General features: G+C 72.6%; 49 protein-coding genes and 1 pseudogene (2 of these 50 running past the window's edge). 30 read left to right on the top strand and 20 right to left on the bottom strand.

Features of this window, described 5'->3' with window-relative positions; translation table 11 throughout:
• Both P3T34_RS36200 and P3T34_RS36195 read left to right on the top strand, forming a co-directional pair.
• Window positions 1-10, top strand: the end of a protein-coding gene (locus P3T34_RS36200; RefSeq protein ID WP_280672610.1) for a sigma-70 family RNA polymerase sigma factor. Its footprint begins 1,244 nt before the window's first position; only the last 10 of its 1,254 coding nucleotides appear in the window; its start codon lies off the left edge, out of view; it ends in the stop codon at window positions 8-10.
• A 37-nt stretch (window positions 11-47) separates the two neighbouring features.
• Window positions 48-263 (top strand): DUF2277 domain-containing protein, encoded by a 216-nt coding sequence (locus P3T34_RS36195; protein ID WP_280670534.1) that lies wholly within the window; start codon window positions 48-50, stop codon window positions 261-263.
• A 35-nt stretch (window positions 264-298) separates the two neighbouring features.
• Here P3T34_RS36195 and P3T34_RS36190 read toward each other — a convergent pair whose 3' ends face one another.
• Window positions 299-2,299 (bottom strand): nitrate- and nitrite sensing domain-containing protein, encoded by a 2,001-nt coding sequence (locus P3T34_RS36190; protein WP_280672607.1) that lies wholly within the window; start codon window positions 2,297-2,299, stop codon window positions 299-301.
• A gap of 564 nt (window positions 2,300-2,863) precedes the next feature.
• Here P3T34_RS36190 and cspE point away from each other — a divergent pair.
• A complete protein-coding gene (gene cspE / locus P3T34_RS36185) occupies window positions 2,864-3,073 on the top strand; it encodes a transcription antiterminator/RNA stability regulator CspE (protein ID WP_280670532.1) in 210 nt (69 codons plus the stop codon).
• A 63-nt stretch (window positions 3,074-3,136) separates the two neighbouring features.
• Here cspE and P3T34_RS36180 read toward each other — a convergent pair whose 3' ends face one another.
• From P3T34_RS36180 to P3T34_RS36160, 5 genes are all read right to left on the bottom strand, one after another.
• Complete coding sequence (locus P3T34_RS36180; protein ID WP_280670530.1) at window positions 3,137-4,723, bottom strand: glycosyltransferase family 39 protein; 1,587 nt, start codon at window positions 4,721-4,723, stop codon at window positions 3,137-3,139.
• Between the two features lies 1 nt (window position 4,724).
• Window positions 4,725-7,472, bottom strand: a complete 2,748-nt coding sequence (locus P3T34_RS36175; RefSeq protein WP_280670528.1) for a glycosyltransferase family 2 protein — start codon at window positions 7,470-7,472, stop codon at window positions 4,725-4,727.
• A 145-nt stretch (window positions 7,473-7,617) separates the two neighbouring features.
• Complete coding sequence (locus P3T34_RS36170; RefSeq protein ID WP_280670526.1) at window positions 7,618-12,270, bottom strand: choice-of-anchor D domain-containing protein; 4,653 nt, start codon at window positions 12,268-12,270, stop codon at window positions 7,618-7,620.
• Between the two features lie 247 nt (window positions 12,271-12,517).
• Window positions 12,518-13,288 (bottom strand): leucyl/phenylalanyl-tRNA--protein transferase, encoded by a 771-nt coding sequence (locus P3T34_RS36165; RefSeq protein ID WP_280670524.1) that lies wholly within the window; start codon window positions 13,286-13,288, stop codon window positions 12,518-12,520.
• On the bottom strand, window positions 13,285-16,575 hold the full coding sequence (locus tag P3T34_RS36160) for an amino acid adenylation domain-containing protein (protein ID WP_280670522.1): 3,291 nt from the start codon (window positions 16,573-16,575) through the stop codon (window positions 13,285-13,287). The genes P3T34_RS36165 and P3T34_RS36160 overlap by 4 nt, the downstream gene beginning before the upstream one ends.
• A gap of 316 nt (window positions 16,576-16,891) precedes the next feature.
• On the opposite strand from P3T34_RS36160, the gene P3T34_RS36155 reads away from it, so the two are divergent.
• Both P3T34_RS36155 and P3T34_RS36150 read left to right on the top strand, forming a co-directional pair.
• Window positions 16,892-20,035: an EAL domain-containing protein gene (locus tag P3T34_RS36155; RefSeq protein WP_280670520.1), complete on the top strand. Its 3,144-nt coding sequence runs from the start codon at window positions 16,892-16,894 to the stop codon at window positions 20,033-20,035.
• A 27-nt stretch (window positions 20,036-20,062) separates the two neighbouring features.
• A complete protein-coding gene (locus P3T34_RS36150; RefSeq protein WP_280670518.1) occupies window positions 20,063-22,234 on the top strand; it encodes an FUSC family protein in 2,172 nt (723 codons plus the stop codon).
• 31 nt (window positions 22,235-22,265) lie between these two features.
• On the opposite strand, the gene P3T34_RS36145 is transcribed toward P3T34_RS36150, so the two are convergent.
• The gene (locus P3T34_RS36145) at window positions 22,266-23,705 is read right to left on the bottom strand and encodes an alkaline phosphatase family protein (protein ID WP_280670516.1); all 1,440 of its coding nucleotides are present in this window, start codon (window positions 23,703-23,705) and stop codon (window positions 22,266-22,268) included.
• A 263-nt stretch (window positions 23,706-23,968) separates the two neighbouring features.
• Between P3T34_RS36145 and P3T34_RS36140 the strand changes: the two genes are divergently transcribed.
• The 3 genes from P3T34_RS36140 to P3T34_RS36130 all read left to right on the top strand — a co-directional run bounded on the left by P3T34_RS36140 (window position 23,969) and on the right by P3T34_RS36130 (window position 26,466).
• A complete protein-coding gene (locus tag P3T34_RS36140) occupies window positions 23,969-24,586 on the top strand; it encodes an NlpC/P60 family protein (protein WP_280670514.1) in 618 nt (205 codons plus the stop codon).
• A 45-nt stretch (window positions 24,587-24,631) separates the two neighbouring features.
• On the top strand, window positions 24,632-25,327 hold the full coding sequence (locus P3T34_RS36135; protein ID WP_280670512.1) for an NAD(P)-binding domain-containing protein: 696 nt from the start codon (window positions 24,632-24,634) through the stop codon (window positions 25,325-25,327).
• 77 nt (window positions 25,328-25,404) lie between these two features.
• On the top strand, window positions 25,405-26,466 hold the full coding sequence (locus P3T34_RS36130) for a sporulation protein (protein WP_280670510.1): 1,062 nt from the start codon (window positions 25,405-25,407) through the stop codon (window positions 26,464-26,466).
• Here P3T34_RS36130 and P3T34_RS36125 read toward each other — a convergent pair.
• On the bottom strand, window positions 26,364-27,464 hold the full coding sequence (locus P3T34_RS36125) for a bile acid:sodium symporter family protein (protein WP_280670508.1): 1,101 nt from the start codon (window positions 27,462-27,464) through the stop codon (window positions 26,364-26,366). The genes P3T34_RS36130 and P3T34_RS36125 overlap by 103 nt on opposite strands.
• Window positions 27,465-27,575: 111 nt before the next feature.
• Between P3T34_RS36125 and P3T34_RS36120 the strand changes: the two genes are divergently transcribed.
• Together P3T34_RS36120 and P3T34_RS36115 are read left to right on the top strand one after the other, a co-directional pair.
• Window positions 27,576-28,424, top strand: a complete 849-nt coding sequence (locus P3T34_RS36120) for a LysR substrate-binding domain-containing protein (RefSeq protein ID WP_280670506.1) — start codon at window positions 27,576-27,578, stop codon at window positions 28,422-28,424.
• A gap of 38 nt (window positions 28,425-28,462) precedes the next feature.
• A complete protein-coding gene (locus P3T34_RS36115) occupies window positions 28,463-29,287 on the top strand; it encodes a M55 family metallopeptidase (protein ID WP_280670504.1) in 825 nt (274 codons plus the stop codon).
• 51 nt (window positions 29,288-29,338) lie between these two features.
• Here the strand turns inward: P3T34_RS36115 and P3T34_RS36110 are convergent, their stop codons facing one another.
• The 5 genes from P3T34_RS36110 to P3T34_RS36090 are packed head-to-tail and all read right to left on the bottom strand — an operon-like array spanning window position 29,339 to window position 35,164.
• A complete protein-coding gene (locus P3T34_RS36110; protein WP_280670502.1) occupies window positions 29,339-30,118 on the bottom strand; it encodes a 3-oxoacyl-ACP reductase in 780 nt (259 codons plus the stop codon).
• Window positions 30,119-30,122: 4 nt separating this feature from the next.
• Complete coding sequence (locus tag P3T34_RS36105) at window positions 30,123-31,511, bottom strand: aldehyde dehydrogenase family protein (RefSeq protein WP_280670500.1); 1,389 nt, start codon at window positions 31,509-31,511, stop codon at window positions 30,123-30,125.
• Between the two features lie 7 nt (window positions 31,512-31,518).
• Window positions 31,519-32,250, bottom strand: coding sequence for a gamma-glutamyl-gamma-aminobutyrate hydrolase family protein (locus tag P3T34_RS36100; RefSeq protein ID WP_280670498.1), 732 nt, complete (start codon window positions 32,248-32,250; stop codon window positions 31,519-31,521).
• Complete coding sequence (locus P3T34_RS36095) at window positions 32,247-33,611, bottom strand: glutamine synthetase family protein (protein WP_280670496.1); 1,365 nt, start codon at window positions 33,609-33,611, stop codon at window positions 32,247-32,249. The genes P3T34_RS36100 and P3T34_RS36095 overlap by 4 nt, the downstream gene beginning before the upstream one ends.
• Complete coding sequence (locus tag P3T34_RS36090) at window positions 33,611-35,164, bottom strand: amino acid permease (protein ID WP_280670494.1); 1,554 nt, start codon at window positions 35,162-35,164, stop codon at window positions 33,611-33,613. Before P3T34_RS36090 ends, P3T34_RS36095 begins: the two co-directional genes overlap by 1 nt.
• A gap of 258 nt (window positions 35,165-35,422) precedes the next feature.
• Here P3T34_RS36090 and P3T34_RS36085 point away from each other — a divergent pair, with 258 nt between their 5' ends.
• From P3T34_RS36085 to P3T34_RS36070, 4 genes are all read left to right on the top strand, one after another.
• Window positions 35,423-36,178 carry an FCD domain-containing protein gene (locus P3T34_RS36085; protein WP_280670492.1) on the top strand — a complete coding sequence of 252 codons (756 nt, stop codon included), beginning with the start codon at window positions 35,423-35,425 and terminating at the stop codon, window positions 36,176-36,178.
• 49 nt (window positions 36,179-36,227) lie between these two features.
• Window positions 36,228-37,037 carry a methyltransferase domain-containing protein gene (locus P3T34_RS36080; protein WP_280670490.1) on the top strand — a complete coding sequence of 270 codons (810 nt, stop codon included), beginning with the start codon at window positions 36,228-36,230 and terminating at the stop codon, window positions 37,035-37,037.
• 5 nt (window positions 37,038-37,042) lie between these two features.
• Window positions 37,043-37,465 (top strand): YchJ family metal-binding protein, encoded by a 423-nt coding sequence (locus P3T34_RS36075; protein ID WP_280670488.1) that lies wholly within the window; start codon window positions 37,043-37,045, stop codon window positions 37,463-37,465.
• Window positions 37,466-37,535: 70 nt separating this feature from the next.
• Window positions 37,536-38,243 (top strand): RraA family protein, encoded by a 708-nt coding sequence (locus P3T34_RS36070; protein WP_280670486.1) that lies wholly within the window; start codon window positions 37,536-37,538, stop codon window positions 38,241-38,243.
• A 16-nt stretch (window positions 38,244-38,259) separates the two neighbouring features.
• Here P3T34_RS36070 and P3T34_RS36065 read toward each other — a convergent pair whose 3' ends face one another.
• Window positions 38,260-38,787, bottom strand: coding sequence for a gamma carbonic anhydrase family protein (locus P3T34_RS36065; protein WP_280670484.1), 528 nt, complete (start codon window positions 38,785-38,787; stop codon window positions 38,260-38,262).
• Between the two features lie 143 nt (window positions 38,788-38,930).
• Window positions 38,931-40,403, bottom strand: a complete 1,473-nt coding sequence (gndA, locus tag P3T34_RS36060) for an NADP-dependent phosphogluconate dehydrogenase (RefSeq protein ID WP_280670483.1) — start codon at window positions 40,401-40,403, stop codon at window positions 38,931-38,933.
• A gap of 224 nt (window positions 40,404-40,627) precedes the next feature.
• Here gndA and P3T34_RS36055 point away from each other — a divergent pair, with 224 nt between their 5' ends.
• The 3 genes from P3T34_RS36055 (at window position 40,628) to P3T34_RS36045 (ending at window position 42,566) form a co-directional block, all read left to right on the top strand.
• Window positions 40,628-40,912, top strand: a complete 285-nt coding sequence (locus tag P3T34_RS36055) for a DUF427 domain-containing protein (protein WP_280670481.1) — start codon at window positions 40,628-40,630, stop codon at window positions 40,910-40,912.
• A 27-nt stretch (window positions 40,913-40,939) separates the two neighbouring features.
• Entirely contained in the window at window positions 40,940-41,659 is a 720-nt protein-coding gene (locus P3T34_RS36050) for a YoaK family protein (protein WP_280670479.1), read from the top strand.
• 124 nt (window positions 41,660-41,783) lie between these two features.
• Window positions 41,784-42,566: an SGNH/GDSL hydrolase family protein gene (locus tag P3T34_RS36045; protein WP_280670477.1), complete on the top strand. Its 783-nt coding sequence runs from the start codon at window positions 41,784-41,786 to the stop codon at window positions 42,564-42,566.
• A 20-nt stretch (window positions 42,567-42,586) separates the two neighbouring features.
• Here P3T34_RS36045 and P3T34_RS36040 read toward each other — a convergent pair whose 3' ends face one another.
• Both P3T34_RS36040 and P3T34_RS36035 read right to left on the bottom strand, forming a co-directional pair.
• The gene (locus P3T34_RS36040) at window positions 42,587-43,321 is read right to left on the bottom strand and encodes a Type 1 glutamine amidotransferase-like domain-containing protein (RefSeq protein ID WP_280670475.1); all 735 of its coding nucleotides are present in this window, start codon (window positions 43,319-43,321) and stop codon (window positions 42,587-42,589) included.
• A 195-nt stretch (window positions 43,322-43,516) separates the two neighbouring features.
• Window positions 43,517-43,792 (bottom strand): MerR family DNA-binding transcriptional regulator, encoded by a 276-nt coding sequence (locus P3T34_RS36035; RefSeq protein WP_280672605.1) that lies wholly within the window; start codon window positions 43,790-43,792, stop codon window positions 43,517-43,519.
• A gap of 271 nt (window positions 43,793-44,063) precedes the next feature.
• Here P3T34_RS36035 and P3T34_RS36030 point away from each other — a divergent pair, with 271 nt between their 5' ends.
• Window positions 44,064-44,459, top strand: a complete 396-nt coding sequence (locus P3T34_RS36030) for a VOC family protein (protein WP_280670473.1) — start codon at window positions 44,064-44,066, stop codon at window positions 44,457-44,459.
• A gap of 60 nt (window positions 44,460-44,519) precedes the next feature.
• On the opposite strand, the gene P3T34_RS36025 is transcribed toward P3T34_RS36030, so the two are convergent.
• Together P3T34_RS36025 and P3T34_RS36020 are read right to left on the bottom strand one after the other, a co-directional pair.
• Window positions 44,520-44,807 (bottom strand): DUF4190 domain-containing protein, encoded by a 288-nt coding sequence (locus P3T34_RS36025; protein ID WP_280670471.1) that lies wholly within the window; start codon window positions 44,805-44,807, stop codon window positions 44,520-44,522.
• A gap of 24 nt (window positions 44,808-44,831) precedes the next feature.
• A complete protein-coding gene (locus P3T34_RS36020) occupies window positions 44,832-44,990 on the bottom strand; it encodes a hypothetical protein (protein ID WP_280670469.1) in 159 nt (52 codons plus the stop codon).
• 102 nt (window positions 44,991-45,092) lie between these two features.
• Here P3T34_RS36020 and P3T34_RS36015 point away from each other — a divergent pair, with 102 nt between their 5' ends.
• The 5 genes and pseudogenes from P3T34_RS36015 to P3T34_RS35995 all read left to right on the top strand — a co-directional run.
• Entirely contained in the window at window positions 45,093-45,761 is a 669-nt protein-coding gene (locus P3T34_RS36015; protein WP_280670467.1) for a TetR family transcriptional regulator, read from the top strand.
• 415 nt (window positions 45,762-46,176) lie between these two features.
• A complete protein-coding gene (locus P3T34_RS36010) occupies window positions 46,177-46,521 on the top strand; it encodes a rodlet layer protein (RefSeq protein WP_280670465.1) in 345 nt (114 codons plus the stop codon).
• A gap of 264 nt (window positions 46,522-46,785) precedes the next feature.
• Window positions 46,786-46,950, top strand: coding sequence for a hypothetical protein (locus P3T34_RS36005; protein ID WP_280670463.1), 165 nt, complete (start codon window positions 46,786-46,788; stop codon window positions 46,948-46,950).
• A 36-nt stretch (window positions 46,951-46,986) separates the two neighbouring features.
• The gene (locus P3T34_RS36000) at window positions 46,987-47,421 is read left to right on the top strand and encodes a hypothetical protein (RefSeq protein WP_280670462.1); all 435 of its coding nucleotides are present in this window, start codon (window positions 46,987-46,989) and stop codon (window positions 47,419-47,421) included.
• A 99-nt stretch (window positions 47,422-47,520) separates the two neighbouring features.
• Window positions 47,521-48,110: pseudogene (locus tag P3T34_RS35995) on the top strand (acyltransferase family protein); the annotation flags it as partial.
• 235 nt (window positions 48,111-48,345) lie between these two features.
• On the opposite strand, the gene P3T34_RS35990 reads toward P3T34_RS35995, so the two are convergent.
• Entirely contained in the window at window positions 48,346-49,713 is a 1,368-nt protein-coding gene (locus tag P3T34_RS35990) for an amidase (protein WP_280670460.1), read from the bottom strand.
• A gap of 665 nt (window positions 49,714-50,378) precedes the next feature.
• Between P3T34_RS35990 and P3T34_RS35985 the strand changes: the two genes are divergently transcribed.
• The 7 genes from P3T34_RS35985 to P3T34_RS35955 form a co-directional block, all read left to right on the top strand.
• Window positions 50,379-52,712, top strand: coding sequence for a nitrate- and nitrite sensing domain-containing protein (locus P3T34_RS35985; protein ID WP_280670458.1), 2,334 nt, complete (start codon window positions 50,379-50,381; stop codon window positions 52,710-52,712).
• Window positions 52,709-53,134 (top strand): roadblock/LC7 domain-containing protein, encoded by a 426-nt coding sequence (locus tag P3T34_RS35980; protein ID WP_280670456.1) that lies wholly within the window; start codon window positions 52,709-52,711, stop codon window positions 53,132-53,134. Before P3T34_RS35985 ends, P3T34_RS35980 begins: the two co-directional genes overlap by 4 nt.
• A gap of 43 nt (window positions 53,135-53,177) precedes the next feature.
• A complete protein-coding gene (locus tag P3T34_RS35975; RefSeq protein ID WP_280670454.1) occupies window positions 53,178-54,395 on the top strand; it encodes an ABC transporter substrate-binding protein in 1,218 nt (405 codons plus the stop codon).
• 38 nt (window positions 54,396-54,433) lie between these two features.
• Window positions 54,434-55,222: a methyltransferase domain-containing protein gene (locus P3T34_RS35970; RefSeq protein ID WP_280670452.1), complete on the top strand. Its 789-nt coding sequence runs from the start codon at window positions 54,434-54,436 to the stop codon at window positions 55,220-55,222.
• Between the two features lie 66 nt (window positions 55,223-55,288).
• Entirely contained in the window at window positions 55,289-56,032 is a 744-nt protein-coding gene (locus P3T34_RS35965; RefSeq protein WP_280670450.1) for a PIG-L family deacetylase, read from the top strand.
• Between the two features lie 81 nt (window positions 56,033-56,113).
• Window positions 56,114-56,656 carry a PadR family transcriptional regulator gene (locus P3T34_RS35960; RefSeq protein ID WP_280670448.1) on the top strand — a complete coding sequence of 181 codons (543 nt, stop codon included), beginning with the start codon at window positions 56,114-56,116 and terminating at the stop codon, window positions 56,654-56,656.
• 44 nt (window positions 56,657-56,700) lie between these two features.
• Window positions 56,701-56,910: the 5' end (the start) of an acyl-CoA dehydrogenase gene (locus tag P3T34_RS35955; RefSeq protein WP_280672603.1), read on the top strand. Its footprint extends 1,512 nt past the window's final position; 210 of the gene's 1,722 nt are visible here — the first part of the coding sequence; it begins with the start codon at window positions 56,701-56,703; the stop codon falls past the right edge of the window.

Below are 56,910 nucleotides of genomic sequence, written 5' to 3'. Positions count from 1 at the left end.
GGCCCCGTAGCCCCGGCCCTCCCCAGCGTGTGGGGCACACTGGAGTCATGTGCCGCAGCATCAAGACGCTCCGCCCACCCGCGATGCCCGAGGTGACCGAGGAGGACATCCGGGCCGCCGCCCTGCAGTACGTCCGCAAGGTCTCCGGCTTCCACGCCCCTGCCGCCCACAACCGGGCCGCCTTCGAGGCCGCGGTCGACGCGGTGGCGGAGGCCACCGGCGAGCTGCTCGCCGCGCTGGTCGTCCGAGGCGTCACTGCCTAGGGCCTGCCCGAGCCCTCGGTCGCGGGCGGGCACCGTCACTGACGTCCTGACAGCAGGCCGGCTCCCGGCCCCGGGCCGCCCTGGGTGACGGCGGGCTGCGCCTCGGCGGCGATCAGCGGCGACGTCGTGTGGCCGGTCCGCGCCGGTGCGTCGTACGGGGTGAGGTCGGCGGGGAGCACCACCAGGGCCGCCGTGCCGCCGGAGTCGCTCGGGCGCAGCTGGATCCGGATACCGTGCCGCAGGGCGAGCCGGCCGACCACGAAGAGGCCCATCCGGCGCGAGACCGAGACGTCCACGGTCGGCGGGTTGGCCAGCCGCTCGTTGATCTCGCCGAGGTCGTCGGGGCTGAGGCCGATGCCGGTGTCGTGGATCTCGACCAGCACCCGGCCGTCGGGCAGCGCGTGGCCGGTGACCCGGACGCGGGTCTGCGGGCTGGAGAAGGAGGTGGCGTTCTCCAGCAGCTCGGCGAGCAGGTGGACGAGGTCGTTGACGACCCGCCCGGCGACCTCCGCCGTCGGGACGGCGGCGAGTTCGATGCGCTCGTACTGCTCCACCTCGGAGGCGGCCGCGCGCAGCACGTCCACCAGCGGGACCGGGCGGGTCCAGCGGCGGCCCGGGTCCTCGCCCGCCAGGACGAGGAGGTTCTCGCCGTTGCGGCGCATGCGGGTCGCGAGGTGGTCGAGCTTGAACAGGCTGGCGAGCTGGTCGGGGTCGGCCTCGCGGCTCTCCAGCTCGGAGATCAGCGAGAGTTGACGCTGGATCAGGCCCTGGCTGCGGCGCGAGAGGTTGGTGAACATCGCGTTGATGTTGCCTCGCAGCAGCGCCTGCTCGGCGGCCAGTCGGACGGCCTCGCGGTGCACCATGTCGAAGGCGTGCGCCACATGGCCGATCTCGTCGGTGCTGTCGATCCCGATCGGGGTCACCTCGCTGCTCACCTCCAGCGGCTCTGCCCGGGACAACGCGAAGACCAGATCCGGGAGTTGGCGCTCGGCGACATCCTCGGCCGCCCGCTGCAGCCGGGCCAGCGCCCGCGCCATCGAGCGGGCCACCAGCGCCGCCCCGCCTACCGCGACCAGCAGCACCAGGGAGACCAGGATCGCGTTGAGCACGGCGGTTTGCTCGGTGCGCGAGCGCAGGCTCGCGGCCTGGCCGTCCATGTCGCCGAGCAGCTTCTGCTCCACCTGGTTCATCGCCTGGATGCGCCGCCCGGCCAGGCTGTTCCAGGTGGTGGCGGACATCTCGCCGGCCAGCGTGTGACCCGACGGGTCGGTCAGCACCTGGTGGGCGTACTGGTCGGCGTCCAGGGTGCTGGCGTCGTGGGTGAGCGAGGCGAGCAGCGGCCCCGCGCTTGCCGTGCCGTAGGCGGCGCGGAAGGCCGCGAGTTGGCTGTCGCGGTCCTTGGCCGCCTGGGCGGCGTACGCCTGGTCGTCCGCGCTGAGCCGCTGCCCCGGGCCGGCCAGCGCGGCGCCGATCACCGCGCGCAGCACGGACGCGTCGTCCTGGGCCAGCGAGAACTGCTGGAGCGCGTGGGCGATGCGGATGATCCGCGAGTTGCCGGTGGCCAGCGCCATGTCCTGGCCCAGGTCGACGGCGCTGCGGGCGACCGCGTCGTAGGCGCTCACGGTCTTCTGGACCGGGCTGCGGCCGGTCGTCGTGGGCGCGAAGGCGTCCTGGCGGATCGCGGACAGCTCCCGCAGACCGGACTGCACGGCGAGCACGGAGATGTCACCGCCGGGCAGTGTGTCGGGTTTGACGGCCTGGGTGACGGCCGCGAAGGCGGCCTGTGCACGGTCGGTGGTGTCCCGGGCCGCCTGCACGTCGGCATCCACCGCGCCGCTCTGGGTGGGCGGTTGGGCCGGCAGGACGCTGGCGGAGATGTCGCGCTCCTGCTGCAGCGCGTCGGCCAGCGCGGTCGCGGCGGACGCCAGCCGGTTGGTCGCCGCGACCGAGTCGAGGTCCTGCCCGCGCTGCAGCGAACTCTGCACCCGCAGGCCCCCCAGCACGGTGGCAGCCAGCACGGGCAGCGCCAGCAGCACCGCCAACCGGCTGCGTATGCGCCAGTTGCGCAGCGCAAAGCTCTTGGCCGTACGGCGCCTTGACTCCTCGAATGACCCGTGTGAAGCGTGTGACCCGTGCACGTTTGTCGCAACCCTTGGGAGCAGCGCCCAGCGCCGACGCGCGGGACGAGTGAATGTGAACAGAAAGGTGCCTTCGCGCGGTGCTTATGGCGATGCTTAGGATGAAGCGTCGTCGCAGCCGGTTCTCGGGCGGACGTTCGCCGCACAGGCGCGGAACCCGGCGGCCGGGCGAACGGCGCGGGCCGAGCGGGCGGTACGGGCAGAGCAGGTGGCGGGTCTGCCGCGAAGGTGGCCAGGCCGAGTCGGATGCCAGAGACATACGCGGACACATACGCGGATTGACATGAGCATGAGCCTAGCAGGCCGTCGACGGTGCGTGACCGAATGGCAACAGATGGCGAGAAGCCGCCACCACCCGCCCGCCCAGCCACCCTCGATCCGTTTCTCACCGCCGGGCGTTGGGCATGATCGCGGCGGCGCAGTGCTGCAGGCCGCGCCCCGGACACGAGCGAGGACATGTAGATGACGGCGATACAGGGTCAGGTCAAGTGGTTCAACGAGACCAAGGGGTTCGGCTTCATCACCCCCGAGGACGGGAGCAAGGACGTCTTCGTCCACTTCTCCGCGATCCAGAGCAACGGCTTCAAGACCCTCGCCGAGGGCCAGAACGTCCAGTTCGAGATCCAGGACGGCCCCAAGGGCCCGAGCGCCGCGAACGTCGTCGCCATCTGACCGCCCCGCACGCCCGGTTGGCCCGGCGCCCGCCCTCACGCAGCATCGAGGGCGGGCGCCGGGTCAACCGGCGTCGGCGCGCCAGACGAACCAGGTGCCCGCGCCGTAGCTGCTGTCCGCCGCGACCTTGGCGATCAGCTGGTAGCCCTTGCCGGCGGTCAGGTCGCCGTCGATCTGGCGGTCCAGCGCGGCAGTCGGGCCGTAGCGCAGCACGATCAGGTCGAAGTAGCGGTCCGCGATCGCGGCCTTGTAGGCGGGGACACCGGTGTAGTGCTGCCCCTTCTTGTCGGTGTACTCGAAGTAGTAGGTGCCGGACCACTGGTAAGGCTGCACCAGGTCGCGCAGGTAGTACCGGGGGACCTCGGACTCCTCGACCAGGTAGCGGCCGGTGGTCGGGCGCACCTGGGTGCGCAGCACCTGGACAAGACCGGTGGCGTCGGGCCACTGCTGGAACAGCGCCGCCGACTGCGATATGCCCAACCCGGCCACCACCAGGCAGATGCCCAGCGCCAGTCCGAGCCGGCGCGGGTCGTGCAGCCGGGAGCCGAGCAGCCGGGAGATCGCGTAGCCGGCCATCGGCGAGGCGAAGAAGAGCCCGTAGCCCACGTGCTTGTGCAGCGAGGTGAGGGTGTGCAGGTGGATCTGGTAGGCGGGGGCGAGCAGGGCGGTGCCGGTGAGCAGCAGGCCCAGCGCCAGCCGCCCGGGGCGGCCGCCGCCGCGTTCGCCGGTGCGCGCGGCGTGCGCCCGGACCAGCAGCACCGCTCCCGCGATGGCCAGCACGAACACCGCGCCGCCGTACTCCACCGAGCTGCGCACCAGCAGCCCGGTGCCGTCGGTGCCGACCGCGCGGGCCGTGGTGGTGCTCTTCAGGCCGACCATGAACGCCCGGCCGGCCAGGCTGACCAGTCCGTACCCGCAGCCGAGCGCCGCCACCACCACCAGCAACCCGCGCTGCACGGCGCGGTTGCGACCCCGCTCGGGGATGGCGGCCAGCACGGCCAGCGCGATCACGGTGGGGGCGTAGAGCAGCGCCGCGTACTTGGTGAGCGCGGCCAGCACCAGCGGCGGGCCGGCCAGCGCGGCCGTGAGGGCGGGCAGCCGGACCGTTCGGACGGCCGTCCAGGAGGCCAGCGCGAGCAGGAAGAGCGCCATCGCGTCGTACGTGGCGAGGTGGCCGAGGAAGAGCGTGGGGCCGGTCACCGCGAAGACGGCGGCCGCCGGCAGCGCGGCGGGGCGCCCGAACAGCCGCCGGGTCAGCGCGTGCAGCAGACCGGTGGTGGCCAGCATGAAGAACAGGCTCAGCGCCCGCGCCCCACCCAGCCCGGCGAAGCTGTCGGCGAGCGCGCCGAGCACCGGGTAGAGGAACGGCGCGCCCGAGAAGTAGCTGGAGTAGTTGTCGAAGGTCGGTGTGTGGTGCAGGAGTTGGGCGATCTCCCGATGACCGGCGTAGAGGTACAGCGACTCGTCCTGGAACGCGCTGTTGCTCAGCCGCCAGCTGAGCACGGCCTGCAGCACCAGCAGGCAGAACAGCGGGACGCGGGTGCGCACCGCCGCCCAGCGGTGGCCGGCCGCGACCCGGGCCAGCGCGGCCCGCAGGCCGCCGTCGGGCTCCTCGACGACCGGAGCCTCGATGGGGAGAACAGCGGTCATCTCAGGAGCCTCCGGAGAGTCGGCGCATCAGCCGGCCGGCGGCTTCGGTGGTCTGCGGGTCGGCGGTCAGCGACCAGCTGCGGGCGGCCGCGGAGTTGACGTCCAGCTCCGGGCCGGTCTGCTGGTAGACGACGCCGGCCACATCGCTGCGCGCGGCCACCGCGGCGGTGAGCCGGTCCAGCCAGGCCGCGCGCTGGGCGGGCGGGCCCGCGCAGCTGACGTCGACCATCAGCGGCTTGCCCGGGTGGGCGGCCGCCGCGCCGGCCAGCGCCCGGGCGGGGTCGACCCAGACCGTGCCGGGGTACTCGAAGAGCGTCACGGCCACCGCGTCCACGCTCGCCGCGGGCGGGGCGTAGGCCGCGTCGGCGGTCGGGTCGGCGGGGCCCCACACCCAGCCGACGTTGCTGGCCCCGGCGCCCCGGACGAGCTGCTCGATCCGGTTCCAGGCGGGTGCGACGTCCTGCGGGATGCCGCCGCGGGCGACGGCAGAGCTGGCCGCGTAGTTGCGGTCCGCCTCGGGCAGCACGGTCAGGTAGATCGGCTTGCCGTACGCGGCGATCTCCCGCGCCCAGCGCTGCAGCGCGGCGTCGTCGACGCCGTTGGCGACGGCGGTCAGCGAGGAGTCCAGCCCCGGCTTGCCGCGGTGCGAGAGGACCAGGGTCAGCCACGGCACACCGCCGGCGGCGCTGACCGAGTTGGCCCAGGCGGTGTCCAGATGCGCGTCGATCTCGTCGGTGCGCGCGCGCAGGGTGAAGCTGAGGCCCAGCGTGCTCTGCAGCGAGACCGCCTGGAGCTGCGAGAGCGATCCGGCCCCGACGAACGGCCGCCCCGGCGCGGCCGCCGGCGGCAGGCCGGCGACCGGCGTGGTGGCGCCGCCTGCGGTGGACACCGTGGCGAGTCCCGCGACCAGGCCGAGCACGCTGGTCAGCGCGCCCGCCGAGATGAACCGTCTGGTCCGGCTGGGCAGTCGGCGGGCCCTGGCACGAAGGCCCCGGCGGACCCGACGCGGCTCCTCACCGCGCACCACCCGCTCCGCGGCCACCGCCGGCGCCGCAGCGGCGGCGGCCTTCACGTCCTGGCGCACCAGCGAGAGGTGCACGCAGATCAGCACGCACAGGTAGGCCAGCCAGAACGCGGCCAGGTAGTAGGCGGGCTCCCGGTGCAGCGTCAACGCCAGGACGAGCGAGGCGAAGCAGGCCGCCAGCGCGATCAGGTGCCAGCGGGCGGTGCGCCAGGCCGAGCCCGCGGTGCGCTTCTTGGGCGTGATGGTGAAGCGCCCGCGGTTGCCGGTCACCGTCATCCAGAAGGCTCTGATCAGCGACGGGAACGAGCCGAAGCCCACCACGATGCTGCGCCAGCTGGTGGTGCGCCAGGCGGCGTGCGCGAAGGCGACGGTGGCCAGTAGGTAGTACGGGACGAAGTGCGCGAGGAACTGGCCCAGCGTCGCACCGCGCACACCGGTCGCCCCGGTGACCAGGTAGAGCACCGGCGCGACCAGGAAGACCAGGTCGCGCACGCCGGCCAGGTAGTGGGTGACCGCCAGGCCGTACTGCAGGCGCTGCTGGGCGCGCAGGCCGCCGCGCCGGGGCAGCAGCAGGTCGCGCCAGTGGCTGCCGAGCACCGAGAGGGTGCCGCGCGCCCAGCGCTCCTGCTGCTTGAGGTAGGAGTTGAGGTCGACCGGGCCGAGCCCGACGGCGAGCACCTCGGGCAGGTAGACACTGCGCCAGCGCGGGGCCAGCCGGATCGAGGCGGCGAAGTCCTCGGTGACCGAGTCGGTGGGCAAGCCGCCGATCTCGTCCAGGGCGGCGGCCCGCAGCACCACGTTGGTGCCGCAGATGAACGCGGAGTCGTGCAGCGCCTTGCCCGGGCAGAGCAGCCGGTAGAAGAGCGACTGCTGGTCGTCGGCCCAACGGGCCACCGGATTCTCCCGGTTGCCGTAGAACTGGCCGGACTGCACCCAGCCGACCCGGGCGTCCTTCATCGGGGCCAGCGTGTGCAGGAAGAACTCCTCGCGCGGGATCTGGTCCGCGTCGAAGACCACCAGCAGCGCGTCACCGGTGGCGTCGAGCAGCTGGCGGGCGTTCTCGATGTTGCCCGCTTTGGCGCCGCCGCCGACGGTACGGGTCACGCAGACCACGTCGAGCCGCTCGCACAGCGCGACGATGTCGTCGCTGCAGTCGGCGCCGGCCACCCCGCCGTCGTTGCAGACCACCACGGTGATCGCGGCGTGCGGGTGCGCGGCGAGGTAGCGTGCGCGCGCGGCCAGCACCCCGACCAGCGTCTCCTCGACGATCTGCACGCCCTCGTCCACCGTGGGCACGAAGACGAACACCGGTAGCAGGGACGGATCCTGATCGTCCCTCAGCTGCTCGGCCCGGCGCGGCCAGACGGTGTTGTGCAGCCCCATGGTGTGCAGGGCGGCGTGCAGTTCGGCCAGGAAGAGCGGCAGCCCGATCCACCAGGCGGACCAGGAGAGCACCGACAGCCGCCAGGAGAGGTAGTCGACGGCGCTCACGAAGACGGCCAGGGCCAGGGCGATCAGCCGCAGGCTGCGCCCGTGCCAACCGCCGACCCAGGCCAGGCCGACCCCGAGCAGCAGGGTGGCCAGCGGCAGCAGCGGCCCTGGCTGGTACCAGGCGATGCCGGCCGCGCAGAGCGCCACCGCCGCCCGCCCCGACCAGACCGCGGCGCGGCCGGGCTCCCGGTATGCGGTGGGCGGGTGCGCGGTCTCGTAACTGCCGCGTACCACCGCGTGCGGCGTGGCAACGGCATGTCCAGTCGTGGATTCGATCTCTTCGAACTGCGTGCTCGCAGCACGCAACCCCCCTGCTGTCCCCACAGCCGATCCCCTCCGAAAGCCCTCACGGGCTCCCCACCTGTTCGTTCGTTGGCTGTCACATGCTGTAGCTGATGGTGGGGCTGCTCACCACATGGTTGTCGGTCAACCCGCCGACCCCGCCGGTGAAGGCGACCAGCACCTTGGGCGGCAGGGTGACGGCGGTGTCCATGATCTGGGTGCCGTCGAGGCTCACCACCAGGTGCCCGGCCGCGGTCACCTGCACGTCGACGGTGTGCGTCGCCCCGCGCAGGGCGGGGATGTTGGTGGCGGACTGCAGGGTCGTCAGCGCGGTCGAGGCGGTGCCGGTCGTCCCGAGCGAGGCGAAGTTGTAGGAGTTGACCCCGCCCCCCGGGTAGGTCTGCAGGCCGACGAAGGTGCCGGGCAGACCGCCGACGCCGAGTGAACCACCGGTCGCGCCCAGCGAGTTGACGGACGCCCCGGCCGGGTCCAGCAGGGCCAGCGCCAGCCCGTCGGCACCGGTGGTGCCCGCGCCGCCGATCTGCTCGTTGAAGGTGACGTGCAGACCCGCGGAGGGGACCGCCGTCGAGTTGACGATCGAACCGGCCGCGAACTTCTGCCCGTCCGTGGTCAGCGTGACGGTCGAACCGGCCACCGTGGCCTTGCCGTTGGCGGTCCAGCTCGGGTCGGTGAAGGCGGGCAGGGTCTGGCTGAGCGGCTTGCCCGCGGTGATGGCGACGTTGCGCACGATGTGGTTGTCGTCGCTGCCGCCGTTGGATCCGGTGAAGCCCACCAGCACGCTGGGCTGCAACTGCACGGCGGTGTCCAGCACCTGGGTGCCGTCCAGCTGGACGACCAGGTGGCCGGCCGGCGTGTAGTCCACCGTCACGGTGTGGGTGGTGGCGCGCAGCGAGGGCACGGTGGCGTTGGTCGCGGTGTAGGTCGCGTCGGGTCCCGAGCCGGAGGTCGAGGTGGCCACGGCGACGAAGTTGTTCGAGTTCGCCGTGCTGTTCCAGTCGGTGACCAGGGCCACCGCGACACCCTGCAGACCGGCGAAGCCGAGGCCGCCGCCGGGGGTGCCAGGGCCTACGGGCGTGCCGGCCGCCGGGTCGAGCAGCGCGAAGGTCAGCCCGTCGGCGCCGGTGCCGCCGTCCATCTCGGCGGTGAACGAGGCGTGCAGGCCCGAGGAGGGCACCGCGGTCGGGTAGAAGGACGAGCCCGCGCCGTAGCCGCCACCCGCCTTGGTCAGCACCAGGTCGGTGCCGCTCATCGCGGCCGAGCCGCTGAGCTGCCAGGAGGCGTCGGTGGTCGCGGGCAGCTGCTGCCCGGCCGGGACGACCGGGGCGGCGGTGCCGGTCAGCGGCACGGTGGTCGTCCCGCCGCTGGTCGTCACCGCGAGGGTGCCGCTCTGCGCTCCGGCCGCCGCCGGGGCGAAGGTGACCGGGATCTGCACGCTGCCGCCGGCCGGCACCGCGGTCCCGGCGGCGGGCAGCGTGGCGGTGAACGGCACGGACGGCGCCGTCACGGCGGTGACCGTGGTGGCCAGGGTGGAGCTGTTGGTCAGCTGCAGGGTCAGGTTCTTGCTGTCACCGGTGGGCAGCGTCCCGAAGTCCAGCGAGGGCGAGCCCGCGGTCAGCGCCGGGGCCGTCGCGCTGGTGCTGGTGCTGATGGTGACGGCGCTGACGGTGTGCACGTCGGCGCTGGCGCCGGTGGCGGCGGTGAAGCCCGCGTAGGCCGAGACCGGCAGCGGCGGGGTGGTGTCCAGCAGCTGGGTGCCGTCGACGCTCACCGTCAGGTGCCCGCCGGCCACCGCCACCGCCACCTGGTGGGTACCGGTGCGCAGCGAGGTGGGCAGCGCCGCGGTGGCCAGGAAGCTCAGGTTGTCGATGCCGCTGTTGGGACCGACCGCCACGCCGACGAAGTTGCCGGAGCTCGCCTTGCTGTTCCAGGAGGTGACCAGGTCGACCGAGACACCCGGCAGACCGGAGAAGCCGAGGCCGCCGCCGGTGGCGCCGAGACCGGCCGAGGTCGCCTTGCTCGCGTCGAGCAGGCTGAAGGAGAGCCCGTCACCGCCGGTGCCCGGGCCGAGCTGGGCGGTGAAGGAGGCCTTGAGGCCGTCGGTCGGCAGCGGGTTGGTGAAGAAGGAGGAGCCGGCCGACTGGTTGACCTGCCCGGTCAGTTGGACGGTGCCGGCGCTCGGCAGCGTCGCGGTGCCGTTGGTGGTCCAGGTGCCGCTGGCCGGGACGGGCAGCGTACCGGTGCCGGTGCCGGTCATCGGCTCCAGCATGGCGCCCTGCCCGGCGTCACCGGTCACCTCGTAGTCGGCGCTCTGGGTGCCGGGCACGGTCGGGGTGAAGGTGACCGACTGGTGGACCACCTGGTCGGGGCCGATCACCAGGCCCTCGGCGAGCGGGGTGGAGGTGGTGAAGTCGTCGTTGGGCGCCTTCGCCTTGGTGACCGTGACCGGCACATTGCCGTTGTTGGTGATGTCGAAGTCGCCGGTCGCCGAGCTGCCGACCGGGACGTTGCCGAAGGAGACCGTGGGCGGGCTGAAGACCAGCTGGCCCTGGCCCGCGGTCGCGGTGCCGTTGATCGGGACGGTGAGCGTGCCCGAGGTGCTGGTGACCGTCAGCGCGTCGGTGTTGGTCCCGGCCGCGGTCGGCGCGTACGTCACCGAGGCCACGAAGGAGCTGCCCGGCGCCACCGACGTCCCGACGGCCGGCAGACCGGTGACGCTGAACGGCGCGGACGGGGAGGTGGTGGCGCTGACCGTCTCGGCGGCGGTGCCGGTGTTGGTCACCTGGACGTTGACGGTCGAGTTGGTCCCGCTGGGCTGCTCGCTGAAGGTCGCGCTGCCGGGCGAGGCGGCGAGGCCGGCTTTGGTGCCGCTCCCGTGCAGGCCGAGCAGGAAGCTGCCGGTGGCGGTGGTGACGGTCAGTTGGCCGCTCAGGCCGCCGGCGGCGGTGGGGGCGAAGGAGACCGGCACGCTGAGCTGCTGGCCGGCCGTCAGGGAGACCGGCAGGGTCGGCGGGGTGGCGGCGAACGGTGCGCCGGCGCTGATCCCGGTGATCGTCACGGCGCTGCTGGCGGTCAGGGTGGCGGTGCCGGTGCCGGTGGAGCCGACCGCGACGTTGCCGAAGTCGACCGGCTGGCCGTTGAGCGAGGTCTGCGCCGGGCGGCCGAAGGCGATCACCATGCCGTCCCGGGTGCCGACGTAGACCCGGTTGCCGTCGGTGGCCGGGGTGGCGAACTTGACGGCCGTGCCGATCGGGGCGGACCAGACCAGCTGGAGGATGCCGTTCGCGTCGGGGATCGGGTTGTAGGCGCGCAGCGAGGCGCCGCCGCCGGTGGGGCCGCCCGAGTAGACCACCCAGACCAGGGCGCTGCCTGAGGTGGTGCCGTCCGAGGTCACCACCGGCGAGCCGCTGGTGTAGGGGAAGGTGTCCTTGCTGGTGCCGGCCAGCGAGAGCGCGGGCACGCCCGCGCCGGTGACGCCGGCCTTGAGGGCGCGCAGCGGCCCGCCGTTGCCGACCATGTAGACGTAGCCGCCGTCGCCGCCCCAGACCGCGGGGTGTCCCCACTGCCCCTGGTACGGGCCGATCACGCCGACGGCCGCGTCGGTGCCGCCGGGGCCCTGCGAGCGGCCGCCCAGGTTGTCGCGGTCGAGCAGGAAGATCCGGCCGTCCTTGCCCTGCTGCACCAGCAGGTGCGGGTGGGAGGGGGTGCCGAAGCTGTCGGGCAGCCCCATCGGGCCGCCGGAGGCCATGTCGGTGTCGTTCTGGTCCAGCGTCGGTGCGTTGGCCGGGCTGAAGAAGTCAGCGGTGGACAGGCTCTGGTCACTGTTCACCTGGAGCCGGACCACCGACTCGGAGAGCGTGCCCGGCGGGGGCGTACCCGGCTGGGTCAGGCCCGGCCCGGGCGGCGGGTTGATGCCGTTGCCGGTGGCCAGGAAGATCCGCCCGGGACCGTCGGAGACCAGGCCGCCGCCGGACATCCAGATGCCGCCGCCCTGGTTGCTGGAGCCGACCTCGGTCGCCCACATGGAGGTGAGAGCCGCCTTGGTGGTGCTGACGCCGACCACGTAGCCGCGGTACGGGCCGAAGTCGCAGTGCGAGCCGAACGCCGCGTAGACCACGCCGTCGAGCAGCAGCAGGCCCGGGCGCTGCATCTGCCGGTAGGGGTCGAAGGCACCGGTGGGGTCGTTGCCGGGGGTGCCGGCGATGGTGACCGGGAAGCCCGGCTTCTCGGCACCGGAGGCCGGGTCGAGGGCCTGCATGTACCAGTGCGGATGCTGGGCGTCCGGGCCGTCGTTGACCTTGGTGGTCAGGTAGACCGCGTTGCTCACCGGGTCGTAGACCGGGGTGGCGGTGGAGCCGACGTTGGGCGCCAGGTCACCGCAGTTGATGGCGGAGGCCGGCCAGGTGGGGCCGAAGTCGCGGGTCCACTTGATGGTGCCGTTGACCGGGTCGAGGCCGTACACCTTGTCGTTCTCGGTGGTGGCGACCAGCGTGCCGTTGATCGAGAGCGGCTGGGCGTAGACCTGCCCGTCGAGCTGGGTGGAGAAGAGCTGCCCGAAGTCGGAGGACTGCACCGAGGACTGACCCAGGCCCGGCTCGTGGCTGTCCCAGCCGGTTCGCAGGGTGTCGGTGGACACCGTCGTCTCGTCGGCCGCGGCCCGGGAGGCCGTCAGCCCCAGCAGCGCCGCCAGCAACGCGGCGACCAGCAGGACCGGCAGGGCCGCCGATCGCATGGAAGGTCGTCTGAACAGCGCGCCGCTGCCGGCGCGCACGTGTGTAGGCATACCCATCCCCACCCCGGCCCGACGGCACGTCGGGCACCCCCACCTGGTGAAACGGCGGGCACCGCCTCACGGCATGTCAGATTACCTGCACGGCACAGCACTTATCTCCACATTTGGATTTCAGACCGCACCGTTCGCTCCCCCGTTGCCGTTTCGCGATCCGGCAGACCGGCAGCTCCCAGCGGCTGGACCGGGCTCAGGCCAGTCGGCGGGCCGGTAGCGGGTGGTCGGGCGGCGACGGCGGGGCGGGGGCGCCGCGCAGCAGGTCGAGGTAGCGCGAACGCGGCAGCGGGGCGGCGCCGATGGCGCGCGTCTGCGGGCTGTCCCACTGGGTGTCAAGCAGCGCCCCGCCGACCCGGGCGAACCGGTCGGCCAGGTCGGCGAGCGCGACCTTGCCGGCGTTGGAGCGCCGATGGAACATCGAGTCCAGACTCAGCACCGGCCCGGCCCGTAGCCCGAAGACCCCGCCGACCAGCGTTTCGCCCTCCCACACCTCGGCGCTCAACGCCCAGCCAGAGGCGTGCAGCGAGGCCATGCTGTCGGCCAACTCCTCGGTGAGCCACTGCGGTTCACGGTCGGTCCGGCACTCCTCGACGACCTGGCCGAAGGCCCGGTTCAGGCTGGTCGACCACGGCGTGCGGTTGCGCAGCTGCTTGGCGAGGCTGCGCCCGGGCCGCACGCCTTCCACCGCGAGCACCGGCCGCGGGTCGGGGCACCACCAGGACACCGCGTACGGGTCGCGGGCGTCGTCGCCCACCAGCGCGATCAGGCCGTCCGCGACCTGCTGCTCGTAGCGGGCCTCGTTGAGGTCGCGCAGCAGCGGGCCGGCGGCGGGGAAGGGGAAGAGCCCGGCGCGGTAGGCCGCCAGCAGGTTCGCCGGGCCGAGGTCCCCGCAGAAGGCGACCGGTCCGCCCGCCGGAGCCCGTCGCAGGTCGAGCGCCGCCCAGCTCGCGCAGCGCCTGGTCATGCGACGGCTCCACGGCCGACCCGCGGCGGGGCGAGGTAGCCGGTGGCCAGCAGGTGCTCCAGATAGCGGTCGAGCAGCCGGCCGTCGACCGGCGGGATGTCGATTCCGCTGCCGTCGAGCGCGGCCTCCGAATTCGACCGGCTGAACTGCGGGAAGGTCCTTCGGAAATACAGTTCACTCACCGTCAACTCGGTGCCTGGACTGCGGTCGACGAACAGCGGAAGAAAGGAGGTCATGGGGTGGTTCGGGTGGGCGGCGGCAAATCCGGAGAATCGCCGCACCCATTCCGGATACGGCAACTCCTCCACCGGGTAGCCGAATCCCCGGATCCGCTGGACGAGCAGGTCGATCTGCGCGTCGCGCGGATTGGTCAGGTGGTAGGTGACGCCGGCTGCCCGGTGCCGGGTGGAGATATGCACCATGGCCCGGGCGAAGCAGTCGGCGGGCAGGAAGTCCAGTGGCAGATCGACATCGGGGCTCCAGCCGGTGTCCGCGATGAACTTGATCAGCGCGCACATCTCGGTCCCGGTGTTCATCACCCCCGTCCGCTGGTCGCCGGTGACGTCGTTGAGCCGGTAGACCGCGACCGGCAGCCCCGCCTCGGAGGCCTGCTGCAGCAGCGCCTCGGCCACCCACTTGCCCTCGACGTAGCCGACCGCGAGGTAGTGCGGGTAGCGCAGCGGGCTCTGCTCGGTGACCTGGCGCACCCCGGCCGCGCCGTAGCCGGCCAGCACCGCCAGGCTGGAGAGGTAGTGCACGGGGATCCCTCGGGAGAGGCCGGCCAAGTTGATGATCTCCCTGGTCCCGGCGATATTGGCGGCACTCAGCTCGCGGTAGGGGTAGATGAAGTTGACCTGGCCGCCGCAGTGGTAGATCAGGTCGACGCTGTCGCCGAGCGCCTGGAACCGGGCCCGCTCCATCCCCAGCAGCGGCTGGGCCAGGTCGCCGACCACCGGCACCACCCGGCCGGCCGACCACTCGCCGAGCGGGTCGTGGTCCAGGTGGCGGCGGCAGGCGGCTCGCAGCCGTTCCAACGCGTGCCCGGGGTCCTTGGCGCGCACCAGGCAGTGGATCCGCGCGCCGGTGCCGCGCAGCAGCGCGTCCAGCAGGTGCGCACCGCAGAAGCCGGTGGCCCCGGTCAGCAGGACGTCGGCGGGCTGCTGCCAGTTCGGCCGGGGCTCGGCGTCGCAGCGGATCGGCACCCCCAGTTCGCTCTCCACCGCGAAGTCGAGCCGGCCGGGGCCGGCGGCGTCCAGGGTGCCGGCCCGGGCGGCCAGCGTGCTGCCGACGAACGCGGCCAGCACCGGGTCCTCCAGCAACGCCCTGGTCAGCGCCCGTAGTTGGGTGACGCCGATACCGAACATGATCCGCACCCGGGCCAGCATCTCCATGGCCAGCAGCGAGTTGCCGCCGATCTGGAAGAAGTCGTCGCTCTCGTCGACCTGTTCGAGGTGCAGCAGCTGGACCCAGAGCTGGCTGATCCCGGCCGCCACCGACGCCCCGTGCGCCGGCACCGGCCCGGCGGCAAAAGCAGTGGCCTCGGCAGGCGCGTCAGCAGACACAGCGGCAGGCACGGCAGGCGCAGCCGGGGCGGGCCCGGCGCGAGCGGCGCCGCCGTCGCCGTACGAGAGCCGCCGGCGGTCCACCTTGCCGTTGCGGTCCAGCGGCAGCGACTCGACGGCGGTCAGCCGGGCCGGGAGCATGTAGCCGGGCAGCGCCTCGGCGAGAAAGGAGCGCAACTCCGGCTCCCCCACCGCGCCGTCCGCCCGGGTGTAGAAGGCCGCCAGGCCCCGCTCGCTGCCGACCGGCACGGCCACCACCGCCGCCTCGCCGACCCCCTGGTGGGATGCCAGCACGGACTCCACCTCGGCCGGGTCGACCCGGAACCCCCGGATCTTCACCTGGTCGTCGATCCGCCCCAGGAACTCCAGTCGCCCGTCCGGCCGCCAGCGCCCCCGGTCACCCGTCCGGTACATCCGCCCGCCGGACTCGGCGGCCTCCGGGTCCGGCAGGAAGGCCTCGGCGGTCCGGCCGGGCTGGCGCCAGAAGCCGCGCGCCACGCCGCAGCCGCCGATGAAGATCTCGCCGCGCCGCCCGGCCGGGACCGGCCGCAGCGCGGCGTCGAGCAGCTGCACGGTGGTGTCCGGCAGCGGAGTGCCGATCGGCACCGGGCCGGCGGGCGCGGCGGCCAGTACGTCCGCGTCCAGGTGGCAGAGGGTGGAGGTGATGGTCGTCTCGGTCAGCCCGTACGCGTTGACCAGCTGCACGCCGGGCATCCGCCGCTGCCAGCGCCGGCAGTCGTCGGCCTGCACGGTGTCGCCGCCGACCACCACCATGCGCAGCGCGGCCGCCGCGGCGCTGGCCTCCCCCACCGCGCCGAGGAACTGGTGCCAGTAGGAGGGGGTGAGGTCGGCGATCGTGATGCCGTACTCGCGCAGCCGGGCGGGCAGATCGGTCGGCGCCCAGCCGTGACCGGTGGGCAGCACCAGCGTGCCGCCGCCGAGCAGCGTGGCGAAGATCTGTTCGAGCGAGGTGTCGAAGCCCAGTGCGGCCAGCTGCAGCACGCGGTCGGTCGGACACAGACCGTACGCGTCCACCAGGTTCAGCAGCACCCGGGCGAAGGAGCGATGATCGACCATCACGCCCTTGGGGACGCCGGTCGAGCCGGAGGTGTAGATCATGTAGGCGAGATCGTCGGGGTGCGGACCGGTCGGCAGCGCCGCTCCCGGGCCCGGCGCCGGCTGCCGCCCGTCCTGCTCCAGCAGCACGACCTCGGCGTGCCCGGCCGCGAACCCGGCGTGATCGGCGCCGGTCAGCACCAGGGTGGACGGCGAGTCGTCGAGCAACTGGGCCAGCCGGCGATCGGGCAGCGCGGGGTCCACCGGCAGGAACGCGGCGCCGGCCTTGAGCACCGCCAGCAGCCCGACGACCATGCCGGGGCTGCGTTCCAGGCAGACCGTCACCACCGAGTCCGGGCCCGCCCCGAGCCCGCGTAACCGCCGGGCCAACCGAGCCGCCCGCACCTCCAACTGCGGGTAGCTGAGCGCGCCGTGCGCCCACACCACCGCGGGCTGCCCGTCCGCCTCGTCCGCCCGTTCGGCCAGCAGCCCGGGCACGGTGGCCGCCGCGGCGCCGGGGCCGGTCGGGCGCAGATCGGTCCAGCGCGCACCGACGGCCGCCAGGCAGTCCGCTCGGGAGGCGGGCTCCCCCACCCGCCGCCAACCGGACGGAAGCTGACGGTCCGCCGGCCAGAGCGAATACTGGCCCCTGGAATTGCTGACGACCACCTGGAATTCATCGGCCGCCGACGATGGGCCAACCGGTGACTCAACCGGTGAGTCGGCCTTCGGCGAGAAGGAGTCGTGGTCCGCCACGTCGGGCCCTCCCGGTCTCTAGGGCGTGTTTCGAATATACGCCTGCGGGCCACGGCGCAGCAGAACAGCCCGACGACCGGCCCGCCACCGGGCAAGTGCACGGAAACATCCAGGAATTACAGCCTCCGAGCGGTCCGGTATGCTGGTGGTGAATTCCGCCCGAAAGCTGTCGCGCGTATCCCGGCGCCGCTTGCCCAGGTGCCTCTCGCGTATCTCGGTGGAGCACTGCATGCACAATGCGCTGACCAACTGGCGGTGGCCCTACGTCACGCTCGGTTTCCTCGGGTGGATGAGCCTGCTCACGGCCATGTACTACGCCCACCCCAGCGAGCGGATCGTCTGGTGGACCGGGATCGGTCTCAGCGGAGTGGCCGCGATCATCCTCGGCACCGTGCGCAACCGCCCCTCGCACCCGCTGCCGTGGCTGCTGCTGGCCGCGGCCAATCTGAGCTTCACCGCGGGCGAGGTCTCCGAGGTGGTGCTCACCCAGCTGCTGCACCAGGGGAACCCGTTCCCGTCGGTGGCCGACGGCTTCTACCTGGCGACCTACCCGCTCTACGCCGCCGGACTGCTGATCTTCATCCGCCGCCGCAGCGCAGGCCGCGACCGCGGCAGTCTGATCGACGCGCTGACCTTCACCGCCGCGCTGACCCTGCTCTCCTGGATCTACATCGTCCTGCCGAACGTGCACAGCGCCGGCCTGACCTGGGTTCAGAAGGCCTTCGCGATCGCCTACCCGCTGGGCGACATCCTGGTGCTGGCGATGCTGCTGCGGCTGCTGGTGCCGCACGGCCCCAAGAGCCTGGCCCTGAAGCTGCTGACCATCGGCACGGTGGGGATGCTGGTCTCCGACGTGCTGTTCGGCCTGATCCAGCTCTACGGGACCTGGCACATCGGCACCGCCGTCGACCTGGGCTGGGCGGCCTACTACACCCTGTGGGGCGCGGCCGCCCTGCACCCGTCGATGGTGACGATGACCCGCCCGGTGCTGCGCCAGCCGCAGTCGGAGGTGGGGCGCGGACGGATCGGGCTGCTCTGCTTCGCCTCGATGATCGCCCCTGGCGTGCTGCTGCTGGAGGCGGTGCGCGGCAACAACCGCGACGCCGGGGTGGTGGGCGCGTTCTCGGCGCTGCTGTTCCTGCTGGTGCTGGCCCGGCTCTCGGGGGTGGTCGCCGCGCACCGGCTGACGGTGGCGCGCGAGCGGGCGCTGCGCTCAGCCGTCGGCGCACTGGCGGCGGCCACCGGGGTGCACCAGGTGACCTCGGCGATCCGGAGCGCAGCCGCGGCGCTGCCGCCCACCCACCCGCAGCGCCAGGTGCTGCTCGGGCTGAGCGACGACGGTCAGTTACGACTGCCACCCGGGCCCAGCAGCACGGCCGCCGGCCCGCCCTTCCCCCGGCTGCCCTCGGCGGTGCGCGCCTTCATCGCCACCCGCCGCACCCAGCTGCGCCCGGTCGCCGAGCTCGGAACGGGCTTCGGGGAGATGCTGCCCGGCAGCGCCGACGCGCTGCTCTGCCCGCTGGCCCTCCAGGACCGCCCCTCGGGCGACCCGCTGATCGGCGTGCTGATCATCGGCGGCGAGGAGGAGGAACTGGTTGCCCTGCTGAGCCCGGTGGAGTCGCTGGCCTCCCAGGCCGCGCTGGCGCTGGAGCGCATCACGCTGAGCCAGGAGGTCAACCGGCGCAACAGCGAGGCGTACTTCCGCACCCTGGTGCAGAACGCCTCGGACGTCATCCTGATCCTGGACGACGACGACCGGGTCCGGTACGCCAGCTCCTCGGCCGACCAGGTGCTCGGCTACCCGTCGCTGCTCGGCGCGGCGATCGCGGAGCTGGTGCCGCCCGAGGAGAGCGCCTCGGCGGTCGGTGCGCTCACCCAGATGCGCAGCCGCGACCACCGCGACCGGCGCGAGCACTGGCGGATGGTGCGGCACGACGGCGTGGGCATCGAGGTCGAGGTGCGGGCCAGCGACCTGCGCCGCGACCCGACGGTCCTGGGCCTGGTGCTCACCCTGCGTGACGTCACCGAGCAGCGGCAGCTGGAGCGCGAGCTCAGCCACCGCGCCTTCCACGACTCGCTGACCGGGCTGGCCAACCGGGTGCTCTTCCAGGACCGGGTCAACCAGGCCTTCCTGCGCGGAGTGCGCGGCGGGCTGGCGGCCGGGGTGCTGCTGATCGACCTGGACGACTTCAAGGTCGTCAACGACACCATGGGCCACGGCGTCGGTGACGAGCTGCTGGTCGCGGTCTCGCTGCGGCTGTCCACCATCGCCCGGGCCTCGGACACCGCGGCGCGCCTGGGCGGCGACGAGTTCGCGGTGCTGATCGAGAACTCGCTGGGCCCCTCCGACGTGGAGGCCTTCGCCAACCACGTGATCAAGGCGTTCACCGACCCGTTCCGGCTCAGCACCGGCCCGGTGAACATCTCGGTCAGCGTCGGGATCTCCACCACCGAGGACAGCGAGGACGCCGCCGAGCTGCTGGCCCACGCCGACCTGGCGATGTACGCGGCCAAGGGGGCCGGCAAGCGCCAGTGGCGCCGCTTCCACCCCGTGCTGCAGGCCGGCATGATCGAGCGGCACGAGCTGCAGGAGAGCCTGGACGCGGCGGTCGCCTCGACCTCGTTCACCGTGCTGTACCAGCCGATCGTGGAGATCTCCTCGGGCGGTCTGGTCGGCTTCGAGGCACTGCTGCGCTGGCCGCACTCCAGCCGGGGCATGGTGCCACCGGAGCAGTTCATCGGACTGGCCGAGGAGAGCGGCCAGATCGTCCCGCTGGGCGCCTGGGTGCTCGGCCACGCGGCCGAGGAGGCCGCCCGCTGGCAGCGCGCCGGGCACGGGTCGCTGTACGTCAGCGTCAATGTCTCGGCCCGCCAGTTCCGCGATCCCGGCTTCGTCGACGTGGTCCGCCAGACCCTGGAGCGCTACGAGCTGGATCCCGGCTCGCTGGTGCTTGAGCTGACCGAGAGCGTGCTGATGCGCCGCGACGACCGGATCCGGGCGGACATGCTGACGCTGAGCGAGCTGGGTGTGCGGCTGGCGATCGACGACTTCGGCACCGGCTACTCCTCGCTCAGCTATCTGCGCGAGTTCCCGATCACCATCCTCAAGATCGACAAGTCCTTCATCGACGGGCTCGGCAAGTCCACCCAGCAGTACGCGCTGGTGGAGGGGATCACCCGGATCGCCGAGACGCTGGGGGTGCGGGTGATCGCGGAGGGCATCGAGAACACCCAGCAGCGGGATCTGCTGGCGATGATGGGCTGCCCGCTGGGCCAGGGCTACCTGTTCTCCCGGCCGGTGGCCTCGGAGCGGGCGGCGGCGCTGATCCGCGGCGGCGGCGACCTGGCGGCGCTGCCCCCTCGGCTCGGCTGACGGGCGGCGGCGGCCGTGGGCGTGAACGTGAGCGTCCGGTCGGAGAGCCCCGCGGCGGTCCTGCGGGGCCTGCGGACCGGTCGCGGCTCCGCGGCCACCGCCGCCCGCCGCTCGGTGCGGGTGACGGTGGCCGCCTGCGCGGGCTTCTACAGCTGCCTCTACGGACTGCACCAGCCGGTGACCGCGACCTACGCGCTGTTCGCCGCCGTGTCGATGGCCGGGCTCTCGCGGATCCCCGGCTCGGGCCGCCAACGCGCCGCCGTGATCGCCCGGGTGCTGCCGCTCGCCTGGCTGCTGGTGAGCGCGGGCAGCCTGCTGGCCGTACGGACCTGGGCGGCGGTGGCGGGCATGCTGGTGATCGGCTTCTGGCTGGCGTTCGCGGCGGTCGGCGGGCCTCGGCTGGCGGGCGCCGGCCCGGGGCTCCAACTGCTCTACATCCTGCCGTGCTTCCCGCCCTTCGTCCCGCAGGAGCTGGGCGAGCGGCTGGGCGGCGCCACCCTGGGACTGGCCCTGCTGATCGCCGCCGAGTCGCTGCTGCTGCCCGACCCGGCCACGCCCGGCTACCGGCAGCTGCTGGCCGACGCCGCCGAGGCGGCCGGGGACTGCGCGGGCGAGCTGGCCCGCGACCCGTGGACGCTCGGCGCCGGCGCGCGCGAACGGGCTCGGGCGGCCAGCGAGGCGCTGCGCCCCTCGCGGGTGGCCGAGGCCGAGCGCCCGGCCGGGCCCGGTGTCCGGCAGCGGGCACTGGCCCACGCGGGCGGCGCCGCCCGGCAGTTGCTGGCCCGACTGCAGGACCTGCCGGCGGCCGGCCCTCCCGGCACGCGCCCCGGCGAGCCCAGCCTGGGGCTGCTGGCGGAGGTGAGCGCGGGAGGCGTCGCGGCGGGCGCGGTGCTGCGCGGCGGCGCCGCGTCAGTCGACGCCTCGGCCGTTGATGCCTCGGCTGTTGATGCCTCGGCCGTTGATGCCTCGGCCCTGGAGACGAGGCTGGTGCAGTACCGGCGCGGGCGCGTCGGGCGGGCCGGTGGGCGGCCCGCCGTGCTGCTGCGGCAGTCGGCGCTGATCGAGGCCGCCGTCTCGGCGCTGACCCTGCTGCACGCCACCGAGCTCGCGCTCAGCGGGCGCACCGACCAGCCGGCGGACGGACCGTTCTGGTACGCACGGCAGAGCACCTGGCAGCTCTGGCGCCACCGGCTGGCCGGCCACCTGAGTCGGCGCTCGGTCTACTTCCAGAACGCCGTGCGGCTGAGCCTCGGGCTGGCCGCCGCCCGCGCGGTCGCCGGGGTGGTCTCGCTGCCGCACGGCTTCTGGGCGATGCTGGCCGCGCTGACGCTGACCCGGTCCACCACCGCGCAGACCCGCACCACGGTGCGCCAGGCGCTGACCGGCACGATGGCGGGCGCACTGGTCGCGGCGGCGCTCCTGGTGCTGGTCGGCCACCACACCACCGTCTACGCGGCGGCCCTGCCGCCGCTCATGCTGGCCACCTTCTGCCTCGGCCCGCTCCTGGGCGTGGGCTGGGCGCAGGCCCTGTTCACCCTGGTGGTCTCCACGGTCTTCGCCCAACTCGCGCCGGCCGGCTGGCAGCTGGCCGAGGCCCGGATCCTGGACGTGCTCACCGGCAGCCTGATCGGACTGCTCTGCGGGCTGCTGGCCTGGCCGCGCGGCGGGCACGACGAGCTGCGCCGGGCCACCAGAGCGCTGCTGGCCGCCATCGCGGCGAGCGTCACCACGACGGCGGCGAGTGTGACGAGCGGGGACACTCGGCAGCCACCGGCACCCATCACCGTGCAGCACGCACTGCTGCTGGCCGAGTCGTCCTACGCGCAGGCGCAGTGCGAACCGGCCGGCGCGCGCTCCGGCCGACTGGACTGGCAGGCCGCCCTGCTGGCCGGCCACCACGCGATGAACGGCGCCCAGCGGCTGCTCGACCACCACGACCCGCCCGGCACCCCCGGACTCGGCCCGCTCGCCGGCCACTGGCTCCAGGACCAGGCGGCCCAGGTGGCCGGCCGGTACCTGCTGCTCGCCGAGGAGTTGGACCGCGCGGACGCCGCTCGACCGATCGACCCGGCGCCCGCCCCGGCCTTCGCCTACGCCGACACGCCCGCCGCCGCGCTGCCGCTCCTCTTCGACACCGGCGCGTGGCTGCAGGGCCTGACCAACGACCTGCGCCGCATCACTCCTGCCGCACCGCCCTGAACTGCTGTACTGCTCAGCACTGTTGTACTGCTCAGCGGTAGTGCTGCGGCGGGACCTGCCGGCGCCCGCCGCGCTCCTGACGCGGCGGACGCTGCTCGGCGCCGGGCAGGGTGGGCGCCGGCAGCGTCGCCACCTCCTGCTCGGCCAGCGCGAGTTGGGCCGCCGTGGGGGGAAGCTGCGGTGCCGGGCGGGCGGCGCTGCCGAACTGGAAGGCGGAGGTGAGGTCGCCGAAGGCCCTGCGGCGCCAGTCGCTCACATTGGCGGCCTGTACGCCCGTGAATTGCTCCAGGAACTGCAGCACCGAGGTGTGGTCGAAGGCCTCGGAGGCGACCCAACCACCCACCGTCCAGGGCGAGACGACGATGCACGGGACCCGGAACCCGCCGCCGATCGGCAGCCCCTCGACGTACTCGTCCACCGTGCCGCGAACCGGCACCGGCGGCGGCACGTGGTCGAAGAGGCCGTCGTTCTCGTCGTAGTTGAGGATGAAGACGGTCTTCGCCCAGACCTCCGGGTTGGCCGCGATCGCCTCGATCTTGGAGGCCACGAAGTCCGCACCGGCGGCAGGCAGGTAGTTCGGGTGCTCGGACTGGGTGCTGGTCGGCAGGATCCAGGAGACGGCCGGCAGGCGGTCGTTGCGCGCGTCGTCCTCGAAGGTGCCGGTCGGCTGCGCGGTCATGCCCTTGTCGTAGAGCGGGTCGCCGGGCTTGGCCTGCTGAAAGGTGTCGAAGAGCGACAGCACGTCCGTGCTGTAGTTGTCGGCCTCCTGGTAGACCTTCCAGCTGACCCCGGCCGACTCCAACTGCTCGGCGTAGGTGGTCCACTTCAGCGGGGTGGGCGCGTCGTTCTGCAGGATCGGACCGCCCTGGGTGCCGGCCGCGTCGATCGAACCCGTCATCCAGTAGAGGCGGTTGGGCCACGTCGGGCCCTGCACCGAGCAGAAGTAGTTGTCGCAGATGGTGAACGACTCGGCGAGCGCGAACTGGAAGGGGATGTCGTCGCGGGTGTAGTACCCCATCACATACGGGCCGTTGTCCCCGTCGGCCGCCCGGTGGGCCGGCAGCCACTGGTCCATCTTGCCGCCGTTCCAGGCCTGGTGCTGCACCGCCCAGGCATGGCTGGTGGACGGAATCGCCTGCGCGCTGGTGGTGCGGGTGTCCAGGTGGAAGGGCAGCAGGTAGCCGTCCGGGTTGACCTCGTCCGGCTGGTAGAAGACCGAGCGGCCGGTGTCCAGGCGCAGCGCGTCGGGGTCGTTGAAGCCGCGCACCCCGGACATCGTGCCGAAGTAGTGGTCGAAGGAACGATTCTCCTGCATCAGCAGGACGACGTGCTCCACATCGCGCAGCGAACCGCGCCGCGCCCCGGCCGCCACCGCCTGCTGAACACTCGGCGGCAGCAGCGCCATCGCCGCCGCACCGCCTGCCACACCGGCCGCCGAACCCAGCAGCCTGCGTCGGGTCATTCCGGACACTGGTCTCTCCCTCTGTGCCGACACGCACGAAAGCGCCTGAGGTACGGACGCACCAACCGGCTATGACTCTGACTCATTGACAGGTCCATTGTCAGCAGGGCGATCCGTGAACAGCTGGACAATCTCGGGGACGCCTCGCCACATCGCTGGAGGCCCGTACACCCGACGGGATTATGTCGCCGTTCACCTGCTGGGCAGCCGCTTTACTCCGTGCACGGCGGGTCGCGGCCGGCAGCCGGTGTGCAGCGCCTAACCTCGGCCGGGTGGAAATCAACCCTGTTTTGCGCGGCCTGACTTCACGGGGGCGCCGGCAGTTCCTCGGCCGGCTGCTGGCGGTCGCCGGCGTCGCGGCGGGCGGCTCGCCGGCCGCCGGAGCGGGCACCGCACGGGCGGCCGGTGGCGAGGAACTGGGCCGCCAGGTACTGGCGGTGGCGCAGCGTCAGCTCGGCGTGCCGTACGCGTGGGGCGGCGGCGACCGCCTCGGGGCGGGCCCCGGCTACTGCGAGGACGACAACGGCTACCTCGACGGGGTGTGCCGCGGCGAGGACACCATCGGATTCGACTGCAGCGGCCTGACCCTCTACTGCTGGTACACCGCCAGCGGCGGCGCGGTCGACCTCGGGCACTACACCGTCGCGCAGTTCCACAAGGGCACCCCGGTGGAGCGCGCCGAGCTGATCGCCGGGGACCTGCTGTTCTTCTCCCGCCCGGACGCCCCGCTGCACCACGTGGGTGTCTGCACTGGGGACGGCGGCATGATCCACGCGGCGCACACCGGCACGCTGGTCGCCGGGCTGGCGGACGTGTTCCACGACCCCGTCTGGGGCGCCGAGTACGCCGGCGCCGTCCGGCCGGTCCCGGCAGCCGTTCGGGTGAAATGACGTCGGGTCAGGAATAGCAGTGGGCCGCTGGGAGCTGTCACCGGCATGGCTACTCTCGGACTCATCGGCAGCGGAAACATCGGCGGCACCCTGGCCCGGCTGGCGGTCGACGCCGGCCTCGACGTGGTGCTCAGCAACTCGCGCGGGCCGCAGACCCTCGCCGGCCTGGTGGCCGAACTCGGCCCGCGCGCCCGGGCGGCCACCCCGGCGGAGGCCGCCGAGGCCGGGGACTGGGTCGTCGTCACCGTCCCCTTGAAGAACTACCTGCAGATCCCGGCCGGCCCGCTCGCCAAGCGCACGGTGCTGGACACCAACAACTACTACCCGGAGCGCGACAGCAGCATCGCGCGGCTCGACGCGCAGGAGCTGACCAGCAGCGAGCTGCTGCAGGAGCACCTGGCCGACTCCTCGGTCGTCAAGGCCTTCAACAACATCTACTTCGGCCACCTGGCCTCGCTGGCCCGGCCCGCCGGCTCGGCCGACCGCACCGCCCTGCCGATCGCCGGCGACGACCCGGCGGCCAAGGAGCGGGCCCGCGCCCTGCTGGACGCGCTGGGCTTCGACGCCGTCGACGCCGGCTCACTGGCCGACAGCTGGCGCTTCGAACCGGGCGCCCCCGCGTACGGGCTCCCCTACGTGGCCGACCCCGGGCGCCCGTTCAACGAGGACCCGGGCAAGCCGGCCGACGCCGCAACCATCACAACAGCCCTCTCCGCCGCCAAACGCCCCCCGGCGGCATAAAGCTGCGGGTGGTGTACCCGGGCCCGCCCACCACGATGCGCCTCGGCCGGCCGGAGCCCCGAGACCCCGCTGACGCCGTGCGCGTCGCCACTTCGTTCTGGAGTTCTGTGGACCGCCGCGACTTCCTCACCGGATCCAGCTTCGCCGTCGCCGCGTTCGCCACCCCGGTGACCCGTTGGTTGGGGACGCCCGCCGATGAGAGCGCTGCCCGTCGCGGCAGCGTGCGCGTCGGCTCCGCCGACCTCGCCGAGCTGCGGGACGCCGCCGACGATGCGAGGCGGTGGGACTCGAAATACGGCGGGGGGAACTGGAAGGCCAACTCCGTCACCGCCTGCTTGCAGGAGCGGGCCGTGCCGCTGCTGAACGGCTCCTTCGGCGACGGCGTCGGCCGCGAGCTCTTCTCGGTGACCGCCGAGCTGTCCCGGCTGGCCGGTTGGACGGCCTTCGATGTCGGCCAACACGACGCCGCCCAACGCCACTTCATCCAGGCCCTCCGCCTCGCCCGGGCCGGCGGCGACGTCCAGCTCGGCTGCTATGTCTTAACGACCATGGCGATGCAGACCCTGTTGCGGGGTTTCGCCAGTGAGGCCATCGACATGACCCAGGGCGCTTTCCAGCGCGCCAAGGGTGAGGCAGCCCCCAGGGTCCTGGCGTTCACCAAGCTCATCGAGGCCCGCGCTCATGCCCGCGACGGAGACGCCAGGGCGGCCTCCGCCGCGCTCGCGGCCTCGGAGACCCTGCTCGGACAGGCCCGCGACGGCGCCGAGGAACCCGCCTGGATCGACTTCTACCAGCACGCCCGGCTCTCAGCCGACGCCGCCGAGATCTTCCGCGACCTGAAAAACCCCAAGGCCGCCCTCACGTGGAACGCGCAGGCCGCCGCCATGGCGCCCGGGGTGTTCACCCGCTCGGTCGGGATGCGACTGGCGATCGTGGGGACCGCCCACCTCCAGGACCGCGACCTCGACCACGGGCTCCAGCTCGGCCACCAGGCCGTCGACATCCTCAGCCGCGTCCAGTCCAGCCGGGCCCTGGACTACGTCCGCGAGTTCACCACCGCGCTCACTCCCTGGCGGCGCGAGGCGCGGGTCGCCGACTTCGTCCAGCGAACCCGCACGGAGCTGGGTGTGGCGGCCTGACCTGCCACCACTGGCTCGGTTCCCGGGGGCCGGCGGGCCCAGCGGCGGGCCAGGATGGCACAGACCATCAGTTGGAGCTGGTGGAAGAGCATCAGCGGCAGCACCAGCAGCCCGGCCGCGGGCCCGGGGAAGAGGACGGAGGCCATCGGAACGCCGGCGGCCAGGCTCTTCTTGGAGCCGCAGAAGACGATCGCGATCCGGTCCGCCCGATTGAAGCCCAGGCGGCGGCCGAGCGTCAGCGTCACCGTCAGGACCACGGTCAGCAGCACCGCCTCCACCAGGAAGAGCACGGCGAGCCGGGGCAGCGACAGCTGACCCCAGATCCCGCCGACCACGCCCGCGCCGAAGGCGCTGTAGACGACCAGCAGGACCGAACCGCGGTCCACCAGGCCGAGCAGCGCGCGGTGGCGTCCCATCCAGCCCACGAGTCGGCCGCGCAGCAGCTGGCCCGCCAGGAACGGCAGCAGCAGCTGCTCCGCGATCCCCAGCACCGCGCCCGCCGAGATGCCGCCCCGGGTGCTGAGCAGCGCCGCGGCGAGCAGCGGCGTGAGCACGATGCCGAAGAGGCTGGAGAAGGTCGCGCTGCAGACGGCCGCCGCCGTGTTGCCGCGCGCGATCGAGGTGAAGGCGATCGAGGACTGCACGGTGGAGGGCAGCAGGCACAGGAAGAGCAAGCCCTGGTACAGCTGCGGGGAGAGCAGCTCGGGGACGAGCGCCCGGCAGGCCAGCCCGAGCAGCGGGAAGAGCCCGAAGGTGACCGCCAGCACCGTGCCGTGCAGTCGCCACTGCTTGAGGCCCTGCACGGCCTCGCGGGTGGAGAGCCGGGCGCCGTAGAGGAAGAAGAGCAGCGCGACCGCGCCCTCGGCGGCGTCCGAGACCGCCGGCGCCGCGACCCCGCGCGCCGGGAGCAGCAGGGCCAGGCCCACGGTGGCGAGCAGCGCCGCGATGTACGGGTCGAACGGCAGGCGGCGCGGCAGGCTCGGGCGCGGTATGGGCATGGAGGGTCTCCGCAGGCAGGTCCGGGGGTGTGCTCCCAGCCTCGCCCCCCGTCGCGGTGATTGTGAATCCCGCTAGCCACACTTACTGCCATCACGAAATATGATGACCAGATGTTCGATCCGGTGCAGCTCAGATCCTTCCTGGCGGTCGCCCAGAGCGGCGGGTTCACCCGGGCCGCCCAGCGGCTGGGGCTGCAGCAGTCCACCGTCAGCCAGCACATCCGGCGCCTGGAGGCGGCTGCCGACCGTCGGCTCTTCGTCCGCGACACCCACTCCGTGGAGCTGACCGGCGAGGGCGAGGCGATGCTGGGATTCGCCCGCTCGATCCTGGCGGCGCACGAGCAGGCGCACGCCTACTTCGCACAGACGCAGGTGCAGGGACGGGTGCGGTTCGGGGCCTCCGAGGACTTCGTGCTCACCGAGCTGCCGCAGATCCTGCGCGGCTTCCGGCGCGACCACCCGCAGGTGGACCTCGAACTGACCGTGGGGCTGAGCGGCCTGCTGCACGAGCAGCTCGCCGACGGCCGCCTCGACCTGGTGCTCGGCAAGCGCGCCGCCGACGGCTCGGGCGGCCCGCTGGTGCGGCGCGACCAACTGGTCTGGATCGGCGCCGAGGACTTCCGCCTCGACCCTCGCCAGCCGGTGCCGCTGATCGTCTACCCGCCGCCCAGCATCTCCCGGGCGCGCGCCCTGGACGTCCTGGAGCGGGCCGGGCGCCCGTGGCGGATCGCCTGCACCAGCGGGAGCCTGAACGGCGTGCGGGCCGCCGCGCTGGCCGGGCTCGGCGTGGTGGCGCACGCCCGCAGCCTGCTCCCGCCCGGCCTGCGGGTGCTCCCCCGGCAGGCCGAACTGCCGGACCTCGGCAGCATCGAGTTCATCCTCAGCACCGGTCGTACGACGGCCCGTGAGCCGGTGCGGGCACTGGCCGACGCCGTCCTCGCGGCCGGCGACCGGCTCTGAGCCCGCCCACTGTCCCCGGATATCCAAGGAGAGCGCAGTTGAAGATCTTCATCTCGTCCGACATGGAGGGCACCGCCGGAGTGGTCGACTGGGAGCAGTGCCGGACCACCGGCCCGTCCTACGACTACTTCTGCGGGCTGCTGCAGGCGGAGGTGAACGCCGCGATCGAGGGTGCGCAGGCCGGCGGCGCCGACGCGTTCCTGGTCAACGACTCGCACGGGGCGATGGCCAACCTCCGTCCGGACGAGCTGGCGGGCCGGGCCCGCTACCTGTCCGGCCGGCACAAGCCGCTCTACATGATGCAGGGCCTGGACGCCTCGTTCGACGCGGTCTTCTTCGTCTCGTACCACGGCTCGATGGGCGGCGCCCCGTCCGTTCTGTCGCACACCTACAGTCCGCGGGCGATCGCCGAGGTCACGCTGAACGGCGTGCCGACCGGCGAGAGCGGGATCAACGCGCTGGTGGCGCTCGGGCACGGGGTGCCGGTGGTGCTGATCACCGGGGACGGGACCACCGCCGAGGAGGCCCGGCCGTTCTGCCCGGGCCTGCGGGCCGCGGTGGTCAAGACCTCGGTCTCCCGGCACGCCGCCGACAGCATGCACCCGCAGGAGGCCCGCGAGCTGATCAGGAGCACCGCCGAGCAGGCGGTGCGCGGGCTGGACCGGGCCGCGCCGCCCACCATCGAGCTCCCCGCCACGCTCGGCATCCGGCTGCGCAACGCCGACCTCGCCGAGACGGCCACCTGGATCAACGGCGTGGTCCGCGACGACGAGCTGACCGTGCACATCACCGACGACGACCCGATCCGGCTCTACCGCACCTTCGCCACCATGCTGCTGCTCACCCGCACGATCGCCGAGTGATCCCCGTGGTGGCGGCGGCCGGTGCGGCCGCCGCCACCAGGGTGGGGGCTGCTACTCCGGGGTGACGTACGCGCCGGAGATGCCGCCGTCCACCAGGAAGGTGTTGGCGGTCATGAAGGAGGAGTCGTCGCTGGCCAGGAAGGCCACCGCGGCGGCGATCTCGGACGGCTCGGCGAACCGGCCCAGCGGGATGTGGATCAGGCGGCGCGCGGCGCGCTCGGGGTCCTTGGCGAACAGCTCCTGCAGCAGCGGGGTGTTCACCGGCCCCGGGCAGAGCGCGTTGACCCGGATGCCCTCGCGGGCGAACTGCACGCCCAGCTCGCGCGACATCGCCAGCACGCCGCCCTTGGAGGCGCTGTAGGAGATCTGCGAGGTGGCCGCGCCCATCACCGCGACGAACGAGGCGGTGTTGATGATCGAGCCCTTGCCCTGGCGCTGCATGTGCGGGATGGCGTACTTGCAGCACAGGTAGACGCTGGTGAGGTTGACCTCCTGCACCCGGCGCCAGGCCTCCAGGCCGGTGGTGAGGATCGAGTCGTCCTCGGGCGGCGAGATGCCGGCGTTGTTGAAGGCGATGTCGACGCTGCCGAACTCGGTGACGGCCGCGGCGTACATCGCCCGCACCTGGTCCTCGTTGGTGACATCGGCCTGGATGAAGAGGCCGCCGACCTCCTCGGCGACGGCCTTGCCGCTGGTCTCGTCCAGGTCGACGCAGACCACGGAGGCACCCTCGGAGGCGAAGCGCAGCGCGGTGGCGCGGCCGATGCCGCTGCCGGCGCCGGTGATGACGGCCACGCGGCCGTCGAGGCGGGGGGAAAGGGGGTTGACCATGGTGCTACTCCTCCGTGGAGATGAAGACGTTCTTGGTTTCGGTGAAGGCGTCGAGGGCGTCGGGGCCCAGTTCGCGTCCCAGGCCGGACTGCTTGAATCCGCCAAAGGGGGTCGAATAGCGCACCGAGGAATGCGAGTTGACGGACAGGTTGCCCGCCTCCACGCCGCGCGCCACCCGCAGGGCCCGGCCCAGGTCCCTGGTCCAGATCGAGCCGGAGAGGCCGTACTCGGTGCTGTTGGCGATCCGTAGCGCGTCCTCCTCGTCCCGGAACGGGACGACGGCCACCACCGGTCCGAAGACCTCCTCGGTGAAGGCCGGCACATCGTGCGAGCCGGGCGCCAGCACGGTCGGCGGGAACCAGAAGCCAGGGCCCTCAGGAATGTTGCCACGCAGCACGACTGACGAGTCGTCAGGAACGAAACCGGCCACCCGAGCGCGGTGCGCGGCCGAGATCAGCGGGCCCATGTCGGTCTTCTCGTCGGTCGGATCGCCGACCCTGAAGCCCAGCACGGCGGGCTCCAAGAGCGCCATGAACTCGTCGAAGACCGACTGCTGCACCAGGATCCGCGAGCGCGCGCAGCAGTCCTGGCCCGCGTTGTCGAAGACCGCGCCTGGCGCGCTGGCCGCCGCCTTGGCGAGGTCGGCGTCCGCGAAGACGATGTTGGCGCTCTTGCCGCCGAGCTCCAGGGTGACCGGCTTCACCTGCTGCGCGCAGCCGGCCATGATCTGCTTGCCGACCGCGCCCGACCCGGTGAACACCACCTTGCGCACGTCCGGGTGGGTGACGAAGCGCTGTCCCACCACCGGGCCGTAGCCGGGCAGCACCTGGAACACGCCCGGCGGGATCCCGGCCTCCAGGGCCAGCTCGGCCAGCCGCAGCGCGGTCAGCGGGGTGAGCTCGGCGGGCTTGAGGACCACGGTGTTGCCGGCCGCCAGGGCCGGCGCCAGCGCCCAGGCCGCGATCGGCATCGGGAAGTTCCAGGGCACGATCACCCCGACCACGCCCAGCGGCTCCTGGAAGGTGAGGTCCACTCCCCCGGCGACCGGGATCTGCCGGCCGAAGAGCCGCTCGGGCGCCGCCGCGTAGTACTCGATGACGTCGCGGGCGTTGCCCGCCTCCCAGCGCGCGTTGCCCACGGTGTGCCCGGCGTTGGCCACTTCGAGCGCGGCCAGGTGCTCGCGCTCGCCGTCCACGGCGGCGGCGAAGGCCCGCAGCAGCCGGGCCCGGTCGGCGGGGGCCACCCGGCGCCAGGAGTCGAAGGCGGCCTTGGCGCGGGCGATCGCCGCGTCGGTCTCCTCCAGACCGGCCATCGTCACGACCTCGATCACCTGCTCGGTGGCCGGGTTGACCACCTCGTAGGAGGTCGGATCGGAGGTGCTCACTTGGGTCATCGTTGACTCACGTCTCCTTGGCTGCGGCAGACACTGCCGACTCTTGGACGAACGCTTCGAACAGCCGCAGGTCCGCGCTGTCCTGCTCCGGGTGCCACTGCACGCCGACGGCGAACCGGCGGTCGGGCAGCTCGATCGCCTCGACCGACTCGTCCGAGCTCCAGGCGGCGGGCAGCAGCCCGTCCCCGAGCCGGCCGACCGCCTGGTGGTGGTAGCACAGCACCTGCGCCGACGGGCCGAGGACGGCGGCCAGCCGACTGCTGGGCCGGATCCGCACGTTGCGTCCGGTGAACACCGCTGGGGCGGCCTGGTGGCTCTGGTCACCGAGCACGTCGGGCAGGTGCTGGACCAGCTCGCCGCCGAGTGCGACGTTCAGCAGCTGCATGCCGCGGCAGACGCCGAGCACCGGCAGGTCCCGCTCCAGCGCGCCGCGCAGCAGGTCGAACTCCCAGGCGTCCCGGGTGCCGTGCGGCGCGCCGGTGCGCGGGTGGGCGGCCGCGCCGTAGCGGGCGGGGTCGATGTCCGGGCCGCCGGCGAGCAGCAGCCCGTCGATCAGCCCGAGCACCTCGGCCGCGCCCACCGCCTGCGGGGGCAGCAGGACGGGGACGGCCCCGGCGCGCACCACCGCGTCCACATAGACCTGCGGGAGCAGGGCGGCCGGCTCCTGCCACACCGACCATGCGGCGGTGTCCAGGTAGCTGCTGATGCCGACCACCGGTCGGCGGGCCGCGGCGCTCACAGCCGCTCGAATCCGCGCCGGCGCTCCCAGTCCGTCACAGCGGACTCGAAGGCCGCGAGTTCCACCCGGCCGGCGTGGGTGTAGTGCTCGACCACGCCCTTGCCGAAGGCCTGCGCGGCCACCTCGCTGCCCGCGAAGGCGTCGATCGCCTCGCGCAGCGTGGCGGGCACCCGGGGGGCGTCGGAGGCGTACGCGTTTCCGGTGAACTCCGGTTCCAGCGCCAGGCCTTGCTCCACCCCGTGCAGGCCGGCCGCGATCAGCGCGGCGACCGCCAGGTAGGGGTTGACGTCACCGCCGGGGACCCGGTTCTCGAAACGCAGCGACTGGCCGTGGCCGACCACCCGCAGCGCGCAGGTGCGGTTGTCGCGGCCCCAGGCGACCGCGGTGGGCGCGAAGCTGCCCGGCACGTAGCGCTTGTAGGAGTTGACGGTGGGGGCGAGCAGCAGCGAGAACTCGGCCAGGCAGGCGAGTTGGCCGGCCAGGAAGTGCTCCATCACCGGCGAGAAGCCGAACTCGCCCTCGCCCGCCATCACCGGCGCGCCCGCGTCGTCGCGCAGGCTCAGGTGGATGTGGCAGGAGTTGCCCTCGCGCTCGTTGTACTTGGCCATGAAGGTCAGGCTCACCCCCTCCTGGGCGGCGATCTCCTTGGCACCGGTCTTGTAGACCGAGTGGTCGTCGCAGGTGACGAGCGCCTGGTCGTACTTGAAGGCGATCTCGTGCTGCCCGAGGTTGCACTCGCCCTTCGCCGACTCCACCGTCAGGCCCGCGCCGGCCATCTCGTTGCGCACCCGGCGCAGCAGCGGCTCCACCCGGGAGGTGCCCAGGATCGAGTAGTCCACGTTGTACTGGTTGACCGGGGTCAGCCTGTGGTAGTCCTTGTCCCAGGCCTGCTCGTAGCTGTCCTTGAAGACGATGAACTCCAACTCCGTGCCCACATAGGCGTTCCAGCCGTACGCGGCGAGCCGCTCCAGCTGGCGGCGCAGGATCTGCCGGGGCGAGACGGCCACGGGGGCGCCGTCGTGCGCGTACACGTCGCACTGGACCATCGCGGTGCCCGGGTGCCAGGGGACCAGGCGCAGGGTGGAGAAGTCGGGCCTCAGCACGAAGTCGCCGTAGCCGGTCTCCCAGGAGGAGATCTCGTAGCCGTCCACGGTGTTCATGTCGATGTCGACGGCCAGCAGGTAGCCGCAGCCCTCGGCGGCGTTGGCCACCGTGTCGGCGAGGAAGAAGTCGGCGGCCATCCGCTTGCCCTGCAGCCGCCCCTGCATGTCGGTCATCGCCAGGACGACCGTGTCGATGGTGCCGTCGGCGACCAGAGCGCGCAGCTCCTCCAGGGTCAGCCGGCCACGTCGGTGGCTCATCAGATCTCCAATTCGGTGTCGATGGCGGGGATTTCATCGGCCGCACCGTGGATCTTCGGCCCGGTGAACCAGTGACGGGCGGAGACCAGCCACCAGATGCCGGCGAACCCGAGGACCACCGCGACCGCGACCGGGGTGTAGTTGAAGTTGGTCGCCGTGATCGGGCTGAGCGTGGGGAGCATGAACAGGACGGTGATCAGCGCGGTCCAACCGACCGCGACCACGCCGATCGGCTTGCTCCAGCGTCCCAGGTTCCACGGCCCGGTCTGGAACCGATCGCCCTGCCGCAGCCGCAGCAACACCGGGATGGCGTAAGCGATGTAGAGGCCGATCACGGAGACCGAGGTGACCGCGGCGTAGGCCGTCGGGTTCCACAGGTCGGGCACGCCCAGCAGGAACGCACCGACCGCGGCGAACCAGACCGCGCTGGTCGGGGTCTGGGTGCGCGGGTTGATCCGGTGCCAGAAGCGCGATCCCGGCAGTGCGCCGTCCCGCGAGAAGGCGTAGATCATGCGGGAGTTGGCGGTGACCGAGGCCATCCCGCAGAAGAACTGGGCGCCGATCACGATCAGCAGCAGGAACTTGGCGCCGGTGTTGCCGACCGCGTCGATGAAGATCTGCGCGGGCGGTACGCCGGTGGCGCTGTTGAGCGCGCCGTCGTAGTTCTGGATCGCGAAGGTGATACCGAGCAGCAGGATCCAGCCGGCCACCAGGGAGACCACGATCGACATCACGATCCCGCGCGGCCCCGAGCGGGCCGCGTCCTTGGTCTCCTCGGTCATATGGGCCGAGGCGTCGTAGCCGGTGAGGGTGTACTGCGCCAGCAGCAGGCCCAGCATGGCGACGTAGAAGGTGTTGTGGAAGCCGGTGTTGTTGACGAACTTGGTGAAGACGAAGGAGGCCGACTCGTGGTGCGAGGGCACCAGGACCAGCACCCCGACGATCACCAGCACCCCGAAGAGGTGCCACCAGACGCTGACGTTGTTGAAGATCGCCACCAGCCGCACGCCGAGGGTGTTGAGCAGCCCGTGCAGCACCAGGATCACCGCGAAGATCTCCACGGTGTGCGCGGGAGTGGCCGCGAAGCCGAACTGCATCTCCAGGAAGGCGTTGGTGAAGAACCCGGCGCCGAAGTCGACACCGGCGGTCACCGCGACCTGGCCGAGGAAGTTGAACCAGCCGGTGAACCACGACCAGGCCGGACCGCGCGAGGGCGCCAACTTGGCCGCCCAGTAGTAGAGGCCGCCCGCGGTCGGGTAGGCGGAGCAGATCTCGGCCATCGCCAGGCCGACGGTGAGGGTCATCAGACCGACCAGCGGCCAGCCCCAGGTGATCATGGCCGGGCCGCCGGTGGCCATCCCGAAGCCGTAGAGGGTCAGGCAGCCGGAGAGGATCGAGACGATGGAGAAGGAGACCGCGAAGTTGGAGAAGCCCGACATCGAGCGGGCGAGTTCCTGGGTGTAGCCGAGTTCGTGCAGCCGCTGCTCGTCGGCGGTGAGAACCGCGGCCGGCGTGATCGTCTCGGCGCCGTTGGCCGAATGATCAGGAGACATGCGCACCTCCTAGGAAGTGGGGGTGGGATCCGGGTGCAGACGTGGGGGGTGGGATCCGAAGGTGCGACCACAGCCCTGTGGCGCGCTCTCCATTCGCTCAATGGACTAGGAACAGTCCATTGGCGTTTCCGGGTATGGTTCACCCCCCGCACACGCCGCGTCAAGAGGCCCGGGACAACGGAACCGAATCGAGTCACCACCCCGCGTTACCAGCTTGTTAACCGCCCAGGACAGATGCGAGCTGGGTACGATGCGGCCATGGGCGAGCCAGAGGGGCCGGACGAGCAGGACGCGCGGATAGATTGGCCAGGTGGGGCGATCTTCCGCCCTGTCCGCACGGGCAACGCCTTCGAGGAGACCATCGAGCGGATCCTCCAGGCGATCAAGCTCGGCATCTTCGCGCACGGTGACCGGCTCCCCGCCGAGCGGGATCTCGCCGTCCGGCTGAACGTCAGCAGGGTGACGCTGCGTGAGGCCCTGCGATCACTCCAGGAGGCAGGCTGCGTCGAGTCCAGACGCGGCCGCTACGGCGGCACCTTCGTCACCTACCGGCTGCCCGCCCCCAATCTCAGCGACCTGCGGCGCGCCGCCGAGGACCTCGGCGCGGAGCTGGAGGACGCGCTGACCTACCGCCTGGTGCTGGAGACCGGCGCCTCCGAGTGGGCCGCCAAACGCGAGTTGACGCCCGATCAGCAGGCCTACCTGGAACAGCGGTTGGCCGATCTGGAAGCGGCCCCGGCGGACGCCTACCGGCAGTGCGACTCGCGCTTCCACCTGGCGATCGGCGAACTGACCGGCTCCAACTCGCTGGCCGCCGGCATCGCCGAGACCCGGATGCGGCTCAACGACCTGCTCAACGCCATCCCGATGATCGACCGCAACATCGAGAACGCCTCGCACCAGCACCAGGCGATCGTCCGGGCGATCCTGACCAAGGACGCCGAGGCCGCCCGGCGGGCGACCGAGGAGCACCTGGAGGCCACCGCCGCCCTGCTGCGCGGGTTCCTGGGCTGAGCGCGTCCAGCGGCTGAGCGCGTCCAGCGACTGCTGGCATGATCGAGGCATGGCACCCGATGACCGCTACCTCCTGGACAACCGGCAGACCGAGGCCGGGACGCGTTTCGACGCGCTCGCCGAGCTGTTCGACCCCTCGACCTTCCGCCACCTCGACGCGCTGGGCATCGGCCCGGGCTGGCGGGTCTGGGAGGTCGGCGCGGGCGGACCCTCGGTGCCGAGCGGGCTGGCCCAACGGGTCGGCCCCACCGGCCAGGTGCTGGCCACCGACCTCGACACCTCCTGGCTGGACCGCGAGGCACTGGGCCCGCCCGTCGAGGCGCTCCGGCACGACGTCGGCAAGGACCCGGCCCCCGGCGAGGGCTTCGACCTGGTGCACGCCCGCCTCGTCCTGGTGCATGTAGCCGATCGCGAGCAGGCCCTGCGGACGATGGTCCAGGCGCTGCGCCCCGGCGGCCTGCTGCTCCTGGAGGACGCCGACCCGGCGCTCCAACCGCTGCTCTGCCCCGACGAGTTCGGCCCCGAGCAGGAGCTGGGCAACCGGCTGCGCCGCGGCTTTCGCGAGCTGCTGGCCGAACGCGGCGCCGACCTCGGCTACGGGCGCAAGCTGCCGCGCCTGCTGCGCGAGGCCGGGCTGGTGGACGTCTCGGCGGACGCGTTCTTCCCGATCACCTCGCCCGCCTGCGCGGTGCTGGAGGCGGCCACCGTGCGCCAGGTCAGCGCCTCGTTGCTGGCCCGCGGCCTGGCCACCGAGGAGGAACTCGCCCGCCACCTGGCCGCCGTGGAGTCCGGCCGCCTGGACCTGGCCACCTCCCCGATGATCTCCTGCTGGGGCCGCCGTCCGGCTGAGGGAGAATAGCCGTCATGTCCCGACGCCACACCCAGCCCCGCCCCGCCGCCGGCACGCCCACCGCGCCCTGCCCGTGCGGCCTGCCCACCCCGTACGAGGCCTGCTGCGGGCGCCTGCACCAGGGCCAACCAGCGGCCACCGCCGAGCAGTTGATGCGCTCGCGGTTCACCGCCTTCGCCGTCCGCGACGAGGCGTACCTGCTGCGCACCTGGCACCCGGACACCCGGCCGTCCCACATCGACTTCGACCCCGGGCTGAGCTGGCAGCGCCTGGAGGTCCTGGCCGCCACCGACGGCGGACCGTTCCACATCGAGGGCACGGTCGTCTTCCGCGCCCACTACGTCGACGACGGCACGCCGGGCACGATGCAGGAGCACAGCCGCTTCGTCCGCGTCGAGGGCGCCTGGGTCTACCTGGACGCGCTCCTCGAAGGCTGAACGTGAGCGGGCAGTCCGGCCTAGAGTGCAGGAGAGGGGACCTGGGAGCGACCGGCCGGAGGGTGTCAGCATGGACCACCAAGAACTACAGCGGCGGTTCGCGGCGCTGACCACCGCCCATCTGGCGGATGCCTGCATCCGCGCCGGGCTCCCGGTGCGCTGTGCGCCGGCGGCGCTGCAGGCCGCGCTGCCCGGTGCCCGGGTGGCCGGGCGGGTGCTGCCCGCACGGCATGCGGGCAGCGTCGACGTCTTCCTGGAGGCGTTCGGCCAGGCCGCTCCCGGCGACGTGCTGGTGGTCGACAACGGCGGCCGGTGCGATGAGAGTTGCGTCGGCGACCTGGTGGCGCTGGAGGCGCAGAGCGCCGGCGTGGCGGGGATCGTCATCTGGGGGCTGCACCGCGACAGCGCCGACCTGCGGGCGATCGGGCTGCCGCTGTTCAGCCAGGGCACCATCCCGACCGGCCCGCAGCGGCTGGACGACCGGGCGAAGGACGCGCTGGACGCCGCGGTCGTGGGCGACTGGCGGGTAGGCCGCGCGGACCTGGTCCTCGGCGACGAGGACGGCGTGCTGTTCGTACCGGCCGAGCGCGCCGACGGCCTGCTGACGCTGGCCGAGACGATCCGCGACACCGAGCGGCGGCAGGCCGAGCGGATCCGCGCCGGTGTCTCGCTGCGCGAGCAGGTCGGTTTCGACGGGTACCTCGCCGCGCGCCGCGAGACGCCCGCGCTCACCTTCCGCGACCACCTGCGCGCCGTGGGCGGGGCCATCGAGGAGTAGGGAGGAGTAGGCGCGATCAGGCGGGCCGGATCTCGCGGTGCCCGCCGGCCAGCAGCAGATAGCCCTCGCCATTGGCCTTGATGCTTGCGCGCTCCTCCTCGGAGAGCTCGCGCTTCACCTTGGCGGGCACCCCGGCCACCAGCGAGCCCGGCGGCACCTGCATGCCCTGCGGGACCACCGCACCGGCCGCGACCAGCGAACCGGCGCCGATCCGGGCGCCGTTGAGCACGGTGGCGCTCATGCCGATCAGCACGTCGTCCTCCACCACGCAGCCGTGCAGCACGGCGTTGTGCCCCACCGAGATCCGCTCGCCGAGCACCGCCGGGTAGCCGAGGTCGCTGTGCACGGTGCAGTTGTCCTGGATGTTGCTGCCCGCGCCCACCGTGATCGACTCGGCGTCGCCGCGCAGCACCGCGCCGTACCAGACGCTCGCCCCCGCGCCGAGGGTGACCGAGCCGACCACCACCGCGCCCGGCGCGACGAAGGCCGTCGGGTCGATCGCGGGCACCCGCCCGAAGACCTCGGCGATCAGCGGCTCTGCCACGGTGTTCTCCCCTCGCTGGTCCGGTCCTCGGCGACCGGCTCAGCCCGCACGCTACCGGCCGCGCCCACCCGTTCGGGCGGCGCCCCCGGTCAGCGCTCCTCCTCGGGTCAGCGCTCCTCCTCGGGTCAGCGCTCCTCCCCCGGTCAGCGCTCCTCCTCCGTCCGGCTGCCGGACCAGAGCGTGTGGAACGAGCCCTCGCGGTCCACCCGGCGGTAGGTGTGCGCGCCGAAGTAGTCGCGCTGCCCCTGGACCAGGGCGGCGGGCAGCCGGGGCGCGCGCAGCGCGTCGTAGTACGCGAGCGCGGTGGCGAAGCCCGGGGCGGGCACGCCCAGCTGCGCCGCCGTCGAGACCACCCGGCGCCAGGCGAACTGCGCGCCCTCCAGCGCCGTGCGGAAGTGGTCGTCGGTCAGCAGGGTGGGCAGTTCGGCGTCGGCGTCGTAGGCGGCCCTGATCCGGTCCAGGAAGCGCGCCCGGATGATGCAGCCACCGCGCCAGATGGTCGCCATCGCACCCGGGTCGATCCGCCAGCCGTACTCGGCGGCGCCGGCCTGGATCTGGTTGAAGCCCTGCGCGTAGGCCACCATCTTGGACGCGTACAGCGCCTGCTCCACCTCGGCGGCGAAGGTGTCCGAGGCCGCGCTGTCCAACCAGGTCTCGGTGGGCCCCGGCAGGCCGCGGCTCGCCTCGCGCAGCGCCGCACTGCCCGAGAGCGAGCGGGCGAAGACCGCCTCGGCGATGCCGCTGACCGGGACCCCGAGATCCAGCGCGGTCTGCACAGTCCAGCGCCCGGTGCCCTTCTGCTCGGCCTGGTCGAGCACCACGTCCACAAAGGGCTTGCCGGTCTCGGCGTCGGTGTGCGCCAGGACCTTGGCGGTGATCTCGATCAGGTAGGACTCCAGGCGCCCCTCGTTCCAGCCGCGGAACACCTGGGCGATCTCGCCCGGCTGCATCCCCGCACCGCGCCGCAGCAGGTCGTAGGCCTCGGCGATCAGCTGCATGTCGGCGTACTCGATGCCGTTGTGCACCATCTTGACGAAGTGCCCGGCGCCGTCCGAGCCGACGTGGGTGCAGCACGGCACGCCGTCCACCTTGGCGGCCACCGACTCCAGCAGCGGCCCGAGCGCCTGGTAGGCCTGCTCGCTGCCGCCCGGCATGATGCTGGGCCCGTGCAGCGCGCCCTCCTCGCCGCCGGAGATGCCGCTGCCGACGAAGTGCAGTCCGCGCTCGCGCAGCGCGGCCTCCCGGCGGCGAGTGTCCAGGAAGTGCGCGTTGCCGCCGTCCACCACGATGTCGCCCTCGTCCAGCAGCGGCACCAGTTCGTCGATGACCGCGTCGGTCGGCGCGCCCGCCTTGACCATGATCACGATGCGCCGGGGCCGCTCCAGCGAGGCGACGAAGCGCTCGGTGGTCCGGGCCGGCAGGAAGTCGCCCTCGTGGCCGAACTCGTCCACCAGCTCGGTGGTCCGGGCCGCCGTCCGGTTGTGCACGGCGACCCGGTAGCCGTGCCGGGCGAAGTTGCGGGCCAGGTTGCGGCCCATGACGGCCAACCCGGTGACGCCGACCTGGGCGTGCGCCTGCTCCTCGGCCTGGGTGTGTTCGTGCGGCTGCGCGGTCATGGCGGGAGTCTCCAACGGGTCGGGTCGGCGAAACGGCTGGTCGGCGAACGGGTGGCCGGCAGACCGGGCCGCCCCTCCCCAGCCTGCCGCCATCCGCCCGGCCCTGCACCCGGACCGCCTGCCCACCTGCTCGCCGACCACGCCCAGTAGCCCAGCGGGCCCAGCGGACCCGACACGTCGGCCCGGGGGCTCCCAAACGGCCTACCCGATGTCACACTTGCCGCATGACTACAGCCAGTTGGAACGGCCGGACCATCGCCGAGAGCGACCGCACCACGATCGTCGAGGGCAACCACTACTTCCCGCTCGCAACGGTCCGGGCCGAGTACCTGGAGACCTCCGACACCGGCACCGTCTGCCCGTGGAAGGGCACGGCGAGCTACTACACCGTCGTCGTCGACGGGCAGCGCAACACCGACGCCGCCTGGTACTACGCCGACCCCAAGCCGGAGGCCGAGCAGATCCGTGGGCACGTGGCCTTCTGGCGGGGCGTGGAGATCAGCGACTGACCGGCGGGGCGGCCGGGGAGGAGGAGCATGAACCCGGTCCTGCGCGGGGCCTGGCGCACGGTGGTGCCCGCCGCCGGCGACCGGCACGGCCCGCTGCCGCCGCTGCTCCTCGCGCTGACCGTGCTCAGCGGCCTGGTGGACGCGGTCGGCTATCTGCTGCTCGGCCGGGTCTTCGTCGCCAATATGACCGGCAACGTGGTCTTCCTCGGCCTCGCGCTGGCCGGCGCCCAGGGCTTCTCGGTCGGCGCCTCGTCGACCGCGCTGGCAGGCTTCGCAGCCGGCGCGCTGGCGGGCGGACGCATCGTCAGGTCGCTGCGCCACCGGGGGCGCGCGCTCCTGCTGGGCGTGCTCGCCGAAGCCGTCCTGCTGGCCACGGCCGGTGCGCTGACGGCGGCCGACGGCGTGCACGGCGGCCGCTACCCGATCACCGCCGCGCTGGGAGCGGCGATGGGCCTGCAGAACGCCGTGGTCCGCTCGCTGCGGGTCCCCGATCTCGCCACCACCAATGTGCTCACCTCGACCATCACTGGCGTGTTCGCCGATGCCGGTGACCAGGCCGGCCGGGTGCGGGCGGGCCGCCGGCTGCTCTCCGTGCTGGCGCTGCTGAGCGGCGCGGCGGGCGGCGCCGTGCTGGCGCTGCACACCGGCCACACCACCGCCCTGCTGGCGCCGCTGATCGGCCTGCTCGCGATCGCCGCGGCGACCGCCGGCCACGCTCGGGCCGACGCCCCCTGGACCCATCCCTGACTCGCCTCTGACTCGCCTCTGAGTCCGTCGCCGTATTCCCGTGGCCGGGGTGGCCAAGGTCACGGTGCGCGACCCCGCACCTACGGTGGCGTAGGTCACTTGAGGTAGTGAACTATTTATCTCCATGGCCGAACTACCGGAGACACCTGACCTCAGCTCCTACGCTGCCCTCGGCGACAGCTTCACCGAAGGGCTCAACGACCCCGCCCCCGACGGCGGCTTCGCCGGCTGGGCCGACCGCCTCGCCGCACTGCTCGCCGAGCACCGTCCGGACGGCGACTTCCGTTACGCCAACCTCGCCGTCCGCGGCCGCCTGCTCGACCAGGTGGTGGCCGAACAGGTCCCGCAGGTCCAGCGGATCCGCCCCGACCTGGTGACCTTCTGCGCCGGCGGAAACGACATCCTGCGGCCCGGCAGCGACCCGGACGAGGTCGCCGAGCGCTTCGAGGCAGCGGTGCTCCAACTGCGCGAGTCCGCCGGGACGGTGCTGATCTGCACCGGCTTCGACACCCGCGGCGTCCCGGTGCTGCGCCACCTGCGCGGCAAGATCGCCACCTTCAACGTGCACCTGCGGGCCATCGCCGACCGCAACGACTGCGCGGTGGCCGACCTCTGGTCGCTGCGCCCCCTGCAGGCCCGCCCCGCCTGGAGCGAGGACCGCCTGCACCTCTCCCCCGAGGGCCACCAGCGCGTCGCCCTGCTCGCCGCCCGCGCCCTCGGCCTGACCACCGATCAGGACCCGGCCGCCCCCTGGCCCGCGGAGAGCCTCCACACCTCCGCCGAACAGCGCCGCGAGAACCTCCAGTGGGCCCGCAGCTACCTGCTCCCCTGGGTCGGCCGCCGCCTGCGCGGCGAGTCCTCCGGCGACCACATCGAGGCCAAGCGCCCAGACCTGCTGCCGCTCTAAGCAGGAACTGCCCGGTGCTGTTAGGGCTGGAACAATTTCCACTGCCCCTCGGAGACGACCTGGACGGCGCCGTCGACCACCTTGATGGCGGTCTCGTCGTCGATCGCATACGTCGGCGCGGGAATCCGTGCCGCCCACCTCTCCGCGTTGGCCAAGGAGGCGTCGGGGTGGTCCGGGTGCTCCAGGTGCGGGATCACCGCGAAGTCGACGAGTCCTGCTCCCTGTCCCGTGACCAGGATTCTGTCGACGTCACCCTGAGGCGTGGCGAAGACGATGTCTTCCGACCTCAACGGTCCATCGTTCCCGCGGGGCGGTTCGCGGTAGGTCTCGACAAAGGTGGAGGCAACAGCCATGCTCCCGGCGCTCACCCCCACGTAGACCGCCTCGGAGCGCAGCGTCGGCAGTAGGCCGGTCAAGCCGGAGCGCCGCATCCAGTTGGCGAGAAACAGGGGGTCGCCGCCCCATACCAGCAGTGCGTCGGCGGCCTGGACCGTTGGCACCCAAGCAGCCTCCTCGATGCTCGGCAGCGCGGTCAGCTCCAGGATCCCCAACGATTTCCAACCCAGTCCACACAACGGCGATGGACCCTCACCGGAGATCGCCCGCCACGCCATGCCGGGCCCGCCCGGGAAGGGGTAGATGGCGGTGGGGATGAACAGGGCGTTGGACTCGGCGATCGGTTTGCCCAGCAGGTCGACCAGCGCGTCGTGGATGCTGCTGTTCTTGATCCCGGACGACGTGAGGAGTGCTCTCATGTGCCTACCTCCCTGAGTTGCTTGCCTACGGCGGAGCACGCGCTGCGCCCCGAGCCTCGCTGGACCTGCGCTTGGGTCAGACACAGACCGATCCGGGCGGTGCGACGCACCACCCGAACATCGGTCCGATCACGACAGCGAGGCACTCCGACACCATAAGACGCAGGTACGACACAACCCGGCCTACGTAACCGGTCAGAGCACCAGACGCGCCGGACCGCTCGACGTGTGACGTAGTTGTCCAAGGCCTGGGCCGGGCTTGGAAGATCGGCCATCCGACCTCGGTCTGCCACAACGACCCATCCGGGGTATCGGAGGGACCGACGAGGTAGTACTCGCGAATCGGTCCGTCGACCGCCAGGGCGTATTGTCCACATCCACCTCGACCGGCTTCAACAGGCCGAGCTCGTGATAGTGGCGAAGCATCTTCACGGTCAGGTGCGTGGCCCGGGAGAAGTCGCCGATGGGCATCGTCGAATTCACGAGCGCAGTGTGGCTCTCCCCCTATAGGAGAGTCAAACGGCAACTCCGCTCTTGACCCTCCCCCAGCGGGAGCGCAAATGCTGGCATCAGGTCGTTCTGCAGAGAAACGAGGATGTCAACCGGTGCGGTCATCGCCGCCGACGGCGGCCGCACCGCCGTCTAGCGCCGTGACGTGGCTCGACATGGGCACGACCGCCGGTCACGACCTGAACGCGGGCATCTCGAATCGACAGCAAGAGACAAAGGAGGACTGAGGTCCATGAAGCTACTCGGGTTGGATCACATCGGAATCGTCGTGCGCGATATCAACCAAACCATCGCTCGGGCGGGCGAGACCGTTGATGGCAGAGCTCTTGGCGAGCCTGTTCTCGCCGGCGACATCGACCTGCAGTTTCTGCTCTTCGGTGAAACGCGCCTGGAGTTGATCGAGGCGCGCGCTGCCGGTTTCGGCATGCCAATGCTCAAGGATGGCGAGACTGCGGTCATCGGCCATCTCGGATATGAAGTCGACGACCTCGAAGACACCAAGGCCGAACTGGCACGCCGAGGGGTCGCCTTGCAGGGCGAATTCAAGACCGACGAGGTCCGCTCGATCTTCACGGTGCCGGAGACGACGTTCGGGGTGACCCTGCAGTTCATGCAGTACCAGGGCTGATCCCGCCGACCGCGGCCACCCCACCCGCGGTCACGGGCAGGCAGCGACACCATCCACGGATCAGGCGCCGAGTTGCCAGATGGTGCCGTGGCTGGTGGCGATGGCCGCGGCGAGGATCAGCAGGTCGGCCGTGCCGAGGGCGAGGCCGAGGGCGGCGCGGGCGCGGCGGTTGGTGCCGCGGACCAGGGCGAGGGTGGCGAGGACCAGGGCGCAGGGGCCGAGGACCACATTGAAGAGCAGGAGTCCGATCAGGCCGAGCACGAAGGAGGCGACGGCCATGCCGTCCGCGTCGTCGGTCGCTGCTGCGGCGCCGGCGCGGGGCTGCTGAAGGTGGCTCACGGGTGCCATCTGGCTGTTCCTTCCTGGGAGTTGTCAGTGCTGGCGACGGGCGCGGGCGGCGCCCTCGCGGATGGTGAAGCCGAGCAGCCAGGCCGAGATGGCGGCGGCCGCGGCAAGGAAGACCGGGAGGGAGGTGTGGGTGGCGGCGCCCATCAGGACGCCCATCACGGCGATCACGGCGAGGAGGGACATGCGAGTCCTTTCGGGTTCGGCGAACACTTGGGATGACAACTGTTCGCTGACTTCTTCACTCTACGCTGGCCAAAGTCGGCAAACAGTTGTTTACTGAATGACGTGAGTCACATTCCCGCTGCCGCTGCCACCCCCGCGCCCGCGCCCGCTGCTGCCGGAGTCAGACAGGCCCAGAAGCAGCAGAGCCGCCGCGCTCTGCTGGACGCGGGACTGCTGCTGCTCGAACACCAGAACCTCAGCAGCCTCGGCGTCCGCGAGGTGACCCGGACCGCCGGGATGTCCCCCGCCGGCTTCTACCGGCACTTCCGCGACCTGGACGACCTGGGCGTCGCCCTGGTCGAGGAGTCGCTGCTGAGCCTGCACGGCATGATCAAGGCGGTGCTGGCCGGTCGGGGCGACGCCGACGAACTGATCGACCGCGCCGTGGAAGTGGTGGCCCAGCACGTCCGGGAGCACCCCGCCCACGTCCGCTTCCTGGCCCGCGAGCGGCACGGCGGCGTGCAACCGGTACGCGCGGCGATCACCGCCGAGCTCGACGCCTTCACCACCGAGGTCGCCGCCGCGCTGGGTCTGCAGGAGCAGAGCGCGTCGTGGAGCGAGCCGGACCTGCGCATGCTCTCCGGCCTGTACGTCGAGCAACTGGTCTCCACGGCGATGGCGTTCCTGGAGGCGCCCGCGGACCAGCCCGAGGCCGAGCAGCGGATCGCCGCCATCGCCCGCGACCGGCTGCGCCTGATCAGCCTGGGCCGCCTGCACTGGCCGACCGGCTGACCGGAACAGCGCGTACCGCTCGGGCGGATCCCGCCTTACCCGATCGCCAGGAGCAGGCACAGCAGGAAGGTGCCCACCCCCCAGATCAGCTCAAGCGCCAACGGTCCGAGGACATCCCGCAGAATCGAGAGTCCGGCACCGTCGAGTGTGCGCCGGGCTCGTCGGCCGATCCTCGGAGCCGGTGCGGCGGGGTCCCGGCTGGTCGGCGGCTCATGGGCTCGGCACTTCGGGCTGCGTGACCCGTCCCCCTGGATGACATGGGGGGCACCCTACAACCGGGCCCACCCTCCGGACGGGTGAGTCGGCCGGACGGGCAGTGTCCTCGAGGCCGACGGCGCGTTGAACGCGACGTTGGTTGCTGCACCGGCGCCGCCCTTGAAGGCGGTCCGCCGGTCACTGTCGAAAGGGATGACTCATGTTCAAGAAGGCTCTTGCGGGCGCCGGAATCGCCGTCGCGTCGATCGCCGCGCTCGCCGCGCCGGCGATGGCGATCGGTGACACCGACGGCTCGGCGGCCTCCGTCCAGGGCAATGGCGGAACCAACACCACGGGAACGTCCGGCAACCACAGCCCGAACTTCCACACGCTGGAGAACCCGAACATCTGCCTGCCCGAGGTCCACCACGTCCAGGTCGGCCTCCTGGTGCCGGTGCAGGTCGACGTGCCGGTGCTGAACCAGCAGTCGCACCAGATCTGCAACGTGGGCCAGACCACCCAGGCCAACGGCGACGCCGCCCTGCTGTCGCACGCGATCGGCTGACGGACCGTCCGCACAACGCCCGTCCCAGTTGGTCCCCGTAGGCACGCCTGCGGGGACCAACTGCATGCTGTCCCCCTCCAGAGACCCGCAGGGACCCGCAGGGAGCCGCAGGGACCCGTGGTCAAGTGGTCCATACCAATCGGCTAGCGTATCCCCCAGGACGATGTCGAACACACGGCTGTGGGGGCCATATGACTGTCGATCACCTTCCTGCCCCCCAACGATCAGGAGCTCTACTGGTATTTCGGGCCGCAGCGCCGCTGGGTGCTCATCTGCACCTCGCTCGCCTTTGTCTTCACCGCTGCCACCATGCTCACCTTTGCCCTGCGAACTCCCGCCCTGTGGGCCTTCCTTGCCGTTCTCATACTCAACCTGGCGCCGCTCGCCCTGCCGGGAGAGCACTTCAAGAGGGCATCGTCGGCTACCTGACGATGGCCGTGAACATCTCCGCCGCGCCGCCGCCGGGTGGTGCTGGTCGCGCTGGCCTGGCTGGCCGGTTCACTGGCCGCGGCGGCCGGCGGGCTCGCCCGCGACGTCACCACACAGGGCTGGTGGCCCACTTGGGGCCTGGGGCTCTACGTGCTGGTGCAGGCGCAGATCGGCCTGCCGCTGATCCGGGACCTGGTCGCGGAGCTGCGCCCGTCCCGCCGTCCGCGACCCTCCCGCCTGCTCGGCCCGAAGACGCAGATCAGCGGCCCGAAGATGCGGACCAGCGGTTTCGCGAACAGGCAGACCCGCGGCGCGAACGGACCGGCCGACGGCGCGAACGGGCAGACCAGCGGCGCGAACGGCATGCTGCCCAGGCGCTGGCCCGAGGCACTGGCCGTCACCGCCGCGCTCGCGCTCACCGCGCTGCTCGCCTCCGGCTGGGTCAGCCCGATGCTGCCCTGGTTGGGCTGAAAGGTGGTCATGCCGATGTCCTCGACCACGGTGCCGGAACTCCGTTCCCCCGTTGTCACCCTCCCCGGGCCACCGCCCGGCCGGCCCGCGCGGCAGGCCGCCGCCTTCCGCCCCGACATCGAGGGGCTGCGCGCGCTCGCGCTGCTCGCGGTGCTGGGTTTCCACGCCGCCGTGCCGGGCCTGACCGGCGGGTTCGTCGGGGTGGACGGCTTCTTGGTGATCTCCGGCTATCTGATCACCGGCCTCCTGCTGCGCGAAGCCGTCAGCAGCGGGCGGATCGCGCTGGCGGAGTTCTTCTCGCGCCGGGCTCGACGGCTGCTGCCCTCGGCCGCGCTGGTGCTGGCCGTGGTGGCGCTGGCCGGTGTCTGGTGCTGCGCCCACTGCTGATCACCGTCACCGCCGCCGCGAGCGCCGTCTCCTTCGCGCTCTCGCTGCACTGGACGCACAGCTCGGTCTCCCTCGCCTATCTCGGATCCCCGTCCCGGGTCTGGCAGTTCGGCGTCGGCGCGCTGCTCGCGCTACTGCCGCTGGACCGACTGCGCCCAGCCCGCCAACCGCTGCGTGCACTGCTGCGTCCACTGCTCGCGCTGTGCGGCTGGGCCGGCGCCGCGGCGATCGGCTGGTCGGTGGTCCGCTTCAACTCCGCGACGCCCTACCCCGGTTACCCGGCGCTGCTGCCGACGCTGGGCCGCGGTCCACCACGGCCTCTTCCTCGTCCTGGACGTCGCGGTCGGCGGCAACCTGCCTGCCGCCTACGGCAGTTCGGTCGGCCCGGGCACCGAGCCCGGGCATCCGATGCGGGTGGACCACGTCAGCGTCGAGACCCGGCCGGGCAAGCCGTCCTGAGCCGGCCCACGGCCCACCGGCCGTAGCCCGCTGTCCCCGGCCCCGGCCCCGGCCCCGGCCCCGGCCCCGCCGCCCGCGTCACTGCGACCCGGGCAGCGGGGCCGTCCGGGTCCACGGCCGTCGGCGTTCGAGCTCGGCGGCCAGCGCGAGCAGCCGCTCCTCCCCGCCGGGCGGCGCGACCAGCTGCACGGAGAGCGGCACCCGCCGGGTCGGGTGCTCCCCCGCCGGCAGCGCGAGCGCGGGCCAACCCGCCAGGTTCCAGGGGAAGCTGAACGGCGCGTAGCGGATGTTGGACAGCACGTTGACCGTCCAGCCGCGCGCGTGCCAGCGGGCGGCCGACGGCGCGCCCTGCGCGAGGGTCGGGGTGACCAGCACGTCGTAGCGGGTGAAGAAGTCGTCCAACTGCTGCTGCCAGCGGCTGCGCTGGGCCGGGCGGACCAGCCCGGCCCGGGCCACCAGGCGGCCGACGGCGGCGTGCCGGCGGGTGCGGGGGTTCAGCAGCCGGGCGTCCAGCGCCGCCGCGTCGGCCGCGGTGCCGGCCAACCAGCGGCCCACGGTGGCCGGTCCGAGCCAGAGCGGGTACGGCGCCTCGGCGCGCGAGACGGTGTGCCCGGCGTCGGCCAGCAGCCGCCCGGTGGCCCGGACGGCGCCGACGTGCGCCCGGTCGACCGGGATCCCCGCCGACGGGCAGCGGGCCGAGAGCGCGACCCGCAGGTCGGCGGGATCGTCGGCCCCCGCGGCGGCTTCGGCGGCCGTGCCGGCCAGCACCCGGTACATCAGCGCGGCATCGGCGGCGCCGGCGGCGATCGGGCCGTTCTCGGCCATCCCGAACCACCCGTCCACGCCCAGCCCGGACGGCACCGCCCCGTGCCCCGGCTTCAGGCCGAGCACACCGCAGTTGGCCGCCGGGATCCTGATCGAGCCCATGCCGTCGTTGCCCAGCGCGATCGGCACCATGCCTGCCGCGACCGCCGCCGCGCTGCCGCCGGAGGAGCCGCCGGCGGTGCGCGAGAGGTCCCACGGGCTGCGGGTGACGCCGTAGACGCTGTCGGTGGTGCCGAACACGCAGAGCTCCGGAACGGCGGTCAGCCCGACCGGCACCGCGCCGGCCGCCCGCAGCCGGCGCACCGCCTCGTGGTCCTGCGGCGCGGCGGTGTCCGGGGTGGCCGCCGAGCCGTTGCGGCTCACCTCGCCGCCGACCGCGAGGTTGTCCTTGATCGCCACCGGCACGCCCGCCAGCACCAGGTCCGCCAGGTCCGCCCGCGCGTCCAGCGCGTCCGCCTCGGCCAGCGCCCGCTCGGCCCAGAGCGACCGGAACGCGCCGACCCTGCGGTCCACGGACGCGATCCTGGCCAGGTGCTCGACCATCACCTCGCGCGCCGTCACCTCGCCCGCCCGTACCGCGGCGGCGATCTCCACCGCACCACGCCCGACCCAGCTCACCATCGGTCCCACCTTCCCCATCGGTACCGCGCCGCTGCCGGCGCCCGCCGCACGCACGCGGCGGTTCGCCAACAGGCAACCAAGAAGGCAACCTAGCGAACAAAGGGCGAACCCGCACCGGACGCCCCGTCATGGCACCGGTTCACTTAGCTGATGAGAGGCGCTACGCTTCCGGCTGACTCCCGACAGGTGATGACCGGTTCGAGAGTCGATACCCTGTCCGCAGCTGTGCATGGCAGGTACCTGTCCATCGGAGGTCACTGTGCTCATCGCCGCTCGGACCGCCCCCCGGCGGCGGGCGACAGAGGTCGGCAACGTCCCACCGCTCCACGGCGTTCGGCCCGTACAGCTGCCGCTCTGAACCAGCTGCCGCAGAACCCCCACCGCTCCCCCACCACTCCCCCAGGACGCCCCACCGCAGGGGAACGCCTGCGCCCCCGCACCGTCCGCAGCACGGAGCCGGCTGCGCCGCCGCCGCACATCCGGCTACCCCCGCCGGGCGGCCTGGCCGGTCCGTCACGGCTCCCGCACCCGGCTCCCGAATCCGACCGAATCCCCAGCCAAGGCGCCTTTATGACTGATCGTCACCTCTGTACCGGGCCCCCCGGTCGCCGGATATCCGGCGCGTCCGTCCGGCTCGACCCGCAGCGGCTCGGAGGTTCGAGCCGGTGAGGATCACCCGCAAGGTCGCGGTACTCGCCGTGGTCCCGCTGATCGCCGTACTGGCCTTCGCCGCCCTCGCGCTGCGCACCGCCGCCGGCCAGGCACTGGACGCCGCCCGGCTGAAGACCCTGGTCTCGCTGGGCGCCCAAGCAGGCCAGCTGACCCACCAGTTGCAGAACGAGCGCACCGCCGCCGCGGTGATCCTCTCCAGCGGCGCGGGCAGTCCCGCTCCCGACGCGACCCAGACCAACGCCTACCTCGACCAGACCCGGGTCACCGACGCGAGCATCGCGCAGTACCGCCGGCTGCGCGACCGCCTGCAGGCGATGCCCGGCGGCACCAACGGCCTGCTGCGGACCGTCGACCACGCACTCGAGACCCTGCCCGCGCTGCGCCGCCAGGTCCAGTCGGGCCCCGGCGCCGAACTCTCCGCGGTGACCTTCGAGTACCGGATCGTGGTCGCCGACATCCTGGACTTCCGCGCCGACGTCGCGGAGGCCGGCCAGGCGTCCGCCGTCGTCGCGTCCCGGATCAACAGCTCGGTCGCCCTCGCCCGGGCCGAGGAGTACGCCAGCCAGGAGGAGTTGGCGGTGCTGCGGGCCCGGGCCAGCGGCCCGCTCACCCCGGCCGGGCAGGACTCGATCGCCGCCACCCGCAGCGGCTACACCGACTCCATCCTGGAGTTCGGCCGCACCGCGGACCCGGTCTGGCCCGCCTGGTTGGACCGTGCGCTGACCGGCGACGGCGTGATCGACGCCAACCGTCTGGAGGACGCCGTCGAGCGCGCCCGCCCGGGCGACCAACTGCCGGACTCCGGCGGCTGGACCGACGCGATGAACCAGCGCGTCGACCGGCTCCAGCAGGTCGAGCAGCAGATCGACCAGGCGGTCTCCACCGAGGTCACCCAACTGCGCGACACCCAGCGGGCCTGGACGCTCGGCGAGGCCCTGGCGGTGCTGCTGACGGTGGGCGCCGTGGTGACCCTGGCGCTGCGGCTGGGCCGGCCGATGATCCGCGAGCTGCGCCGACTGCGCGACGCCGCGCACGCCGTGGCGCACGAGCGACTGCCCGCCGCCGTCGAGGCGTTGGCCGCGCGCGGGGCGCTCGGCCTGTCCACCCCCGCGGAGTTCGCCGCCGCCGCGGGCGATCCGGTGCAGGTGCGCGGGCGCGACGAAATCGCCGAGGTGGGCGCCGCGTTCAACTCGGTCAGTCGCGAGGCGGTCCGGATCGCGGCCGAACAGGCCGCCATGCGCGACAGGTTGGGCGCCCTGCTGGTCAACCTGGCCCGCCGTGGCGAGCGGCTCACCGGCGCGCTGATCAAGGCGCTGGACGCGGCCGAGCGCAACGAGCACGACCCGGTCCGACTCGAACGGCTCTTCGCCCTGGACCACTTGGCCAGTCGGATGGGCCGCAACAACCACAGCCTGCTGGTGCTCGGCGGCGAGGCCTCGGCTCGCGTGCGCGGGTCGAGCGCACCGATCGAGGACGTGCTGCGGGCCGCGATGGCCCAGATCGAGCGCTACACCCGGGTCGACTTCGGCACCTTCGACCCCGGGGTGCTGATCACGGCCGAGGCGGTGGACCACCTGGTGCACCTCTTCGCCGAACTGCTCGACAACGCCACCGCGTTCTCCCGGCCCGAGCACCGGGTGGTCACCGAGGCCAGGCAGTTGGCGGACCGGGTGGTCGTGCTGATCTGCGACGAGGGCATCGGCCTGGCCGACGACCAGTGGGCACCGGTCAACGCCCGGCTCGCCAGTCCGCCACCGGTGGAGGTGACCGGCGTGCGGGCGATGGGCCTGGGCGTGGTCGGCCAGCTCGCCTCCTGGTACGGCATCCGGGTCGAGCTGCGGCCCCGGCCCGGCGGCGGCACGATCGCCGAAGTCTCGCTCCCCGTCTCAGTGTTCAGGATGGCCTCGGACACCCCACCGGCCGCCCAGCCGACCGCCCCGGCCCCGCTCGCCCCGGCTCCCGCGCCGGCCCCCGCGCCGGAGCCCCCGCCGGTGCCCGCGCCGACCGCACGCGGCGCCTCCCCGGTCGGACTGACGGCCGCCGGGCTGCCGCAGCGCCGTCCGCGCGGCGCCGAGCCCGAGCCGGCGTCCGCGCGCGAACCCGCGCCGGCCGACGGCGAGCAGGCCGCCGCACCCGCAGCCGGGCGCCACGCCCGACGCCCCGCCCCCGACCCGGCAGCACCCGCCGAGCCGGTGGACGAGCGCCGCGACCCCGCCCGCGTCTCCGCGGCGATGGCCGCCTACGCCCGCGGTATCGGCGCCAGCCGCTCCCGGCAGGTCGCCCCCACCTCCGTCCTGTCCGACCCAGAACAGAAGGAAGACTCGTGACCTCCACCCCGACCCCCGACCTGGACTGGCTGCTGAACGACTTCGCGGCCCGGGTGCCCGAGATCACCCACGCGGTGGCGGTCTCCGCCGACGGCCTGCTGATCGCCGCGACCCGCGACGTGGCGACCGAGCGCGGCGACCAGCTCGCGGCGATCGCCTCCGGCCTGGTCAGCCTGCTGGCCGGCGCCGGGCGGCTGCTGGAGGCGGAGCCGGTGATCAGCAACCTCACCGAGCTCCAGGGCGGCTTCCTCTTCTCGATGGCGGTCAGCAGCGGCGCCTCGCTGCTGGTGCTGGCCTCCAAGACCTGCGACATCGGCCAGGTCTCCTACGAGATGGCCGAGCTGATCAACCAGGTCGGCCCGGCACTGGCCCCCGCCGCCCGCGCGATGCTGCTCAACTCCCACGCGCCCGACCAGCCCTGACGCTTCATCAACTCACCTGTATGACACCGATCCTGGAGTACGCATGACACCGGCAAGCAGCGCATCCGAGCGACGCGCCCCCGTACGCGGCGCCCGTGCCACGGGGCTTCTCCTGCTCGCCGGCGTCCTGTGCCTCTCCGGCTGCAGCGGCGGCGGCACCGATGCCGCCGCCGGCCAGGGTCCGGTCAGGATCGGTCTGCTGGCCTCGCTGTCGGGCACCTATCAGGAGGTCGGCACCGACCTGCGTGACGGCTTCCAGCTCTACCTGGACAACCACGGCGGCAAGCTCGGCGGCCGCACCGTCGACCTGGTGGTGGCCGACGAGGGCGACGGTGCGCCGACCGCGCTGCCCGCCGCGACCAAGCTGGTCAAGCAGGACAAGATCCTCGCGATGACCGGCATCGTCGGCGCCGGCTCGGTGGCCGCGGTCACCCCGCTGCTGACCGAGAGCGGCATCCCGCTGATCAGCTCCAACGGCCGACCGGTGATCAAGGACGTCAGCCACCAATGGAGCACCAGCTTCATGTCCGACGACCCGGGCGCCGCGATCGCCCAGTACGTCCACGACACCGTGCCAGGGCCGGTCTTCGCGATCGGCCCGGACTACCAGGGCGGCTGGGACGAACTGCAGGGCTTCACCGACGCGTTCACCAAGGACGGCGGCCAACTCGCCAACCCGGGCGGCAAGACGCTCTTCACGCCGTTCCCGGCCACCACCGACTTCACCCCGTACTTCACGCAGATCAAGAACTCCCATGCCAAGGCGGTGTACTGCTTCTACGCGGGCGGCGCGGCGGTGGACTTCGTCAAGCAGTACGCGCAGTCCGATGTCAAGGACGTGCCGCTGTACGCGGCCGGCTTCCTCACCGAGGGCGGCGTGCTCAACGCCCAGGGCGACGCGGCCAAGGGCATCCAGTCGGTGCTCAACTACGCGCCCGACCTGGACAACGCCACCAACCGCGCCTTCGTCGCCGCCTGGCAGGCCAAGCACTCCGGTCCGCCGACCACCTACGCGATGGCCTCCTACGACGCGGCCGGCGTGCTGGACAAGGCGATCGCCGCGGCCGGCCGCAACCTCACCTCGGAGACGCTGAACAGCGCGATCGCCGGGCTCGGCCAGATCGACAGTCCGCGCGGCACCTGGGAGTTCGGCAAGGAGACCCACTCGCCGGTGCAGAAGTGGTACCTGCGCCAGGTCGAGAACGACGGCCGTACGCTGTCCAACCTGACCGTCCAGGACCTGGCCACCATCGGCAGCTGAGGCCCACCACTACACCCACCGACGGAGGCCACCCCCTGATGTCCGCCACCTCGTACGCCTTCGACAACCAGGCCCCCGACGCCGAGGTCCAACTCGCCATCCTGGAAGCCTTCCTGGACCCGGTCACCAGCCGCCGACTGGACCGTCTGGGCCTGCGCCCGGGCGCCCGCTGCTGGGAGGTCGGCGCCGGTGGGGGCTCCATCGCCCGGCTGCTCGCCGACCGGGTCGGCCCGCACGGGCAGGTGATCGCCACCGACCTCGACCTGGCCCGCTTCCACGGCGAGGCACCCAACCTGGAGCTGCGGCGGCACGACGCGCGCCACGAGGCACCGCCGGGTGAGGGCTTCGACCTGATCCACGCCCGCCTGGTGCTGCTGCACCTGCCCGAGCGGCGCGAGGTGCTGGCCACCCTGGCCGGCGCGCTGCGTCCGGGCGGCGTCCTGCTGGTCGAGGAGTTCGACCGCAGCCCGCTGCACGTCCTGCTCTCCCCCGGCCCCGAGGCGGCGGCGCTCTTCACCCGGGTGGTCGACCGGATCCTCGAGGTACTCGCCACCCAGGGCGCCGACCTGCACTGGGCACAGCAGGCACACGGAGCGATGGCCGACCTCGGCCTGACCGAGGTGCTCAGCACCGTGCACGCCGAGAGCTGGTCGGGCGACGGCGGTGCCCGCCTGCACGAGATCAACTCCCGCCAGCTCCACGACCGCCTGCTCGCCACCGGCCTGACCCCCGACGAGCTGAGCCGCTTCCGCACCCTGGTCCGCGACCCCGCGTTCAGCGCGCTCTCCTACTCCCTGGTGTCGATCTCGGCCCGCAAGCCTGCCTGATCCGGCGCCCCGGCTGGGCCATAGTGAGCCTGACTCTTGACCCCCCGGAGAGTAAGGACCTCAGTCATGACGGAACAGCCACCTGAGCCGCTCGCGCCGCTCGACGAGAACTGGGTGCGGGCGCTCGCCGTGGTCGCGCACCCCGACGACATGGAGTACGGCGCGGCCGCGGCCGTGGCGCGCTGGACCTCGCAGGGCAAGACCGTCGTCTATGCGATGGTCACCAGCGGCGAGGCGGGCATCGACTCGCTGGACCCGGTCGAGTGCCGCCCGATCCGCGAGGCGGAGCAGGTCGCCTCGGCCGCGGTGGTCGGGGTGGACACCGTCGAGTTCCTCGGCCACCCGGACGGCGTGCTGCACTACGGGCTGGCGCTGCGCCGCGACATCGCCCGGGTGGTGCGCCGCTACCGGCCGGACATCGTGATCACCACCAACTTCCGTGACACCTACGGCGGCACCTTCCCCAACCAGGCCGACCACATCGCGGCCGGCCGGGCCGCCCTGGACGCCGTACGCGACGCGGGCAACCGCTGGGTCTTCCCGGAGCTGGTCGACGAGGGCCACCAGCCGTGGAACGGGGTACGCGAGATCTGGGCCGCGGGCTCCCCGCTGGCCCGGCACGCGGCGGACACCACCGACTTCTTCGACACCGGGGTCGCCTCGCTCAAGGCGCACCGGGCCTATCTGGCGGGGCTCGGCGGGGACATGGCGGACCCCTCGGGCTTCCTGGAGTCCATCGGCCGGGCCACCGGCAGCCGGCTCGGGGTCCGCTTCGCCGCCGCCTTCGAAGTGATTCCGCTGCACTTCTGAGCCGACGGCTCTCTCGTGACCTGCGTCTCACGCGAGCCTGGCACGCTTGCTATGCAACTCGTTGCATAGCAAGCTGTGCCCATGGCGCTTGAGTACGCGATCCTCGTCTCCCTGCTGGAGCAGCCCGGTTCCGGCTATGAGCTGGCCCGGCGCTTCGACCGCTCCATCGGGCGTTTCTGGACCGCCACCCACCAGCAGATCTACCGGGTCCTGGGCCGGATGGAGGCCGACGGCTGGCTGGCCGTCGAGCTCGCCGAGCAGAGCGGCCGCCCGGACAAGAAGATCTACTCGGCCGCCGAGCCCGGCCGCGCCGCGCTCGCCCGCTGGCTGCGCGAGCCCGTCCAGGCCGAGACGGTCCGCCACGAGATGGCGGTCCGGATCCGCGCCGCCGCCTTCGACGACCCGGCGGCGCTGATCCCCGAGGTGGAGCGCCACCGCACCGCGCACGCCGAGCTGCTCGACCACTACCTGGCCGGCGAGCAGCGCGACTTCCCCGACCTCGAAGCCCTCGACGTCCAGCAGCAGTTGCAGCATGTGGTGCTGCGCGGCGGCATCGAGTACGAGCGGATGACGCTGGCCTGGCTGGACGACGTACTCGCCACCCTGCACAAGCTGAGCACCTGATTCCTTGAGCAACTGACCCTCACCCCACACACCTTGGACTCATGATGGCCGACTCCTTGCTGTTCAACCCCCGCACCTACGACCCCGTGCAGTTCGACGAGCCGACCCGCCGGCTGCTGCGGGCGACCGTCGACTGGTTCGAGTCGCGCGGCAAGAAGGCGCTGATCGACTCCTACATCGACCGCTCCTGGTACGGCGACTTCCTCGAATTCGCCGCCAAGGAAGGCCTGTTCGCGGCCTTCCTGACACCCGGC

This window comes from Kitasatospora sp. MAP12-44 (genome assembly GCF_029892095.1).
In the GTDB taxonomy this organism is placed as follows: domain Bacteria; phylum Actinomycetota; class Actinomycetes; order Streptomycetales; family Streptomycetaceae; genus Kitasatospora.
The sequence above is the reverse complement of the archived record's forward strand: the minus strand, read 5'-3'. Positions and strand labels throughout refer to the sequence as shown.

Excerpts from the sequence above, each read along its gene's own strand:
- P3T34_RS36035 (WP_280672605.1), bottom strand. The coding sequence starts at position 43,792 with ATGCCCATCGGCGACTTCTCCCGGGCCACGCACCTGACCGTGAAGATG.
- P3T34_RS36020 (WP_280670469.1), bottom strand. The coding sequence starts at position 44,990 with ATGTCCCTCCTCGCCGTGATCGCCGTGATGGGCGTCCTGATGGGCGCC.
- P3T34_RS36105 (WP_280670500.1), bottom strand. The coding sequence starts at position 31,511 with ATGACCCAAGTGAGCACCTCCGATCCGACCTCCTACGAGGTGGTCAAC.
- P3T34_RS36120 (WP_280670506.1), top strand. The coding sequence starts at position 27,576 with ATGTTCGATCCGGTGCAGCTCAGATCCTTCCTGGCGGTCGCCCAGAGC.
- P3T34_RS36075 (WP_280670488.1), top strand. The coding sequence starts at position 37,043 with ATGTCCCGACGCCACACCCAGCCCCGCCCCGCCGCCGGCACGCCCACC.
- cspE (WP_280670532.1), top strand. The coding sequence starts at position 2,864 with ATGACGGCGATACAGGGTCAGGTCAAGTGGTTCAACGAGACCAAGGGG.
- P3T34_RS35975 (WP_280670454.1), top strand. The coding sequence starts at position 53,178 with ATGACACCGGCAAGCAGCGCATCCGAGCGACGCGCCCCCGTACGCGGC.
- P3T34_RS36055 (WP_280670481.1), top strand. The coding sequence starts at position 40,628 with ATGACTACAGCCAGTTGGAACGGCCGGACCATCGCCGAGAGCGACCGC.
- P3T34_RS36040 (WP_280670475.1), bottom strand. The coding sequence starts at position 43,321 with ATGAGAGCACTCCTCACGTCGTCCGGGATCAAGAACAGCAGCATCCAC.
- P3T34_RS36195 (WP_280670534.1), top strand. The coding sequence starts at position 48 with ATGTGCCGCAGCATCAAGACGCTCCGCCCACCCGCGATGCCCGAGGTG.
- P3T34_RS36165 (WP_280670524.1), bottom strand. The coding sequence starts at position 13,288 with ATGACCAGGCGCTGCGCGAGCTGGGCGGCGCTCGACCTGCGACGGGCT.
- P3T34_RS36080 (WP_280670490.1), top strand. The coding sequence starts at position 36,228 with ATGGCACCCGATGACCGCTACCTCCTGGACAACCGGCAGACCGAGGCC.
- P3T34_RS35990 (WP_280670460.1), bottom strand. The coding sequence starts at position 49,713 with ATGGTGAGCTGGGTCGGGCGTGGTGCGGTGGAGATCGCCGCCGCGGTA.
- P3T34_RS36045 (WP_280670477.1), top strand. The coding sequence starts at position 41,784 with ATGGCCGAACTACCGGAGACACCTGACCTCAGCTCCTACGCTGCCCTC.
- P3T34_RS36110 (WP_280670502.1), bottom strand. The coding sequence starts at position 30,118 with ATGGTCAACCCCCTTTCCCCCCGCCTCGACGGCCGCGTGGCCGTCATC.
- P3T34_RS36180 (WP_280670530.1), bottom strand. The coding sequence starts at position 4,723 with ATGACCGCTGTTCTCCCCATCGAGGCTCCGGTCGTCGAGGAGCCCGAC.
- P3T34_RS35970 (WP_280670452.1), top strand. The coding sequence starts at position 54,434 with ATGTCCGCCACCTCGTACGCCTTCGACAACCAGGCCCCCGACGCCGAG.
- P3T34_RS36170 (WP_280670526.1), bottom strand. The coding sequence starts at position 12,270 with ATGCGATCGGCGGCCCTGCCGGTCCTGCTGGTCGCCGCGTTGCTGGCG.
- P3T34_RS35960 (WP_280670448.1), top strand. The coding sequence starts at position 56,114 with ATGGCGCTTGAGTACGCGATCCTCGTCTCCCTGCTGGAGCAGCCCGGT.
- P3T34_RS36125 (WP_280670508.1), bottom strand. The coding sequence starts at position 27,464 with ATGCCCATACCGCGCCCGAGCCTGCCGCGCCGCCTGCCGTTCGACCCG.
- P3T34_RS36050 (WP_280670479.1), top strand. The coding sequence starts at position 40,940 with ATGAACCCGGTCCTGCGCGGGGCCTGGCGCACGGTGGTGCCCGCCGCC.
- P3T34_RS36095 (WP_280670496.1), bottom strand. The coding sequence starts at position 33,611 with ATGAGCCACCGACGTGGCCGGCTGACCCTGGAGGAGCTGCGCGCTCTG.
- P3T34_RS36030 (WP_280670473.1), top strand. The coding sequence starts at position 44,064 with ATGAAGCTACTCGGGTTGGATCACATCGGAATCGTCGTGCGCGATATC.
- P3T34_RS36025 (WP_280670471.1), bottom strand. The coding sequence starts at position 44,807 with ATGGCACCCGTGAGCCACCTTCAGCAGCCCCGCGCCGGCGCCGCAGCA.
- gndA (WP_280670483.1), bottom strand. The coding sequence starts at position 40,403 with ATGACCGCGCAGCCGCACGAACACACCCAGGCCGAGGAGCAGGCGCAC.
- P3T34_RS35965 (WP_280670450.1), top strand. The coding sequence starts at position 55,289 with ATGACGGAACAGCCACCTGAGCCGCTCGCGCCGCTCGACGAGAACTGG.
- P3T34_RS36090 (WP_280670494.1), bottom strand. The coding sequence starts at position 35,164 with ATGTCTCCTGATCATTCGGCCAACGGCGCCGAGACGATCACGCCGGCC.
- P3T34_RS36085 (WP_280670492.1), top strand. The coding sequence starts at position 35,423 with ATGGGCGAGCCAGAGGGGCCGGACGAGCAGGACGCGCGGATAGATTGG.
- P3T34_RS36135 (WP_280670512.1), top strand. The coding sequence starts at position 24,632 with ATGGCTACTCTCGGACTCATCGGCAGCGGAAACATCGGCGGCACCCTG.
- P3T34_RS36155 (WP_280670520.1), top strand. The coding sequence starts at position 16,892 with ATGCACAATGCGCTGACCAACTGGCGGTGGCCCTACGTCACGCTCGGT.
- P3T34_RS36010 (WP_280670465.1), top strand. The coding sequence starts at position 46,177 with ATGTTCAAGAAGGCTCTTGCGGGCGCCGGAATCGCCGTCGCGTCGATC.
- P3T34_RS36070 (WP_280670486.1), top strand. The coding sequence starts at position 37,536 with ATGGACCACCAAGAACTACAGCGGCGGTTCGCGGCGCTGACCACCGCC.